The organism is Sphingobium sp. B2 (assembly GCF_007693735.1).
GTDB lineage: Bacteria > Pseudomonadota > Alphaproteobacteria > Sphingomonadales > Sphingomonadaceae > Sphingobium > Sphingobium xenophagum.
The window spans coordinates 2,718,132-2,774,311 of record NZ_VDBZ01000001.1 but is presented as its reverse complement, the minus strand read 5'-3'; the positions used below and the strand labels follow the sequence as shown (position 1 = coordinate 2,774,311).

Below are 56,180 nucleotides of genomic sequence, written 5' to 3'. Positions count from 1 at the left end.
ACACATTACGCCAAAGATCGCTATGACGCCCGGCAACCGAGTTTCTGGAATCGCTGGGCTATCGTGTGATCCGTTTTGCCAATCCCGATGTGATGGATAATGTCGAGGCTGTGCTGGGCGTCATTGCGCAGGCCTTGCGCGCTTCCCCCTCTCCCCAGCCCTCTCCCCCAGGGGAGAGGGAGTAAAGGATGACCATGATCCCGCCCAGCCTCCTTCCAGAGGGTCTGTCCGACCGCCTGCCGCCGCAGGCCGAAGCCTCCGCCCGGCTTGCCCGCCGCGTTCTGGATACGGTTGCCACTCATGGCTATGAACGGGTCATGCCGCCGCTCGCGGAGTTTGAGGATACGCTGACCCAGCGCCTCAAATCCATGCGCGCGCAGGATCTGGTTCGCGCTGTCGATCCCGTGTCGCAGCGCAGCCTGGCGCTGCGCCCGGACATGACGGCGCAGGTCGGCCGCATCGCCGCGACTCGCCTGGCCACCGCGCCGCGCCCGCTGCGCCTTTCCTATGCCGGGCCGGTGATCCGCCTCAAAGCCAATCAGCTGCGCCCGGAGCGGGAGAAGTTGCAGGTCGGGGCCGAACTGATCGGGTCGGACAGCGTCACGGCCGTCGTCGAGATCGTCAATGTCGCGATCGAGGCGTTGCAGGCGGCGGGCGTCAGCGGCCTTACCATCGATTTCACCCTGCCCGACCTGATCGACATGCTGGCCGCCGGTCCGTTGCCGCTGGCGGCGGGCGAACTGGAAGCGGTCCGCACTGAACTGGACGCCAAGGATGCAGGCGCCCTCGTTGCGCTGGGGCCGCAGGCCGCGGCCTATCTGCCGTTGATCGAGGCGACGGGTCCGTTCCACGCCGCGATGGAGCGGCTCGAAGCCTTCAATGCCAGCCTTGGCGGCGCGATCGACAGCCGCATCGCGGGCCTGCGCGCCATCGCCAAGCCGATCGGCTGGGACATCACGTTGACGCTCGATCCGACCGAGCGGCACGGTTTTGAATATCAGAACTGGTTTGGCTTCTCGATCTTTGCCGAAGGCTTTATCGGCGAGATCGGCCGGGGCGGCAGCTATGCCATCCTGCGCGCCGATGGAGAGGAGGAGCCAGCCATCGGCTTTTCCCTTTATCCCGATCCGCTGATCGACGCTGGTTTCGGTGACGAGGCACCCAAACGCCTGTTCCTGCCGCTGGGCGCAGACGCGGCCCGCGCCGCCGAATTGCGGGCCGAGGGCTGGCACACCGTCGCCGCGCTGGTCGGCGATGAGGATGGCGCGACATTGCGCTGCTCGCATTGGCTCGATGGCGCGGAACTGCGCGCCTTCTAACGGAAGACTCGCGCCAGCCAGTCGTCGACCATGGCCGTGCCCGGATAGGCCGGATCGCCCATCTGCCGGTTGATCTGCATATGGCCGCGCAGCCCGCGACCCTCCAGCGCCCGTATTTCCACGGGCGTACCCGCGCGCTTCAAGGCTGCGGCTAGCGCCTGCGACTGCGCCGTGCCATCGTCCCGGTCGACATGCAGAATCAGGAAGGCCGGGGCGTTGGGCCGGGCGGCATGGCGAGTCGGCGACAGGGCCTGCTGCCGCGCGGGATCGGTGCCGAACGCCTGTTCATAGGTGCCCTTCATGAACCGGCCCGATTGCGCCATCTGCGCCGCCACATCATAGGCCGCCCCATCCAGCGGGATGATGCCGCGCACGGCGTCGGGCGACAGCCCTGCTTTGGCGAAATAGCGCATGTCCGTCCCCACCAGCGCGACCAGATGCGCGCCCGCACTATGCCCCATCAGCACGATCCGACCCGGATCGACCCCCAATGTCGCCGCGCGGCGGCGCAGGAACGCAACGGCATCGGCCACGTCCTGCGCCTGCTGCTCGACCGTGGCGCCGGGCACCAGACGATAGTCGATGGACGCGAAAGCATATCCAAGCTGTTGATAATGAACGGATTTATAGCGTCCTGTGGCATTGTCCTTGCTACCGCGCTTCCATCCCCCGCCATGGACGAAGATCACCAATGGCCGCGCTATGTCCGGCTTGCTGTCGGTTTTGCCTGGCCAGAAATTCAGCGTCTGCGCCGGATCGCTGCCATAGGCCATCACTTGTTCGCCGGGCGGCGCGCGCAGCGGCGCTCCATGGGCGGGGGACAGAAGCGACAGGCACAGGGCAAGGATCAAGGCTATCCGCACGGCGTATCTCCACGAACGACGGATATTCAGGATCGCGCGCCTGCTTCCCCACGTAAAGCCGTTGCGCTGTATCAAAGTGTAATCGTCCCTCCGCCTTGACGTGCCAGCCCCGCGCCGCTAACCCGCGCCCGCACCGGGTGCCCCATATTCTGTCGGGCGCCCAATCGATCCTACCGGCATGTCGAGTCCCGTCGAAGGGCATGGCCGGTCCGCGCGGCGGGCGGAGATCTGTATCCATGGCAAATGTAACCGTGATCGGCGCCCAATGGGGTGACGAGGGCAAGGGCAAGATCGTCGACTGGCTGTCGGAGCGCGCCGATGTCGTCGCCCGTTTCCAGGGTGGCCATAATGCCGGCCACACGCTCGTCGTGGGCGAGAAAGTCTATAAACTCTCGCTGCTGCCGTCGGGCATCGTGCGCGGCACGCTGTCGGTGATCGGCAATGGCGTGGTGCTCGATCCCTGGCACTTCCGCGATGAAGTCGCCAAGCTGACCGCGCAGGGCGTGTCGATCACGCCCGACAATCTTCAGATCGCCGAAACCTGTCCGCTGATCCTGCCCTTCCACCGCGACCTTGATGGCCTGCGCGAGGATGCGAGCGGCGCGGGCAAGATCGGCACCACCCGGCGCGGCATCGGCCCGGCCTATGAGGACAAGGTCGGTCGCCGCGCCATCCGCGTGTGTGATCTCGCCCATCTCGACGATCTTGGCCCACAGCTGGACCGGCTGACCGCCCATCATGACGCGCTGCGCGCCGGTTTTGGTGAACCGCCGATCGACCGCGCCGCGCTGATGGCGGAACTGACCGCGATTGCCGATTTCATCCTGCCCTTCGTCAAGCCCGTCTGGCTGACGCTCAACCGCGCCAAGGCGGCGGGCAAGCGCATCCTGTTCGAGGGCGCGCAGGGTACGCTGCTCGACATCGACCATGGCACCTATCCCTTCGTCACCTCGTCCAACACGGTCGCGGGCACGGCGGCCAGCGGCACCGGCCTTGGCCCCAACGCGGCGGGCTTCGTGCTGGGCATCGTCAAGGCCTATACCACCCGCGTCGGCTCCGGCCCGTTCCCGACCGAACTGGAGGACGCCACCGGCCAGCGGCTGGGCGAGCGCGGCCATGAATTTGGCACCGTCACCGGCCGCAAGCGCCGCTGCGGCTGGTTCGACGCGGTGCTGGTGCGCCAGTCGATCGCCGTGTCGGGCGTCACCGGCATCGCGCTGACCAAGCTTGACGTGCTGGACGGGTTCGACACGCTCAACATCTGCGTCGGCTACAAGATTGGCGATCAGACCTACGATTATCTGCCCGCCCATGCGCAGGATCAGGCCAAGGCGCAGCCGATCTACGAAGCGATCGAGGGCTGGCACAACACGACCGCCGGCGCGCGCAGCTGGGCGGACCTTCCGGCGCAGGCGATCAAATATATCCGCCGGATCGAGGAACTGATCGGCTGCCCGGTCACGCTCGTATCCACCAGCCCGGAACGCGAGGATACCATCCTAGTGCGCGATCCGTTCGCGGATTAAGGGTATAGGGGGGCGGGCACAGCCTGCGATCTTTCCGAAGGACGACACATGGCCGAGAAATTCGAACGGCACCGGCAGCCCTGGACCCAGGACGAGATCCAGAAGCTGCACCTGCTGGCGAAAAAGGGCATGGGCCTCAAGGCCATTGCCAAGGCGCTGACCCGGACCGAGGAATCAACGAAGGCCCGCGCCAAGGAAGACGGGCTGAATATCGCCAAGCTGCGGTAAGCTGCCACAAATCATTTCAAGCCTTCATTGATTTGTAGGAAATTTCCCACTACATCGACGATAATCGAACCCGCCAGGCCTCTATCCGCAAGGATATGCACACTTGGCGGGTCTTTTTTTTCTGGCATATGTGAGACGGATGACCCGTTTCTTCGCAAAGCCCTCCCTGACCATCGATCAGCAGATCGCGCATTTGAAGATGCAAGGTATGGCGGTGTCTGATGCAGCGTTGGCGCGTCACTGGCTCCAGCATGTCAGCTACTACCGGCTCAGTGCCTATTGGCTGCCGTTCGAATATCCCAAGGGACAGGCTGGCCTACGTTTTCAACCTGGGACGTCGTTCAACCTCGTTACGGACTTGTATGAATTTGATCGACAATTGCGGCTCTTGGTCCTTGACGCGATCGAACGGATCGAAGTCGCGGTAAGAGGCGCATGGGCTTATGCATTGGCCCATCAGGGTGGGCCGCATGAATATTTGAACGCCGCTCTGTATAGCGATCGCGCCAAATTTCATGACAATTTGTCCCGTCTGGTTCGCGAGGTTGGGACTTCGCCTGAAACCTATATGGCGCATTATCGTGAACATTATGATGATCCGGCTATGCCCCCCGTCTGGATGGTGGCCGAACTCATGTCTTTCGGGCAGATTTCCCGCTGGTATTCTCTGCTGGCCGACAGAGCCTTGCGGAACAGCATTGCTGCGCCTTTAGGCCTGCCGGAAGTCATTATGGTGCCTCTGCTCAAGCATTTGTCGATCATTCGTAACAGTTGTGCTCATCATGCCCGTTTGTGGAATCGCGGTTTTCTGTTGCGGATGCGTGTGCCCCATAAACCTGCCAAACTGGCTGCATCTCTCGTTCCTCATCACGGCGGCCCGGCACTCCTCTACAACGCTTTGACGCTCATACATTACATGCTGGATCGGGCTTCGCCGGATTCGCAATGGAAAGTCAGGTTGATCGCCTTGCTCGATACGCATCCACTCCATGATTTGTCGGCCATGGGTTTCCCCGCAGACTGGCGCGCACGACCATTGTGGCGGTAAACTGGGCGTCTATAGTTGTCATACCGTCGGCTGATCTACACCCGCGCAGGGACGCCATTACGAAGTCGGAGGCGATCAGCGCGCAATCATCCGCAATGCCAGCATGATTGCGGCGGAGGAACGGCTATTCGTCATGCAGGCGTGCCTTCCTTTCCACCTTCTTCCTCACCCGCCGCGATCACCGTTGCCGCGACCAGATCGCCGGTTACGTTCAGCGCGGTGCGGCACATGTCGAGCAGCCGGTCGACCCCCAGCACCAGCCCGATCCCTTCGGGCGGAATGCCGACCATGCCCAATATCATCGCCACGACCGGCAGCGATCCGGCCGGTACGCCCGCTGTCCCGATGCCGCCCAATATGCACATCATCATCACCATGATCTGCTGGGCGATGCTGAGTTCGATACTGAAAAACTGGGCGAGGAAGATCACCGTAATCCCCTCGAACATCGCCGCGCCATTCTGGTTGGCGGTCGCGCCGATGGTCAGGACGAAACGGCTGATGCGGCGGGGCAGGCGCAATTCCTCTTCGGCCACGCGCAGCGCGGTCGGCAGGGTCGCGTTGGACGAGGCGGTGGCAAAGGCCATCACCGTCGCCTCCTGCACGGCGGCGAAGAAGCGAAGCGGCGATCGTTTGGCAATGAAGGTGATCAGCAGCGAATAGATGCCGAACATCTGGATCGCCAGCGCCAGCAGCACCACGCCGACATAGGCGGACAGGCGGATCAGCAAATCCCAGCCGAAATGGGCGGCCAGGTTGAACATGAAACAGGCGATGGCGATCGGCGCCAGGCGGATGACCAGCCCCATCAGCCGCATCGTCACCGCCAGCAGGCCCTCCATCGCGCTCAGCAGCAATTGCGTCTGCGGCGTCCGCACCAGCATCAGTCCGATGCCGAAGAACAGGGCAAAGACCATCACCGCCAATATGTCGTTGCCCGCCATGGCTGCGACGAGATTGTCGGGGATCATCGCGATGAAGGCGGCCATGCCCTGCGGCGCGTCATTGCCCCGGCTCAATATCGCCTTCGCGCCCGGCGCCGCGTCGTTCAGCATCGCCCGCGCCATGGCCGGATCGATGCCCGCACCGGGCCGGAGCAGGTCGACCACCAGCAAGCTGACCGCTACCGCAATGGCCGACACGATCAGCGTGTAGACCAATGTGCGCAGCCCCACGCGGCGCAGCGCGCGGATCTCGCCCATTTCGGCGATCCCCACGATCAGCGCCGATACCAGCAACGGAATGACCAGCATGAACAGCAGGCGCAGGAAAATCTGGCCGATCGGCCCGGTCACATAGGTCGTGACATGATCGACCCAGCGCGCGTCGGGCGCGGCCATATAGACGGCCAGGCCGACCACCAGTCCTATGACGAATCCAGCCAGCATCTGCCATTGGAGCGACAGGGCCGCCGTCCTTGTGCCGGTTTCAGCGCTTGGTTCCTGGCTCGTGCCGGTCAATGGCCTGTCCTCCTGTTGCCGCACCTGCCCAACGGTCCGGCCCGGCTGCGAGTTGCACTCTAACGCACAGGTCATTTCGCTATAGCATCAAGGGAGCTTTCATGCGCCTCTTGCGTTGGCGCGGTCCTGTCCTTTGGAGAATTGCATGATCGTCGACCCCGTCCCCAGCCTGCATCGGATGGCCGCCGAGGTGTGGAAGCCGCTGACCCTGTTGTTCGTGTGGGACTGCGTCGTCACGATCACCTACTATGTGCTGCCGTTCAAGGCGCCCGGACTGCCGCTGACCATCTTCGGCACCGGACTGGCGCTGTTCCTGGGGTTCCGGTCCAATTCGGCCTATCAGCGCTGGTGGGAAGGGCGCACGCTGTGGGGCGCGATGATCAACGCATCGCGCAGTCTGGCGCGCGCGACCCGCAACTTCCTGCCTGATCCGGACGGGCGCGAATTGAAGCGGGAGATCGTCAAGCGCCAGATCGCCTATGTCAATGCGCTGCGCTGCCAGTTGCGGCGGCTGCCGATCGATGACGATGTGACCCGCTTTCTGGAGGAAAAGGACCAGGGGCTGGCGCTCGCCCGCGTGAATGTCGCCAACGGACTGCTCGACAGCACCGGGCGGCGCATCGACATCGCCCGGCGCACGGGCTGGATCGACACGATCCAGCAGACGCAGATGGAGGCGGTGCTGGTGGACATCGCCAACGCGCAGGGCGGGATGGAGCGGCTCAAAAATACCCCGCTGCCGGTGCAATATCGCTATCTGCCGACCATCTTCACCCATCTCTTCTGCCTCTTCCTGCCGCTGGGGCTGGTCGAAACGCTGGGGCTGGCGACGCCGCTTGGCTCCACGGTCGCGGGCCTCATGTTCCTGGCGGTGCTGCGGATCGGCGACGATCTGGTCGATCCCTTCGCCAACACGGTCCATGACGTGCCGCTCAACGCCATGTGCCGCACGATCGAGATCGACCTGCTCCAGTCGATCGGCGATCCCGCGCCCGAACCGCTAAAGCCTGTGCGTGGGGTGTTGTGGTAGAGACGCCCGTGTTCCCGCGCAGGCGGGAACCCAGTTCCGACGTTTGGACTGGGTTCCCGCCTGCGCGGGAACACTATAGCGTCGGTTACCCCTTACGCTCTTCCTCCAGCATGTCCGGGGCCAGTTCCAGCCCGGCGCGGCCATGCGCGGCGGTATGCGCCGGTGCCTTGGGATGGGGCACGTCGATCGGCTCCTCGACCTCCAGCATCCCTTCCCATTTGGTGATCACCGACGTCGCGATGGCATTGCCCAGCACGTTGGTCGCGGTACGGCCCATGTCCATGAAATGATCGACCGCCAGGATGAAGGCGACGCCCTCGACCGGCAGGTCGAACTGGCCCAGCGTGGCGGCGACCACCACAAGGCTGGCGCGCGGCACGGCGGCGATGCCCTTGCTGGTTACCATCAGCACCAGCAGGATCGTGATCTGCGTCGCGATCGGCAAATCGATGCCATAGGCCTGCGCGATGAAGATGGTCGCGAAGGTCGAATACATCATCGACCCGTCAAGGTTGAAGCTATAGCCCAGCGGCAGCACGAAGCTGTAGATGCGGCGCGGCACGCCGAAGCGATCCAGTTGCTCCAGCATCTTGGGATAGGCGGCTTCGGACGATGCGGTGGAGAAAGCGATCAATATCGGTTCGCGGACATAGCGGACCAGCTTGAACATCCGCTTGCCCAGGAAGATCGATCCCGCCGCGAACAGCAGCAGCCACAGCGCGCCCAGCGCGATATAGAATTCGCCGATCAGCTCGCCAAAGGTGACGAGCACGCCGAGCCCCTCGGTCGTCACGACCGACGCCAGCGCCCCGAACACGGCGAAGGGCGCAACGCGCATGACATAGCCTGTCACCTGCAACATCAGTTCGACCATCGATTCGATGACGGTGACGACCGGCTTGCCCTTCTCCCCGATCGCGGTCAGCGCGACGCCGACGAACAGCGAGAATACGACGATCTGAAGGATCGAATTTTCCGCCATCGCGCCGACCATGGAGGTCGGAAAGACGTGCAGGATGAAATCGCGGAAATTGAGCGCTTCGGTATTCACGCCCGAATCCACGCCCGACCGGACAAGGTTCAGCCCTTCGCCCGGTGCGAAGAAGTTGACGAACATCAGCCCCAGGGTCAGCGAAATCAGGCTGGCGATCACGAACCAGGCGAGCGCCCGCCCGCCGATCCGCCCAAGCGCCGCGCTGTCGCCCATATGGGCGATGCCCGCGACCAGCGTGGAAAATACCAGCGGCGCAATGATCATCTTGATCAAATGCAGAAATATGTCGGCCAGCAGGTGGAAATAACCGGCCACATCCTTGGCCAGCGTCTTGTCGCTGCCAACCCACAGATTGGCCGCGAAGCCGACAATCACCCCCAAAACCATGCCGGTGAGAATGAAGGCGGTCAGTCTGTTACGCATCCGTGTCCCTCTAGGCCGCAGGAGCCACCGGCTCCGCACTTCTTTTACATGTGTCAGGCCGACACCTAACAGGCCCATGGGCCAGCGGCAATCGGCGCGCGTCGGGGCGCATCTTCATAGACGAACCAGCGGGCGGTTTCCGCGCCTCGCTTCGTCCGGAATGGCGGCGTCAGAAGCCTTTAGGGGTAAAGCAGCCCTTCGCTCCAGCCTGCGCCCGTGCGGGTGAAGACTCGCCGCTCATGCAGGCGATGCTCGCGATCCTGCCAGAATTCGATCCGTTCCGGCCTGACGCAAAAGCCCGACCAGTGCGGCGGGCGCGGCACCGGGCCACCCTCGAACCGCGCCCGTTCCGCCTCATACCGGTCCATGAAGGTCTGACGGTCGGGCAGGGGGCGGGACTGGTCGGATGCCCATGCGCCCAACTGGCTGTCGCGGCTACGGGTTGCGAAATAGGCGTCGGCGGTGGCGTCATCGACCGGGCCGACCGGGCCTTCCACCCTGATCTGCCGTCGCACCGATTTCCAGTGGAACAGCAATGCGGCATGGGGATTGGCCAGCAGTTCGCCCGCCTTGCGCCCCTCAAAATTGGTGTAAAAGACAAAGCCGTCCGGGCCATGTCCTTTCAGCAGCACCATCCGCACCGACGGATGACCGCGCGCATCGGCTGTGGCGAGCGCCATGGCATTGCTGTCGTTGATTTCGGTCTCGCGTGCCTGGGCGTACCAGTCGTCGAACAGGGCAAAGGGATCAGTCATGCCCGGTCTTTACGGGCGGGACGCGACGCTGTCGATACGGGCTTGCCGAAGGAAAGGAGCCGAAAGGTGAGGGGGTGCCGATCAGGCACCCCCTCCTATCGTCAGAAGCGGAAGCCCAGACCCGCCGACCAGCTGGTATAGTCGCTGGCCTTGATCAGGTTGAAGTTCAGGCGGATGAGGTCGCGAGCGTTGCGCGCCGATTCTTCGCGGCCCCGGATGCCCAGCGACAGGGTCATCTCGTGGAACGTGTCATAATAGAGCTTGTCGCCGGTATAGTTGGTCAGCGCATAGCTGGCCCGCACCGACGTATTGCGCCCGAACCCGCGGAACTTGAGCGGCAGGTCATAGGCCACCCCGTTACGGAACGCCCAGTTCTTCAGGCCCGGATTGACGTTGTAGCCGGTAAAGCCGGTGCTCATCGTCGATGTATAGCCGACCATGTTACCGATGATCAGCCGACCCCGGCCCAGACCGTTCAGCACATAGCGGCTGGCGATCGTCGTCGAAATCATATGGCCGAGCGAGCCGAGCTGATCCGATCCGGTGATGCCATAGCCGATGCGCGGTTCGAGCGACCAGCGCTGCGCGATCAGCGGAAATTCGACGCCGACGCCGAATTGCGCGGTCGCGGCACGCGCGCCGTTCACTTCGGAATAGCTGATCGGCAGGTCGAATTTCAGCAGGGCGCGGCCGCCTTCGGTCAGGCGGAAGCTGCGTGCGATCCGGCCATCGACGCGCATGAAGTCATAGCGCCCGCCATTTGACGAACCGCCGCTGTAATTGGCGCCCACGATCCACGGATCGCCCGCCGTGTTGGTGCCGCCATTGGCCGCCTGTTCGATCGCCGAATCGCCCGACGACAGGTCCAGGCTGGAGCGGACCAGCCCGCTCTGCACCGAATTGGGATTGCCCGCGAGCGGATCGACCGGCGAATAGCGCGCCAGCGACTTCAGCAACAGGCGGACCAGCCGTTCGGCTTCCGCGCTGTCGACTTCGTCCAGATATTCGTTGAACAGGTCGTAGGACGCCTGGCGCGTCACCCCGTTAAAGCGGTTCTGGTAGGTTTCGCCTTCTGCATCGAGCGCGGGGATGGAGATGCGGAAAACCGGGCTGTTGGTGTCATAAAAGCCATAGATGGGCAGGCCGCGAAAATCGATGACGCCGCTGACCGGGAACAGGTCATTATATTGCGCGCCATAGCGTTCGCGCAAACGCTGCGGATTCATGAAATCCTGACCGTCATTGGCAATGTCCAGGCCATAGCTGTCGGTCCGGGTGATGCCACCCGGCAGGCCCAGCGTCACGCCAATGCGGAACAGGCTCTGCAACTGGTCGAGTTGCTGAGGTGTTGGCGGTGGCGGGCCGACCTGCGCCTGCGCGCTGGTCGTGATCGGGCCGAGCATCGAAAGGGTCGCCACAGCGCCCCAGGCAAATTTCTTGATCATGGTGTAACCCCCAAAACACTCGCATTCCCCACGCGAGACAGGCGGCGGCTAGCAATTGGCGTTGCGCGGCGCATACCCCAAGCGGGGTATGACGGGGGTGTTGCGCATCCATTGCTTGAATGTCGCGCCATCCTCCGCCACATAGTCGCCAAGTGATGCTTTTTCGCAACAGGTAAGATGATGGCCGATCCCTATTCCACATTGGGCGTCGCGCGCGGCGCGACCGACGCGGAGATCAAATCCGCCTATCGCAAGCTGGCCAAGGAACTGCACCCCGACAAGAATCGGGACAATCCCAAGGCGGCCGAGAAATTTTCCGCTGCGACCAACGCCTATGACCTGCTGTCCGACAAGGATAAGCGCGCCCGCTTCGACCGGGGCGAAATTGACGCGGATGGCAATCCGACCGCGCCCTTCGGCTTTGGCGGCGGGGGCGGCGGCGGCTTTCGCGGCCAGCCGGGCGGCTTTGAAACCGGCGGCGCCGATTTCGGCGATATTTTCGAAGGGCTGTTCGGTGGCGCGGGGCGTCGCGCGGGCGGCGGCTTTGGCCGTCAGGCACCGCAACCCAGGGGCGCCAACGTCGCCTATCGGCTGGCGGTGCAATTTGCCGACGCGGCCATATTGGCGCCGCAGCGCATCACGTTGCAGGACGGCAAGACGATCGACCTGAAACTGCCCGCAGGCGTTGAAAGCGGCACGCAGATGCGCCTGTCGGGCAAGGGACAGCAGGGGCCGGGCGGCGCGGGCGACGCGATCGTCACGATCGAAGTGCGGCCGCACCCCTTCTTCACCCGCGATGGCGACAATGTGCGGCTCGACCTGCCCGTCACGCTGGACGAAGCGGTCAAGGGCGGCAAGGTCAAGGTGCCGACCGTCGATGGCCCGGTGATGCTGGGCGTGCCTGCCGGCACCACGTCGGGCAAGACGCTGCGGCTGCGGGGCAAGGGCTTTACCGGCAAGGATGGCACGCGCGGCGACCAGCTGGTCACCCTGATGGTGGACATCCCTGCCGATGATCCGGCGATCCAGGCGCTGGTGGAAAAATGGCAGGATCGGCGGGCGGTGCGCGCCCATCTGGGCGTCTAGGGCGTTATCGGGGGAATGCCGATGCCTTCGCCCCTGTCGCCCGAATCCCGTCGCCACCGTATGGCGGGGCATATCCACCGCCAGATCAATCGCGTCCGCCCCGGATCGCACCCGTTCGAAATCTTCAAGCGGGTCGCGGTCGGCACCTATAGCGACGGGTTCATCCATGCCGGGAATCTCGCCTATCTCTCGCTGATGACGCTGTTCCCCTTCTTCATCGTCGCGGCGGCGGTTGCCAGCATCTTTGGCCGGACGCAGGACGGGGTACAGGCGGTCAACGCCTTCCTGACCACCGTGCCCAGCGGGGTGGCGGATGTCGTGCGCCAGCCGATCAACGATGTGCTGGCCGCCCGGTCCGGTCCCTTGCTGTGGCTGGGCGCGCTGGTGGGCCTGTGGACCGTGGGCAGCCTTATCGAAACGATTCGCGACATTCTGCGCCGCGCCTATGGCACGAAAAGCACCAAGCCCTTCTGGCGCTACCGTCTGGGCGCGGTCGGCATCACGCTGGTCAGCGTCGTCGCGGTGATGTTCGCCTTCTCGCTTCAGGTCGTGATCACCGGCATCGACCAGTTTCTGCAACAGATATTGCCCTGGGCCGATGATGCGATCGCGCTGGTCGCGTCGGCCAAACTGGTGCCGATGGGGATTGTGGGCGTCGCGCTCTGGTCATTGTTCGTCACGCTGACGCCGACCGCCTACAAGGATCGCCGCTTTCCCAAATGGCCCGGCGCGGTCGCCACCGCGCTATGGTGGTACGCCACGACCCTGCTGCTGCCGCCGACCCTGTCGCTGCTGGGCGGTTATGACCGTACCTATGGCAGTCTGGCGGGTGTCATGATCACGCTCATTTTTTTCTTTCTCGTCGGGCTTGGCGTGGTAATTGGCGCGGAACTGAATGCGGCGCTGGCGGAATTTCCCGAAGAGGAAGATGCCCCGGCGGCGGACATCTGAGGGAATGGAACAACGATATGAACGGCTTGATGGCAGGAAAGCGTGGCCTCATCATGGGCCTGGCCAATGACAAGTCGCTGGCCTGGGGCATCGCGAAAGCGTTGCATGAACAGGGTGCGGAACTGGCTTTCTCCTATCAGGGCGACGCGCTGGCCAAGCGGGTGCGGCCCCTGGCGGAACAGGTCGGATCAGATTTTCTGATCGACTGCGACGTCACGGACATGGACAAGCTGGACGCTGCCTTTGCGGAGATAGAGACACGCTGGGGCGGGCTGGACTTCGTGGTGCATGCGATCGGCTTTTCCGACAAGAATGAGCTGCGCGGCCTCTATGTCGACACCAGCCTGGACAATTTCCTGCTGACCATGAACGTGTCTGCTTACAGTTTCGTGGCAGTCACCCGCCGTGCCCGCGCACTGATGCCCAATGGCGGCAGCATCCTGACCTTGAGCTATTATGGCGCGGAAAAGGTCATCCCCCATTACAACGTGATGGGCGTGGCGAAGGCTGCGCTGGAAACGTCGGTCAAATATCTGGCGATGGACCTGGGGCCGGAAAATATCCGCGTCAACGCCATCTCGGCTGGTCCCATCAAGACGCTGGCCGCCAGCGGCATCGGCGACTTCCGCTACATTCTGAAGTGGAACGAACTGAATTCGCCCCTGCGTCGCAACGTGACGATCGAGGATGTCGGCGGCGCGGGCCTCTATCTGTTGTCGGATCTGGCCAGTGGCGTGACCGGCGAAATCCACCATGTCGATGCCGGCTATAACGTCATCGGCATGAAGGCGGAGGACGCCCCGGACATCGCGCTGGACAGGTGAGCGGGTGCCAACGGTCTGGCGCGAAGCCAATCTGCGCATCATGATCTATACAGACGATCACGCGCCGCCCCATGTTCATGTGTTCGGCGCTGGCGAAACAAAGATTGCGTTGATGGGGCAGGGCGAACAAGCGCAGGTCGTACGGATTGTCGGCGCTGATTTGCGCGAGAGTCGACGCGCCCTGCAAATCGTGCGAGAAAAGCGCGATTATCTGATCGAAAAGTGGAACGATATTCATGGGTGAACTGACCCAGGCGCAGTTTCAGGAAGCCGTCAGGCGCGGTGAGCATGATCTGGCGATCAAGCCGCGCGCCCGCGCCGCGCGCTACGATCGGGATAGCGGCCATGTCGTGATCGATCTGGTCAGCGGCGCCACTTTTTCCTTCCCCGCCACCTTGGCGCAGGGGCTGGAACAGGCGAGCGCCGAACAGCTCGGAAAGATTGAGATTGCCGGGGCAGGTTTCGGCCTGCACTGGGAAGAACTGGATGCCGACCTGACCGTCGAAGGATTGCTCGCCGGTCGTTTCGGCAGCGCGCGCTATATGGCGCAGCGTTTCGGCTCCGATTGGGATAGTGAAGCCGCAGAATGAGTTTCAACAGTTTCGGTCGCGTATTCCGCTTCACCACCTGGGGCGAGAGCCATGGTCCTGCCATCGGCGCGGTCGTCGATGGCTGTCCTCCGGGGCTGGACCTGAGCGAGGCCGACATCCAGCCCTGGCTCGACCTGCGCAAGCCCGGCACGTCCAAATTCACCACCCAGCGGCGCGAGGCGGACGAGGTCCGCATCCTGTCGGGCGTGTTTGAAGGGCGGACGACCGGCACGCCGATCAGCCTGATGATCGAAAATACCGACCAGCGATCGAAAGATTATTCGGACGTCGCCAAGGCCTATCGTCCCGGCCATGCCGACTATGCCTATGACGCGAAATATGGATTCCGCGACTATCGCGGCGGCGGGCGTTCGTCGGCGCGGGAAACCGCAAGCCGGGTGGCGGCGGGCGCGGTGGCGCGTGCGGTCATCCCCGAAATCGATATTTTCGCCTATGTCAGCGCCATTGGCGGCGACGCGATAGACTATGCACATTTCGATCCGGCGCTGATCGGGCAAAACCCCTTCTTCTGCCCGGACGCGCAGGCCGCTGTGCGGTGGGAAAAGCTGGTCGATGCGGCGCGCCTTGATGGCTCCTCGCTCGGCGCCGTGGTCGAATGTGTGGCCTCTGGCGTCCCGGCGGGCTGGGGCGCGCCGCTTTACGCCAAGCTCGACAGCGAACTGGCGAGCGCGATGATGAGCATCAATGCGGTCAAGGGCGTCGAGATTGGCGATGGTTTTACCGCCGCCAGCCTGCGCGGCGAACAAAATGCCGATCCGATGCGGCCGGGCGAAGACGGACCCATATTCCCCGCCAATCATGCAGGCGGCATTGCGGGTGGCATCTCGACCGGTCAGCCGATCAAGCTGCGCGTGGCGTTCAAGCCCACCAGTTCCATCCTGATTCCGGTCGAAACGGTCACGCGCGACGGTGCTGCGTCGGACATCATCACCAAGGGGCGGCATGACCCCTGCGTCGGCATTCGTGGCGTGCCCGTGGTCGAAGCGATGATGGCGCTGGTGCTGGCCGACCAGAAATTGCTCCACCGCGCCCAATGCGGCGAACGTCCTGAAACCGACTGACACGCCAAAGCGAAGCGATCCTGCGCCGAAAAGGCGAGACGACTCGGCAAATTTAGGATAGGCTCTGACCCAAGCCCGCCACAGGGCCAGCGGCAGAGCGTAAGCCTGGGGAACGTCACCACGCATGGCGCGGACATGACGACAAAATGTCCCCATACCGCCGCGATACGGGCCAGCCATGCAACCATGGCTGGCCCTTTTCATGCCCCCGACTATTTGGTCAGATGTGCAGCCTGCACTGCCTTCTGGAACAGGCTGGCCAACGCAGCCGACATATCGCTGTCGGTCGTCACCTTGTAATAGAGCCCCGGCGATGCGCAGCTTTCCAGTGGCGGACTGATCTTTTCCGGCGGATTGAGAAATGGCGTGCGCACATTGCTGATCGACCAGCCGTCGGACGCCGATTCCCACAGATATTCCGTGTAGAGCACCGCAATCCGGATTCCCTTGGCCTTGATCGTATCGCACATGGCGGTCGGCATCGGTCCCAGCTGGCGACCGCCCGCATTTTCGTCCCGCATCCCGTCGGTGATCAGGAACATGACGCCCTGGGGCGAATCGCTGCCCTTCTTGGTCCCCGCTCCGGGCACAGGCATGATCGCATTGATGCTGGTCAGGCTCGTGGTGAAGTTGGTCAGCATGTCGCTGTCGTAGATGCCGCACACACGCTGGTTATTCTGGCAAACGGTCAGCAGTTGCGCCTGGGATACCAGCCCCTTGGCCGTATCCAGATCGACCGGCTTGTCCTGGATGGAATGATAGGTCCAGTCGAAATGCCCCAGCGCCATGCGGTAGGTCGCGCCGTTGGCCTGGGCCGTTTCCTTGGCCACATCCACCAGATTTTCGACGGCCGACGTCACCAGGTCGCTTCGCAACGCCAGTTTGAGATCGGTCTTGGCGATATAATAATAATCGACATATTGACCGTTCACCATGCGGGTTCTGCCCGGATTGGTCGATGAAGTGTTGGTTTGATGGCAGGCAAAGGCACAGCCGCCGGTCGCAGCGGTCAACGCCGTCAGCCCGGCCTTTGTCGCTGGCAGGGCCATGGACGGCGACGTGTCGAGTACCATGTAAAAATCGATATTGGGCGCGGTAACGCTCTTGGCGCTGGCGGAACCGCCAATCGCTATGCTGGCGCTGGACAGGATGGCCCCGAAAATATTGTCTGACGCTGCGGCATAGATCACCGTCACATTGCGTTGCAGGGTGGGGGACAGCGTTTCTGTGATGTCGATCTTGACGTCCTTGCCATAGATCAGCCCGTTCAATCCCACGACCTGATCGTCGAAAAAGGCATTGGCGCGCTTTTTTGTTTCATCCAGGTCATTCTTGAGCATCGGCGCGCTGACGGCGTAGAGGGCGGTCGCGTCGGTGATCGCGTTCATCTTGGTCTGCAAACGCGCCGCCCGCGCATAGTCGATGACCATGCCAGCGCCAAACACCAGCGGGATGAGCGAAAAGGCGAAGATCATGATCACATTGCCGCCTTCCTGCCTTAGCAGGCGGCGGACGATGTGGACGATCGAAAGCATAGGGGATTGGCGCATCATCATCTCAATTCATCGGAATGGAGTCGGACCGGCGCGGCAGCATGTAGATGGTGTCGGTCATGGTGATCTTTCCCAGCATGGCGGACGCCACGACCGGCTGATATTCGTAGGTGATCTCGGCCATCAGCACGCTGGACCCTTCCTCGGAAACGCTGTCCGGCAGATCGATTTTCTCGTTCCGCCTGTACCCCTCGCTCACGGTCGATCCGTCAAAGCGGCGGCTCCAGTCCACGCGCGGCTTGTCGGACGGATTGGTCGACAAATGCGTGATCGTGTAGACGCCGGCCTTTGCGTTGTAGGGGGCCATGACCTGGCTGGCGGCGTGCAATATGCTGTCGGTGGTTGCCTGCGTGACCGAACGATATTGGGATGTCAGATCGGCAAGGGTGCGTGTCGTCACGGTCACCTTGCGCGACGCGGAAATGGCGTCGGCAAGCTGGAAGCAGCCAAGATAGAGCAGGATCATGAACGGGGCGAGCAGGGCGAACTCCGTCACCGCGATCGCCCGGCAGTCGCTGGCGTACCGGCGCCACCATGAGAAGAGGCGGCGCATTTCAGTAGGACTCATTCTTGAATACTGATGTCGCGACAAGCAGGCGCCGGCCATTTTTCATGTTGGCAAGCGTGAAGCCCAGCGGTCCGCCGATCGCGGGCATCTGATACATCAGGCGCATGATGACGATGTCACCGGGCCCGCCGGTCAGATATTTCCAGCTGTTGGTGACATTGTTCGAACCGTCATATGTCAATGCCAGCGTGCTGCTGTCGACATCCGCCATGCTGTTTGCCGTGCGTATGTCGATCATCACGTCGGCGCAGTCGACATATTTGGGCAATGTCTTGCACAATTGGGTCTTGAACGCGGACTGGCTGATCCCGTCCGCCTGAACCTGCCCCACGCGAATGGTCCGGCCATTTTTTTCCACCGCGGTTTCGAGAACCTGCTGCGTGAACATGGTGAGCGTGGTCTGCATGACCGCCAACAGCAGGGCGATAAAGGGCGCGGCAACGATTGCAAATTCAATGATTGCGGTACCGCGCTGATCTTGCAGCAGCCGGAATCTCTTGGATTCCATGAAAGAAGATGACGACATATCCATCCTGAAAAGGCTGATGGTCTCTAATGATTGCGCTAACATTAATGCATATTGGTTATGATGTTGTGAATTCGTTCAATCATTATAGGATGCGCGCTTGCCCCCGGCGGACCTGTCCGCCAGCTTTGCGTGCAACGATGTCCAGTTTCCCTCGTTGTGCGAGCGGGGGCGCTTGTGCCGTCGGGGGGTAGGGCCAAATGCATTTCATTATCGCGCTGATGGGCGTGTATCGCGCCGAAATCGGCCTGCTCATCCTGGCGCTGATGTTCGTGTCCTTCGTGCGCGAACGCTATTCGCCCACGGTGATCGCGGTCGTGGGGGCCTGCGCATTCGCACTGTTGGGTCTGCTCAACGAAAAATCGCTCTTTTCGGTTTTTTCCAACAGCGCACCGCTAACCGTCGGGGCGATGTTCGTGCTGTCCGGGTCGCTGATTCGCACCGGCGTGATCAATCGCGTGGCCGACCTCATCATGGCGCGCGCGAAAATACATCCCCGGCTTGCCCTTGCCGAAGTGGCGCTTGGCGCGGCTGTGCTGTCGGCCTTCCTCAACAATACGCCCGTGGTCGTGCTGCTGATCCCGATCATGTTCAAACTGGCGCAGGCGACCGGCTATCCGGTCAAGAAGCTGCTGATCCCGATGAACACGATCGCGGTGCTGGGCGGTTGCCTGACGCTGATCGGCACATCGACCAACCTGATCGTCGCAGGCATCGCCGCTGATCAGGGCATGGCGTCATTTGGCATTTTCGAGATCACGCCCTACGCGCTGGCAGGCGCGGCGGCGGGGATCGTCGCCCTTTTATGCCTGTCCTTCCTGTTGCCCAGCGATCCGCCCTCCATCAGCGGGGAAACGGGCGGCACGGTGCAGGATTATCTGACCGAACTGGTGGTGCCGCACGATAGCGAGTTGATCGGGCGCGAGATTGGCTCGCTGGGCCTGTTCGGCCCCTCCGTCGTGCTGCTCGGCCTCAAGCGCGGAAGCGAGATCAGGCGGCGCGAGATTCTGGACGAGGAGTTGCGGTCGGGCGATCGGCTGATCGTGCGGGCGGACGGCACCGCCATCATGACGCTGCGTGAATCGGGCGGATTTGATCTGGGCGTTGCCGCCGATTCCGCCACGTCAGCGCGCGAAGGCAAGGTGATAGAGGCGATGGTCGCGCCCAGCCATCCCTCCATCGGTGAACGGCTGCTGGACATTCCCTTCCTCCACGCCCTGCGCGTCCGCATCATCGGCATTCACCGTTCGCGCCATCTGCCCGGTCCAGCGCTGGCGGAAGCGCGGGTGCGCGGCGCGGACCGGCTGCTGGTCGCGGGCAGCGACGATGCGATCCGATCGCTCAAGGACAATCCCCATCTGATCGGCGTCGACATCAGCCGCACCCGCGCCTTTCGCCGTAACAAGGCGTGGATCGCCATCGTCGCCATGTCGGCGGTCGTGCTGCTGTCGGCGCTCAACATAATCGGCATCGGCATGGCCGCCTTCATTGCGGTCGGCATCATCCTCGTCACCCGCTGCATCGACCCCGAAGAAGCCTGGGCGGCGATTGACGGCGACGTCCTGATCCTGATCTTCGCGATGCTGGCCGTCGGCCTGGCGCTCGAACAGGCGGGCAGCGTGGCGCTGATGGTCGGCTGGATCACGCCGCTGTTGAAAATCGTGCCGGTCTGGTCCCTGGTGTTCGTCATCTATTTCTTCGCGCTCATATTGTCCGAACTGCTCAGCAACAATGCGGTGGCGGCGCTGCTGACGCCGATCACCATCGCGCTGGCGCAGCAATTGGGGGTCGATCCGCGCCCGCTGATCATCGCCCTGATGATCGGCGCATCGGCCTGCTTCGCAACGCCGATCGGTTATCAGACCAACGCGCTGGTCTACGCCGCTGGCGACTATCGCTTTGCCGATTTCGTGCGGATCGGCGTGCCGATCAACATCGTCGTCGGGCTGGCGGTGTGCGGCGCGCTGGTGGTGCTGGGATAGGCGGCCAATGCCATGCGGGCGGCCCTGTTCACGCCCCGGCCCGCCCGGCATCAGAACGCCCTGTCCAACGAGGAGCCGCCATGCCCAGCCTGCCCTTCACCCAGGTCGACGCCTTTGCCGACGCGCCCTTCAGCGGCAATCCGGCCGCCGTCATGCCGCTTGATCAGTGGCTCGATGATGCAACGCTTCAGGCGATCGCTGCGGAAAACAACCTGTCCGAAACCGCGTTCACGATTCCGGCCCCCGACGATCCGGATGCGGATTATGCGCTGCGCTGGTTCACCCCGACGGTGGAGGTCAAGCTGTGCGGTCATGCGACGCTGGTCAGCGGCCATGTGCTGATCGGCGATCGGGACGCCATCCGTTTCCGCACCCGCCATGCCGGCGTGCTGACGGTCGCGCGGGCCGGGGCGGGCTATGCACTGTCGCTTCCCGCCTGGGATATGGAGGTCAGGCCATTGCCTGATCTGGCGGCGGGCATGGGCGGCGATGTGCTGGAAACGCGCTGGCGGGACGGCGGCTATGCGCTCTTCGTCTATCGCGATGCCGCCGCGATCCGCGCGCTGACGCCCGATTTCGCGGCGCTCCGCACGGCGGGTGACCTGCTGCTGATGGCGACTGCGCCGGGCGATGACAGCGACATCATCAGCCGGGTGTTCGTGCCCGGCGGCGGCGTGGATGAAGATCCCGTCACCGGATCGGCCCATGGCCTGCTCACCCCCTATTGGGCGGCGCGACTGGGCAAGACGGCGATCAGCGCCGTTCAGGCCTCGGCGCGCGGCGGGCGGCTGGGCTGCACGCTGGCGGGCGACCGCGTCATCCTGACCGGCGGGTGCCGCACCGTGATAGAGGGGCGCTTCCTGCTCTAGCCCGGAAACAGCCCGATCAGCCGCGCCAGCGCCGTCTTGACCGCCACCCGCTGTTCCTTGTGCGGCGACATGCCGATCCGCACGATGGTCAACCGCTGTGACGGGGAAACGAGGATATATTGCCCATTATGGCCGACGCAGCCGAACAGGCTGGCGGGCGCCTGTCCCGGCATCAGCGCGCTCTCGCTGCTTTCCCGGTTGAGCCACAGATGCGCGCCATAGGCCGGGTTGCGGGCCGATGGCGTGGTCATGATGTCGATCCATTTTTCCGGCAATATCTGGTGGCCGGTCGGACTGCGGCCCCGGCGACGCAGCAATTCGCCAAAGCGGCCATAATCGCGCGCGGTCATATGCACTATGCTGCCGCCGATCATCGTGCCTGCGGCGTCATATTCCGGGGTCAGGCTGGGCAGGCGTCCCGGCGCCTTCAGCCTGCCGTCGATGAACATCTGCATCGCCCGCCGCCGCGCATCGGGATCGTCGCTATTGGTCAGCATCCGCGTCATCAGGTCGGTCAGGATCATGGTGCTGCCGGTCGAGTAGGAAAAGGTCGATCCGGGCGCATGGGCCAGCGGCTTGGCCTCGGCAAAGCCGCTCATGTCCTGCGCGCCATCGGTAAACAGCATCCGCACCGTGTCGCCAGCGGGCAGCGGGTCGCCATCCTCCACATGGTCCAGCCCCGACGTCATCGTCAGCAACTGGCGCAGCGTAATCCGCCCGCGCGGATCGCCCGGCTGGCGCCACGCATCGACCGGCACCGGCGAGTCCAGCGCCAGCCGCCCGTCCGACACCATCAGCCCGACCAGTACCGCCGTGACGCTCTTGGCGATCGACCAGGACAATAATTTCGTGTCCGGGCCAAAGCCGGGCGCATAACGTTCCGCGATGACCTGCCCGTCGCGCATCACCAGCAAGGCGCGCGTGTCGCCCATATCGGCTTCATCGAACAGCGGGTCGATCGCGGCGCGCAGCGCGGTTTCGCTCACGACGGCGTCAGATGATACGCGATAGAGCGGTTGCGGATCGGCTGCGCGCACGCTCCACATCCCGCCCGCGCCGACCAGCGCAGCCACGGCGACACCCAGACCAAGCCGCTTTACGCTGTTCCATTCCCTCTTCATAAGCCGCGGCCTTAGCCATCCCCAACCGAGTCGGGAATATGCCGGGTCGTCGGACGATCATTTATCTTGCCCTTGCGTTCTGCCTGGCGCTGCTCGTTACGCTGGGCTGGCACTGGAATGCCTTGCGCGATCAGGCCCGGCTGGGCGCCGCCTATGGCGCGCGGCTGACCTGTTCCTGCCGCTATGTCGAAGGGCGCGCCATGGGCAGCTGTGCCGATGACAAGGAACCGGGCATGGCGCTGGTCCGGCTGACCGACCGCCCGGACGACAAGGCCGTGGACGCCAGCGTCCCCCTCATGGCCACCCGCACCGCCCGCTTCCGCCCCGGCTGGGGCTGCCTGCTCGACCCGGTGGACTGAAGCGGACGTTTTCGCTGATCTGGCAGTGATCAGAAGCGACTTTAAAGCCCCTCCCCTTCAGGGGAGGGGTTGGGGTGGGGCGGTGGCTCTCAGGTCATGTCTTGAGAGGAAGCCCCACCCCCGACCCCTCCCCTGAAGGGGAGGGGGGAATGACTGGAAGCGACCAAGAAATTGCCTCTGGAATACGCTGCGCCAAGACTTGGAATCGGCCATTTCCTTCATCGTCACCCCAGCGAAGGCTGGGGTCTCAGGCGTCAGAAGATAACGTCTGACATATCCCGCCAATTTGGATTGGCTTCTTCCACAAGCCGGATTTTCCATTCGCGTTTCCCGGCTTTGAGCGCCTTTTCGCGGGCGCTGGCGATCCTAATATCAGCATGTGGCTCGACCAGAACAAGGCCTGTCTCTTATACACATCTAGATGTGTATAAGAGACAGCGTCTGACATATCCCGCCAATTTGGATTGGCTTCTTCCACCAGCCGGATTTTCCATTCGCGTTGCCAGGCTTTGAGCGCCTCTTCGCGGGCGATGGCGATCCTAATATCATCATGTGGCTCGACCAGAACAAGGCGGGTCAACCCATATTTCTTGCAAAAGGCGGAGCCGGTGCCGTTTCGATGGTGTTGGGCGCGCGCAGCGATGTCGGCTGTGACGCCAATATAGAGGACGCCCCTTGGCTTATTGGTCATGACATAGGTGTAGCCGCCTCGCGCCATATCCAACTGTAGCGCATCTGCGCCTGAGACCCCAGCCTTCGCTGGGGTGACGGTGAAATTCATACCGCCACCCACCCATCCTCGCCCAACACCCCCATCACCCCCAGCATAACGTAACACCCACTGGCCCCCCTGCGCCTCAGCCGCTACAGGCCATGCGATGCGGCGCGACATTCCCACCCTTCTCCACGATATATTCGGCTTTTCCGCCTTTCGCGGGGTGCAGGAACAGGTGGTCGGGCGGGTCATGGCGGGGTTGCCGACGCTGGCGATCATGCCGACCGGGGCGGGCAAGTCGCTCTGCTACCAACTGCCCTCCGCCGCGCTTGATGGCTGCTGCGTTGTCGTATCGCCGCTGATCGCGCTGATGCACGACCAGTTGCGCGCAGCCAATGCGGTTGGCCTGCGCGCCGCCAGCCTGACCAGCGTGGACGCCGACTGGCGGGAGACGCAGGATCGCCTGCGCAATGGCGATCTCGACCTGCTCTATGTCGCCCCCGAACGCGCCAGTCAGGAGGGGTTTCGTTCGCTGCTGCGCTCCGCCAGGGTCGCGCTGTTCGCGATCGACGAAGCCCATTGCGTGTCCGAATGGGGCCATGATTTCCGCCCCGACTATCGCCTGTTGCGCCCGCTGCTCGACGAATTTCCCGACGTCCCGCGCCTGGCGCTCACTGCCACGGCGGACGCGCATACCCGCGATGATATTCTCGTCCAGCTAGGCATCCCGCGCGATGGCCTCATCATCTCCGGCTTCGACCGGCCCAATATCCGCTACGCCGTCCATCCGCGTGACGGGTTGTCGAGCCAGCTCGCTGATCTGGTCGCCACCCATCCCGGCCCCGGCATCGTCTATGCCCAGACCCGCGCCGCGACCGAGAAAATGGCCGAGACGCTGGGCCGTGGCGGCCGCCCCGTGCGCGCCTATCATGCCGGGCTCGACCCCGCCGTGCGCGCCCGCAACCAGGCCGCCTTCATCGCCAGCGAAGATATGGTGATGGTCGCCACCGTCGCCTTCGGCATGGGCATCGACAAGCCTGACGTCCGTTTTGTGGCGCACGCAGGACTGCCGAAATCGATCGAGGGCTATTATCAGGAATCGGGCCGTGCAGGGCGCGACGGCGAACCGGCGGTCGCGCATCTCTTCTGGGGCGCAGAGGATTTCGCCCGCGCCCGTCAGCGCATCATGGAACTGGACCCGTCCCGCCAGCAGGGGGAGCGCACCCGCATCGCCGCGCTTGGCGCGCTGGTGGAAACCGCCACCTGCCGTCGCGCCATCCTGTTGCGCCATTTCGGTGAAAACCCGCCGGCGACCTGCGGCAATTGCGACAATTGCCTGTCCCCTCCGGCCAGCGTCGACGCTACCGAAACCGCGCGCAAATATCTCTCCGCTGTCTATCGCACCGGGCAAAGTTTCGGCTCCGGCCATATAGAGGCGGTGCTGACCGGCGGCGTCACCGACAAATTGCGCGAACGCGGCCATGACAGGATTTCGGTCTATGGCATCGTGTCGGGCGATGAGACCGCGTTATTGCGCCCGGTGTCGCGCGCGCTGCTGGTGCGCGATGCGCTGGAAACGACCGAACATGGCGGCCTGATGCTCGGCCCCAACGCCCGGCCCATCCTGCGCGGGGAGGAGGAGGTGCGTATCCTCGTGCCCCCCAGGCGCGAACGGCGCAAGCGCAACGCCCGCAACGGCGCGGATGCCAATCCGGTCGGCGATCCGCTGTTCGACGCGCTGCGCACCTGCCGCCGCGAACTGGCGCAGGAGGCGGGCGTGCCGCCCTATGTCATCTTCCACGATTCGACCCTGCGCGAAATGGCCGAACAGCGCCCCACCAGCCTGCGCGATCTCGGCATGATCAGCGGCGTGGGTCAAAAGAAGCTCGATGCCTGGGGCGACGCCTTCCTGGCCGCGATCCGGCCATTTCTGTAAAAATCCTTCCCTCCGTCCGTTCGCCCTGAGCCTGTCGAAGGGCCGTTTTTCTTCGCACAGGCAAGGCAGGGCTTCGACGCGCTCAGCCCGAACGGTTTTGGGGTTTATTCTTGAATCCCTTTTTGCGTCGGCGCATGGCTGCGGCAAAAGGAGACCGCGCCATGTTCCGCAAGCTGACCGACCATATCCTCGTTTCCCCGCAGATCACGATCGATCAGGTGGCAGAGGCGAAAGCGCAGGGCGTGACGATGATCGTCAACAACCGCCCCGACAATGAGGAGCCGGGTCAGGTCAACGGCGCGGAAATCGAAGCGGCGGCCAGGGCGGCGGGGATCGCCTATGTCGCCGTGCCGGTCGCCCATGGCGGCTTTGCCCCCTGGCAGCTTGATGGCATGGCCGCAGCGCTGGAGCAGGCAGGCACCGGCAAGACGCTGGCCTATTGCCGCTCAGGCACGCGCAGCACCTTGCTCTGGGCGCTCACCCGCGCGCGGGCAGGCGACAATGGCGACGTGCTGGCGGCGCAGGCGGCGGCGGCAGGCTATGACATCGCCCCGGTGCGGCAGATCATGGATGCGCTGAAGGCGGAGTGATCACTGCTCTTCGCACCGCCCGGTAAATTCGGTCGCTGCGCGCACACGGACGATGCGCGTGCGGCGATCATAGTCGATCCGCGGCTTGTTCAGCCCGTTCATGCGATAGCTGCCCGTAATCCGGTCCGGCGTCACCAGCAGGTCGGCGATGGGCCACCAGCCATCATTCCCGCCCGAATGGATCGGCGACACCAGCTTGCCGGACGGATGCACCCGGCCGACGCCATCGGCAATCTCTATCTCCAGATCGGACGAGAAAGCTTCGCGGCCCATGGTCGTGCCAAATTCCGGCTCGAATTTGCGCGACTTGCGATTGTAGCGATAGCCCGACGTGCTTTGCGCCGCAGGTCCGCTGCCCGTGCCGATACAGACCAGCGAAATCCTCTCAAAGGGCTGTGTCGGCCGGGACGTCGCGCCGCCGCCGCCGGCATTGCAATTGGCCGCCGGAACCGTGCCGATCGCGTTGTAGCGGCCCTCGGCCGTCGCCACCGAAATGCACTGCCGCTGCCGCTCGCTCCACCAGAAGGACCATTTCGTGTCCCGCACCACATTGGTGGTGACGAAGCGATAGCCCCGCGCCTCCAGCTGGGTTTCGCCCCCGGCGGCCCTGGCACCGACCAGGTCGGCGACATCGGGCGGCGTCTGGGCGATGGCGGGGGTCGCGGATGCCGCCAGCAGGACGGCTATCACAGGCAGGAAACGCATGGACCAATCCTCCTGAAGGGGCGCAGATGCAAACATTAGCGCGTGAACAGAAATCCGACGATAAGGAACAGGGTAAATGCTTCAAACAGGGTGATGGCGACCGCACCGATCGCGGAGATATAGCCGGTGCCCAGCTTCATGGCGAACCAGCGTGTCTCGATGATGACATAATAGAGGATGCTCGCGACGACCAGCCCGATGCCGCCTATATGGGTGGCGGGCCATGCTGTGCGGACCAGGGCAACGCCGGTGCCCAGCCCCAGCGCGAATACGCCGGTGGGATAGCATTGCGCGTAAAAGGGCGCCCTTAGCGTATTGCGGTCGATCGGCAGGCCACGCCGACGCACCATCCTTGTGGCGGTGAACAGGGAAAAGGACGCAAACACGACCAGCCGCAGCACCAGCGCGCTGGCATCGTCATTGACCAGCGCGCCCAGCCCGTGCCGGTCCGCAACGATCGCATCAACCTGCCCCAGCGTCAGCGAAACCACATGCGCCATCAGCAGCGCAATCGCCAGGAACAGCGGCGGGCTGAGCGCTGCGCCATATTGCTGGTCGTCGGGCAGAGCCAGCTGATCGTCGGCATAGTCCATCATCGCAAAGGGATGGACGATCGAACGCCATAGCGTCAGCGGAAAGAAGAGCAGCCAGCTCATGACTTCGTAGAGAAGCTCGTCGAGCGAGTTGATCCATTTCATGAAATCCATGGCGCATCATCGGACAAAGCCGGTGCGCAGGGCAATCCCTTACGGCATGGAAATCTCAGCCTTCCACCGTCACATGCTCCATCCGCGGTAGCGACTTCACCCGCGCCCGGACTCGTGCAACGTCCGCGCCCGGCGCCAGGCTGATGATCGACGCATGGGCATGCGGGCCGATGCGCCAGACATGCAGGTCACAGATGGTCGCGCCTTCGGCCTCCACCAGCGTCCGCACTCTCGCCATCAGCGCCGGTTCCGCTGTATCCAGCAGGATTGCGGCGGTATCCTTCATCAGCCCCCAGGCCCAGCGCGCGATCACCACCGCGCCCAGCAGCCCGACCGCCGGGTCCATCCACCGCCAGCCCAGATAGCGCCCCGCCAGCAGCGCGGCGATCGCCAGTACCGACGTCAGCGCATCGGTCAGCACATGCACATAGGCGGCGCGCAGATTATTGTCGGCATGGCTATGTTTGGCGCCATGGGCATGATCATGCCCATGATCGCTATGGCCATGATCATGGCTATGGTCATGCCCCAGCAGGAACGCGCTGATGATGTTGATGACCAGCCCGACGACGGCCACCAGCGTCGCCTCGCCAAAGGCAACCTCGACCGGCTGGAAGAACCGCATCCCCGATTCGATCGCGATGAACAGCGCCATGACGCCCAGCAGCAGGGCAGAGGCAAAGCCGGACAGATCGCCCACCTTGCCCGTCCCGAACGTGTAGCGCGGGTTGCGCGCGTGCCGCCGGGCATAAGCATAGGCCGCCGCCGCCACGGCCAGCGCGCCCGCATGCGTCGCCATATGAAAGCCGTCGGCCAGCAGCGCCATCGATCCGGTGGTCCATCCCGCGACGATCTCCACCACCATGGTCGCGGCGGTCAGCCATACGACCCACAGGGTACGCTTCGCATTCTCGTCATGCCCGGCGGACAGATAGATATGGTCGAAATAATGGCTGTCCTCGCCCTCCATGGACGCCGCGTCGAGCGTGGGGGCAGGGGCGTGGTCATGACTGTGATCGTCATGCCGGTGATCATGGCCGTCGTGCATCGTCATTTCCCGTAGCGGCGGATCAGCGCCAGCATTTCCTCGCTTGCGGCGCTCCGCTCGGCATCGGTCAGGCCCGGTCGGGCGACATGCTCGCGCATATGCTGTTCGATCAGTTCCTCCATCAGGCTGCCGACCGCCCCGCGCACCGACGCCACCAGTTGCAGCGTTTCGGAACAGTCGGCGTCCCCCGTCAACTGGCGGTCCACGGCGGCAATCTGTCCCGCGATACGGCGCACCCGCGCCAGCAACTTGTCCCGATCGGCGATGATATGCATAGGGTACCCCCCTATACTATTTGGGAGATGTTTACCAGAGCCTCCTGCACAAACCCCCGTTGGTTTCGAGCGCAATCGAGAAACGCCGCGCAGGTTTCTCGACTGCGCTCGAAACCAACGGATCAAGCGATGGTCATTCCGTGCTGAACAGGTCCGCCGTCTCCCGCCGCTTCCCCAAAAACCATACCGCCGCGCCATTTGGGTCATGGCCTTGCCGCACAGCCTCCCCTAACAGGATCGCATGACCAACCGGGTGGAATGCGATCTGGCGATCCTTGGCGGCGGCCTGGCGGGCAGCCTGATCGCGCTCGCCTTCGCTGCCCGGCGGCCCGATGTGCGGCTGGCGCTGGTGGAGCGCGACGCCGGGATTGGCGGCAACCATATCTGGTCCTTTTTCGATGGCGATGTGTCGCCCGGCGACCGCTGGCTGGTCGATCCCCTGATCAGCCATCGCTGGCCGCACGGGCATGATGTCCGCTTTCCCGGCCACCATCGGCAACTCGGCACCCCCTATAACAGCATCGCCTCGCCCCGGCTCGACGCGCATATCCGCGCCGTGCTGGGCGACGCGGTGCTGACCGGGGCGGATGTGGTGTCGGTGACGCCCGATGCGGTCATGCTGGCCGACGGGTTGGAAATTACCGCAGGCGCGGTGATCGATGCGCGCGGTGCGGGCGACCTGTCGGCGCTGCGCTGCGGCTGGCAGAAGTTCGTGGGCCATACGCTGCGGCTCGACGCGCCGCACGGGATCGACCGGCCCGTCATCATGGATGCGAGTGTGGAGCAGATTGACGGGTATCGCTTCGTCTATCTGCTGCCCTGGGACGCCCGCACCATCTTCATCGAAGACACATATTACAGCAACAGCCCGGCGCTGGATGTCGCCAGCATCGGCACGCGGATCGCGGCCTATGCGCAGGCAAAGGGCTGGCACGGCACGGTCGTCCACCGCGAACAGGGTGTGTTGCCGGTCGTCCATGGCGGCAATTTCGACAGCTATTGGCCAGCGCATGATCCGGTCGCCCGCGCCGGTGTGCGCGCGGGGCTGTTTCAGCCCATGACCGGCTATTCGCTCCCTGATGCCGTCCGTTTCGCGACCTGGCTCGTGGACCAGCCGCTCGATCGTCTGGCTGCCGTCACCCGCGCTCGCGCCGCCGCCCATTGGCGCGCTGGCGGCTATTATCGCCTGCTCGGCAAGATGCTGTTCGGTGCGGCCCGGCCCGACCAGCGCTGGCGCATCTTCGCCCGCTTCTACCGCCTGTCCGCGCCGCTGATCCAGCGCTTCTACGCCGGGCGCTCCACCCTGACCGACCGCATCCGCATCTTGTGCGGACGCCCCCCCGTGCCCATAAGGGATGCCATGCGAACATTGTTGAATCCGCCCGCCTGATGACCAGAAAAGCGATCGTCATCGGCGCAGGCTTTGGCGGCCTCGCGCTTGCCATCCGCCTGCAATCCGCCGGCATGGACACCATTTTGGTGGAGGCGCGCGACCGTCCCGGTGGCCGCGCCTATATGTGGGAAAAGGACGGCTTCACCTTCGACGCCGGGCCGACCGTCATCACCGATCCCGATTGCCTGTCGGAACTGTGGCGCCTGTCGGGGCATGACATGGCGCAGGACGTGACGCTGATGCCGGTCAGCCCCTTCTACCGCCTCAACTGGCGCGACGGCACCAATTTCGATTACAGCAATGACGAAGCGTCGCTGCGCACGGAGATCGCCAAGCTCGATCCCGCCGACGTCGCCGGCTATGAACGCTTCCTCGATTATGCCGCCGGGGTGTATGAGGAGGGGTATCGCAAGCTCGGCTCGGTCGCCTTTCTCGACTTCGCCTCGATGATCAAGGCCGCGCCCGCGCTCGCCAAATATCAGGCCTGGCGGTCGGTCTATTCGATCGTTTCGTCCTATGTGAAGAATGACAAGCTGCGCGAGGCGCTGTCCTTCCATACGCTGCTGGTCGGCGGCAATCCGATGAACACCAGCGCCATCTATGCGCTGATCCACAAGCTGGAAAAGGATGGCGGCGTCTGGTTCGCAAAGGGCGGGACCAATCGTCTGGTGCAGGCCATGGCGACCCATTTCGAGCGGCTGGGCGGCACGTTGCGGCTGGGTGACAAGGTGACCCGGATCGAAACCCAGGGCGACAGGATCACCGCCGTGCATACAGCATCGGGCTGGCGCGGGGAGGCGGACGCAGTAGCCAGCAATGCCGACCTGATGCACAGCTATCGCGATCTGCTGGCCCACCATCCGCGCGGGGCAAAGCAGGGGGAAAAGCTGGCGCAAAAGCGCTGGTCGCCCAGCCTGTTCGTGCTGCATTTCGGGATCAAGGGCAGCTGGCCCGGCATCCCGCATCATATGATCCTGTTCGGACCGCGCTATAAGGGGTTGCTGACGGACATCTACGATCATGGCGTGCTGCCGGAGGATTTCTCGCTCTATCTGCACCATCCGACCGTGACCGATCCGTCGATGGCGCCCGACGGTCATTCGACCTTCTATGCGCTCGCCCCGGTGCCGCACATGGGCAAGCTGCCGATCGACTGGGATCAGTTCGCCCCCGCCTATGCCGACCGGATATTGGACGAAATCCAGCATCGCCTGATCCCCGACATCCGGTCGCGCATCGTCACCCAGTTCCATTATGCGCCGTCCGATTTCGGCCGCGATCTGAACGCCCATCTGGGCAGCGCCTTCAGCCTGGAACCCTTGCTGACCCAGAGCGCCTGGTTCCGCGCGCATAATCGCGACGATGTGATTCCCAACCTGTATCTGGTAGGGGCAGGCACGCATCCGGGCGCTGGCATCCCCGGCGTCGTCGGCAGCGCGAAGGCGACAGCGGCATTGATGATAGAGGATCTCGCCGCCTTAGGTTAAGTATCTGAATTATATCGATATTGTCACGATGCCATATGGTGAATATGGGAAGAGTATGAATAGATTGGCCGTATATTGCGGATCAGCCACCCCCGCCGATCCGATCTTCATCGAAGCCGCCCGCCATGTCGGACGCACCCTCGCCGCCCGTGGAATCGGCGTCGTCTATGGCGGTGGGCGTCTCGGCCTGATGGGCGCCGTGGCTGACGCGGCGCTGGAGGCTGGCGGCGAGGTGATCGGCGTGATTCCCGACGCCCTTGTCGGTGCGGAGGTCGCCCATCGTGGCTGCACGCAGCTGCACGTCGTCCAGACCATGCACCAGCGCAAACAGCTCTTTACCGACCTGTCGGACGGCTTCGTCACCCTGCCGGGCGGGGTAGGGACGATGGACGAATTGTGGGAGGCGATCAGCTGGTCGCAGCTGGGCTATCATCAAAAGCCGGTCGGCCTCCTCAATGTCGGCGGCTTTTACGACCAGCTGATCGGCTTCAACCGGCAGATGGTGGCGGCAGGCTTCATCCGCGCCCAGCATGCGGGCATCCTGCTGCATGCCGACAGCATAGATGCCCTGCTCGATACCATGGCCGCCTATCAGCCCCACGAAACGATCTTCGCTATGAAGGCGGAGCGGCTCTGACGGGTTCGCCACATCTCGACCGTCCCGCCCTCGTCGCCCATGCGCAGGCGAGCATCGCGCGTGGCTCCAAATCCTTCGCCATGGCCTCTACCCTGTTCGACCGGGTAACCCGTGAACGGGCCTGGCTGCTCTACGCCTGGTGCCGCAAGTGCGACGACATTGCCGACGGACAGGACCATGGCGGCACGCTCACCGGCGTAAGCGACGGGCAAGCGCGATTATCGACCATCCGCGTCATGACCGACATGGCGCTGCGCGGTGAGGCGACCGGCGATCCGGCCTTTGACGGATTTGGCGTGGTGATGCGCGAATGCGCCATTCCGGCCCGCTATGCCCACGACCTGATAGAGGGGTTCGCGCTCGACGCGCGTGACTGGAGGCCGCGCAGCCAGGACGATATGCTGCGCTACTGCTATCATGTCGCGGGCGCTGTCGGTTGCATGATGGCGGTGTTGATGGGGGTCGATCCGGCCGATCAGGCGACGCTCGACCGCGCCTGCGATCTGGGGCTGGCGTTTCAACTGGCGAACATCGCCCGCGACATTAGCGAGGATGAAGCCGCCGACCGCTGCTACCTGCCGCAGGAGTGGCTCGCGGAAATGGATATTCCGCCCGGCGAGCATATGAAGCCATGGGTCCGCCCGCGGCTTGCCCTATTGGGCAAGCGCATGGCCGACATGGCCGCCGCCTATGAACAAAGCGCGCGCCACGGCACCGGCGCATTGCCGCCGCGCGCGGCATGGGCTGTGCTGGCCGCAGCGGGCATTTATGGCGACATTGCGCGGGAGGTCGCCAGGCGGGGCGAACAGGCATGGGACCATCGCGTCGTCACGCCCAAATCCGACAAGCTGCTGTGGGTAGCCCGGTCCGGCTGGCAGGTGATTGGCCGCGCGCGCCGCTGGCCCGCAACAACGCCGCGCCCGGCCGGCCTGTGGACCCGCCCCACCGCCTGACGCTGCCCCTCACGAGCCAAAAAAAAGGACCGATGCTTTCGCATCGGCCCGAGGCATGTTCGCAGGAGGAACAATGTGGGGCGGGCGGGCCTTGTCCCGTTCGGGCGGCCCGCCCTGCCAAGTCTTACATATTGTAGGCGCGCTCGCCGTGCTCGCCGAGGTCGAGACCTTCCAGTTCGACTTCCTGGCTGACACGCAGGCCGGTAACTGCCTTGGCGATGAAGATGGCGACCACGGTGCCGATGGCGGCCCAGACAATCGTCACACCGACCGCATAAAGCTGGACCAGCAGCTTGTCGAAGATCACATAATCTTCCGCGCCGGGGCCACCAAAGGCAGGCGAGTAGACGATCGCGGTGCCGATGGCGCCGATCATGCCGCCAACGCCGTGGATGCCGAATGCATCCAGCGAGTCGTCATAGCCAAGCTTGGGCTTGATGACGGTCACGGCATAGAAGCAGATGATCGAAGCGACAGCGCCCAGGATGATGGCACCGAACGGGCCGGAGTTGCCAGCGGCTGGCGTGACGGCAACCAGGCCGGCGATGATGCCCGAACAGAAGCCCAGAGCCGAACCCTTGTGGCCGTTCAGCTTTTCAGCAAGCATCCAGAAGAGGCCAGCCGACGCCGTGGCGACGAAGGTGTTGATCATGGCGAGAGCCGCCGAACCATTGGCTTCGAGGGCCGAACCGGCGTTGAAGCCGAACCAGCCAACCCACAGCAGGCCAGTGCCAACGCCGGTCAGCGTCAGCGAGTGGGGAGCCATCGGTTCCTTGGGAAAGCCGATACGCTTGCCCAGGATGATGCAGGCTACCAGAGCCGAAACGCCCGCATTGATGTGGACGACGGTGCCGCCCGCAAAGTCGAGCGCGCCGAGCTTGAAGAAATAGCCGCTCGCTGCCCAGACCATGTGCGCGATCGGGAAATATACGATCGTCAGCCAGACAGCGGCAAACACCATCACGGCCGAGAATTTGATGCGCTCGACCACCGAACCCAGCACCAGCGCCACGGTGATCGCGGCAAAGGTCATCTGGAAGCAGACGAACACATATTCGGGGATTTCGACACCCGCCGTGAACGTCGCGGCCTGCGACGCCGGGGTGATCCCCTTCAGGAACGCCTTGTCAAAGGTCGAAATGAAGTTGGACAGGCCGCTGGTATAGTCCGGCCCGAATGCCATGGAATAGCCGTACATCACCCAGATCAGCATCGCGAGGCAGGCCGCCGCGCCGATCTGCGTCATGACCGACAGCATGTTCTTCGTGCGAACGAGGCCGCCGTAGAACAGCGCCAGGCCCGGCAGGATCATCGCCAGAACCAAGACGGTCGACATCATCATCCAGGCCGTATCGCCCTTGTCGACGGTCGCGGCGGGTGCCGCCGCATCCTGTGCCCAAGCGGGCAGAGCGGTGAAGAGCGACAGCCCGGCTGCCCCCGCAACCCCGCAAAGTTTCTTGGAAAAGGTCATTATTTCCCCCTTCTTACAGCGCGGTTTCGCCGGTCTCGCCGGTGCGGATGCGCACGGCCTGACCGACATCGAGGACGAAGATCTTGCCATCGCCGATGGCGCCCGAATTGGCGGCCGCCTGGGTCGCTTCCACGACGCGCGGCGCAAGGTCGTCGTCGCAAACGACCTCGATCTTGATCTTCGGGACCATGTTGGTGGAATATTCGGCGCCGCGATAGATTTCGGTCTGCCCCTTCTGGCGGCCGAAGCCCTTTACTTCGCTGACCGTCATACCTGCGATGCCGAGCGAGGAGAGTGCCTCGCGGACATCGTCAAGCTTGAACGGCTTGATGATAGCCATGACAAGTTTCATGTCGCCCCCTGTTACTGGTGTGCAGGGGACTACTGAGCAAGAGGCGTGCCAATTTGTTAAACACGCGTTAATGCGGGCTTATGGCGCGATGATGCGAAGGGCAGCGCCAAAAAAATGGGCAGCCATCTATTGATGCTTAAAAAATAGGCAGCATCAGCCTACCATTGCGCGCCTTCCGTAGCGGCATCGGCCGCTTCCGGCCGCGTTTCCCGGCCCAGTGCGGCATTGCGATGGGGGAAACGGCCGAAGCGGGCGATGATTGCATGATGCTGGCGGGCAAAATCCATCGATCGCTCATCACCTGTACCTTCGAACAGGCTCAACGACAGTTCCTGATCTTCCAGCGCCTCGCTGTGCTGAAACGGCATGTAGAAGAAGAGCCGTCCGGCCCCGCCGATCTGGATGTCATAGCCATGGGCAATCGCCCCCCGCGCCACGTCCCGCGCCAGCGCGTCGGTGGCAAATGCCTCCGCCGATCCGCGGAACATGTTGCGCGGCAACTGATCGAACAGAATCACGGCGGCCAGCGCATCGTCGGCGCGGTCGAGGAAGGCGTCGGCAGGCAGCGCCTTTTTTTCGGCCCATAAAGGCTGAAATCGCGCCTGGCACTGATGATCAAGCGCAGGATCATGGCTGTACCAGCCTGTTTCCCCAACCTGGTTGAACCAGAAGTCGAGCAAGGCGGCCGCCCAATCGGCAGTAACCGCTTCGTGGCTGTCGGTCAGCATGTTCATAGGGCCTATACTCACGACCCTCCCCACCGGTTCCGCCTTCCGTAGCGGCAAAGCGTCAGGTCGCCGTGCCGCCGACCGTCAGCCCCTCCAACAGCAAGGTTGGCTGACCAACCCCGGCAGGCACGCTCTGCCCGCCCTTGCCGCACATGCCGATGCCTTCGTCCAGCGCCCAGTCGTTGCCGATGCCGACCACCTTGGTCAGCGCGGTCGGGCCATCGCCGATCAGCGTTGCGCCCTTGATCGGATCGCCCAGCTTGCCATTCTCGACCCGGTACGCCTCGGTGCAGGAAAAAACGAACTTGCCCGACACGATGTCGACCTGACCGCCGCCAAAGCTTTTGGCGAAGATGCCGGACTTCATGCGCGACAGCAATTCTTCCGGGTCGTCATTGCCGCCCTTGATGAAGGTGTTGGTCATGCGCGGCATAGGGCCATGGGCATAGCTTTCGCGGCGACCGTTGCCGGTGGGCTCAACCCCCATCAGCCGGGCGTTGAGCCGGTCCTGCATGTAACCGCGCAATATGCCATCCTCGATCAGGATATTCTCGCGCGTCGGGGTGCCTTCGTCATCGATGGATAGCGAACCGCGGCGGTTGGCAATCGCGCCGTCATCGACGACGGTGACGCCGGGCGCGGCGACGCGCTGGCCAATGCGACCGGAAAAGGCGCTGGTCCCCTTGCGATTGAAGTCGCCTTCCAGCCCGTGGCCGATCGCTTCATGCACCAGCACGCCGGGCCAGCCGGGACCAAGCAGCACGGTCATCTCGCCAGCAGGCGCAGCGACGGAGCGGAGATTGACCTGCGCCTGAGCCAGAGCCTCGTCGATGGCGCGATTCCAGACGGCAGGTTCCATCACCTGATCATAGAGATAGCGCCCGCCAATGCCGAAGCTGCCGGTTTCGCGGCGACCATCCTCTTCCAGAATCAGCGAGACGTTAAGCCGCACCAGCGGGCGGATGTCGGTGGCGGTAAAGCCGTCAGCGCGGACGATCTCGATCACCGACCAGCTTCCGGCCAGGCTGACCGACACCTGCGCGACGCGCGGGTCGCGCGCGCGGGCAGCCGCGTCGATCGCGGCGCACAGCGTCACCTTCTCGGCAAAGGGGACGATCTCCAGCGGATTGGCGTCGGTATAGAGATGGCGGTTGGTGCGCTGGGGCGGCGGCGCGGGGGGAGCGGTTGCGGGATCGAGCAGGGTCAGCGTCTGGGCCGCTTTGCGGATAGCGGCTTCGCTGATGTCATTGGCATGGGCAAAGCCCGTCATTTCGCCCGATACGCCGCGCAGGCCGAACCCGGCATCCGTCGAATAATCGGCGGTTTTCAGCCGCCCATCGTCAAAGCCGAAACTCTCGCTCGCGCGATATTGCAGGTAAAGTTCGCCATCGTCGCAGCTTTTGAGCGCATCGGCGGTCAGGCGGCGTGCGCCATCGGGATCAAGCAGGCCGGGGCGATAGAGAAGGCCACGGGCGTCGCTAAATTGGGCGGTCGGATCGGTCATGTCACCGATATAGGGGCGACAGTAGCCAGGCCCAAAGGAAAAGTTAGAGGCTGGCGCCCGAAGCGATATCGGGCTTGCTGCCGATGTCGCCAGTGTCGGCGATGCTGCCGATTAGTACGAAGCGCCGATCGCAATAACCGCAATCGACATAACCATGTTCGTCGATTTCGAGAAAGACGCGCGGATGGCCAAGCGCTGCGGGAATGTCGCCTGAACCGTCGCAGGAGACGCGGGATTTGGAGACTCGGATGATTTCAGGCGGCTGGATCATGATCGCGGACCTAGCAGCGGCGGCGCTGCGCTGCAATATGTGGTGAGCGCTTACATCAGCGGCAGGCGGGGTCTTTTGCAGGGCTGACCCTTGCTATCCTGCACGGCCTTGGCAGCGGGCCTCCAGTCGGCGCAATCGCTCGCCACCATCACCGCAAAGGGGGACAGCATCAGCAGGGCAGGCGCGATGGTGCCGCCAATAAGGGCTGCGAAAGGCATGGCGCGATGGTGCCGCACTGATACTTGCTACAGGATGAACGATACGCAGGCGGTTTGATTGATGGTGCCCTCGCTTGCGCGAAACCAGCAGGGCAAAACTGGTGGGCGATGACGGGCTCGAACCGCCGACATTCTCGGTGTAAACGAGACGCTCTACCAACTGAGCTAATCGCCCGCTCCTGCGGAGAAGCGTCTATCTAGGGAAAAATGCCGGGGCGTCAAGCCGGGAGTCAGGCGGTGAGCAGTCGGCGGCTGGCGCCGAACCAGCGGGTCAGCGCTTCGGCGGCCTCATTGGCCAGTGCGATGAAGATGCGTCGACCATCATGGGGATCGGCCTGCCGTTCGACCAGTCCCTTGTCGGTCAGCGTGCGAATCCAGCGCAAGGCGGTGGTCGGCGGCACGGCGGCGGCGATGCACAGGCTGGAAACGGAGACGCGCTCATGTTCCAGCCTGGCGGCCAGCAGGTCGAGCAGCATGTCCCAGGCCGGATCGGCAAACAGGTCGCCGGGCAGGAAATCGGCGCGAATGCGGCGTGCGCGCAGCAGGTCGCGGACCTGGTTGGCGCTGATCGGCGGAGCGTCCGGGCTGGCGACTTCGCTGCCGATCGGCGCGATCGCAGGCATACCGATATAATCGCTCGCCCGGTCCGCGATGCGCGGACCAAGATCGAAACTGGGCGCGGCGACGCCGCGCGGACGTTGGGTCATAGCCTCGATCGTGCGGGCGAGGCGCCCGACCTCTTCGCTCAATTGCTGCAGGCGGGTGCTTTCGCCTTCGCGGGTGATTTCGTGCAATTTCTGGCCGGCGCTTTCATGCTTGGCAGCGGCCAGCAGGGCAGCGGCGACATCGGTCTGGTCGGGATTGCATAGCAACTGGGTGCGGGGATTGCGGACGCAGGCATAGGCAAGGTCCAGCGTTTCGATGCCCGCCAGCAGGATGATGGCCATGCCATTCTGGATTGCGACGGTTTCCAGCTGGACGATCAGGTGATCAAGCGTCGGGTCGGGTCGTGGGCAGAAGAGCATGACGATGTCGCAACCAACCTGGATGTCGAGCCTGAGCGGCGCGTCGGCCAGTGATACGATGTCGAGCAGGCGCAGGCCCGCTGCCCGCGCCAATGCGGCAGCCTCGTCCCCCCAAGCATCATCGGCGACGACCAGCAGACCGGGCCGTTCATCGCGTGCGCCGAACGGGGCGTCATAGTCGGGGGGAAAAGGGTCGACCGTCATCGCGTGGCTCCTGTGCCTGTTCTGTTCTGCACCTTATCGTTCCGACGCCGGGATGCAGCCCCTGCTTTCTCCGCAATGGAGGAAGGCGTCTGGGACTGATCGACCGGACATGATCATTGGGTCCATATTCTCGCCATTATGGGGCTTTGGCTTGACGAGATTTGCATCCGAAATGGAGTCATCTGGTACGATCACACCGCCGTGGCGCGCGCGAAGGCGATGTAGAGTGCGCGCAGTCGCATCGCGACCGGGCCGGGGGTGCCGATGCCGATGGTCTGGCCGTCGATGGTGACGACCGACTGGCACAGGGTCGAGGCGCTGGTGATGAACGCTTCTTTCGCGGCCAGCGCTTCTGCGACGCTGAAAGGGCGGCGGATGACGGCCAGGCCGCTTTCGACGGCCAGCGCGGTCAGCGCGTCGCCGGTGCAGCCTGCCAGCACCGCCTGGCTGTAGGGGCGGGTGACGATGCCTTCGTCGGTGACGATGAAGGCGGTGGAGGACGCGCCTTCGGTCACGAAGCCGTCCTCGACCAGCCAGGCTTCCTGTGCGCCCGCGTCGCGCGCGGCCTGTTTGGCCATCGCCTGCGCCAGCAAGCCGGTGCTTTTGATGTCGCGCCGTTTCCAGCGCAGGTCGGGCATCGTGGCAACCGCGATGCCGGTCGTGACGGCAGGGACATGGAGAATGGGTTTGTCCTGCACGAACAGGAACAGGGTCGGCGCGGTATCGGGCGACGGCAGGAAGTCGCGCGTTGCGTCCGCGCCACGGGTCAGCTGAAGATAGACGAGACCTTCATTCAGCGCGTTGCGGGCGACGAGCTGCTTCTGCACCGCCTTAATTTCGGCAAGGCTTATGGGCAGGGCGATGTCGAGCGCGGCGGCGGAACGTTGCAGTCGGGCGAGATGGCTGGCGCTGTCGATCAGCTTGCCATCGATGACCGCCGCGACCTCATAAATGCCATCGGCAAACAGGAAACCGCGGTCCAGCGGTGAGATCCGCGCGTCTGCAAGCGGTAGAAAAGCACCGTTGAGATAGGCGATCGACATGAAGCGGGGCATTTCCTTAGGCGATGAAGTCCCTGCTTTTGCCGGTCGGGCGGGCAGGGTCAAGCGGCTTGGCGTCGCATATCACGCTGTTGCGGCGGGAAGGGCGGAAGCGGAACTTCGCTAAATTCGCCCATATCGCGCATGGGAAATTGACGCAAAGTCGGTCGTCCGCCGGTGCGGGCAGGGGGTGGGGCGGACGATGTAAAGGAGCCGGGTTTGAATATATCAGGGATGGGTTGTGTAGGACAGGGCACGGTCCCGCCTGACCGCCCCCTCTAAGCCGCCTTGCCCTGCAACGCCTTCTGCCGCCGCCGTTGCACCGATGAGCCTATGCCCATCGCCTCACGATATTTCGCCACGGTGCGCCGCGCTATGTCCATGCCCTTGGCGCGCAGCAGGTCGACCAGCGTGTCGTCGGACAGGATGGCATGGGGTTCTTCGGCGGCGATCAGCGCCTTGATATGGCTTTTGACTGCCTCAGCCGAGACCGCACCGTCGCCTTCGGCATTGGCGACGCCGCTGGTGAAGAAATATTTGAGTTCGAACTGGCCGCGTGGACAGGACAGATATTTGTTCGACGTCACCCGGCTGACGGTGGATTCGTGCATCGCGATGGCGTCCGCGACGGTGCGCAGCGTCAGCGGTTTGAGGTGCGCGACGCCCTTGCGGAAAAAATCCTCCTGACAACGGACGATTTCGCTGGCCACCTTGATGATCGTTTTCTGGCGCTGGTCCAGCGCCTTCACCAGCCAGTTGGCGCTGGCCAGGCAATCGGCGAGCCATGCCTTGGCGCTCTTGTCCTGTTTGCCCGACGCGAGTTCGACATAATAATTGCGGTTGATGAGGACGCGGGGCAGCGTGGCGCTGTTAATCTCGATCGCCCAGCCGTCCGCGGTAGGCCGCACGAACAGGTCCGGCGTGACGGGCGCGGCGCGATCGCTGGAAAAGCGCAGGCCGGGCTTTGGGTCATAGCTGCGCAGTTCGCGGATCATGTCCGCCATATCCTCTTCATCCACGCCGCAGATACGGCGCAACTGGGGCAGCGCGCCGCGCGCGAGCAGATCCAGATTGGCGAGCAGCCGGGCCATGCAGGGATCGTGACGGTCGGCCTCCTTGGCTTGCAGCGCCAGACATTCGGACAATGACCGCGCGCCAACCCCGGTGGGGTCGAAGCCATGGATGACGCCCAGCACCCGTTCGACGTCGCTGAGCGGCAGGCCGAGCGCATGGGCGGTTTCCAGAAGATTGGCCTCCAGATAGCCCGCCGGGTCGATCTGGCCGATCAGCTGGCCAGCGACGATCAGGTCCATGCCCGACAAAGCGGCGCGGGCCTGATCCATCAGATGTTCCTGAAGGCTGGGTTCGGGATTGGCGAAACTGTCGAAATCTACCGCTTCGCCGCTGCCGCCCGTCAGCGCGTCCATGCCGCTGCCAGAACCGCTACTCGTGCCATGGGCGCTGGCCATGCGATCGCCGGGGCCATCGTCGATAAAGGTTTCGGCGCCATAATCGACGTCGAGCGGGGAATCGCTGGCGCCCAGTCCCTGACCGATCAGATCGTCGCTCGACCCGGTTTCGGCGGCAAGCGCAGGGCGTTCCACATCCCGGTCTATGCCATCGGGCGCGGGCAGGTCGTCGGGCGCGCTGCCGCTGTCGAGCAGCGGATTTTTCTCCAGCTCACCAGCGACGAACGCATCGATCTCCAGATTGGAAAGCGCCAGCAGTTTGATCGCCTGCTGGAGCTGCGGCGTCATCACCAGCGACTGGCTTTGCCGGATGTCGAGGCGTGGACCGAGCGCCATCAGACCATAACTGCGTCATGAATGGGAGTGCGCGCCGCCATCATGTCAAAGCGAGAAATTCTCGCCCAGATAGAGGCGGCGTACGTCGGCATTGGCGACCAGTTCGGTCGGGCTGCCGGCAAAGAGCATCTGGCCGCCATAGATGATGCAGGCGCGATCGACGATTTCCAGCGTTTCGCGCACATTATGGTCGGTGATGAGGACGCCGATGCCCCGGTTCTTAAGGTCTTTGACCAGGTCGCGGATGTCGGCGATGGAGAGCGGGTCGATGCCTGCAAAAGGTTCGTCCAGCAGCACGATCGAGGGATTGGCGGCCAGCGCGCGGGCGATTTCGCAGCGGCGGCGTTCGCCCCCCGACAGCGCCATTGCCGCCGAATCGCGCAAACGGGTCAGGCCGAATTCGTCGAGCAGCTGTTCCAGCCGGGCGTCGCGCGCGTCGCGGTCCGGCTCGGCCAGTTCCAGTACGGCGCTGATATTTTGCGCGACGGTCAGGCCGCGAAAGATCGACGTTTCCTGCGGCAGATAGCCCAGCCCCAATATGGCGCGGCGATACATGGGCAGGCCGGTAATATCCTGCCCGTCCAGCACGATGCGGCCCCGATCAGGGCGGACCAGCCCCATCACCGAATAGAAACAGGTCGTCTTGCCCGCGCCATTGGGGCCAAGCAGGCCGACCACTTCGCCCTTGCCCACGGTCAGCGACACGTCGGACAGGACGACGCGCTTGTCATAGCTTTTCGCGATCGAGATGACCGACAGGCCGTCACCCAATTCCTGCGGGGCAAGGGGGTGGTGGGCCTGGGCTGGCCGATCCTGGGTGGTGACGTCGTGCATGGTTCGTCCATTCTTGCAGCCAATGGATTGACCGCTCGTAAAAATTGATCCGCCCGCGAGGCAGTTGGCATTCTTTGTGCATGGGATTGCCGCCGGGGCAAGGGGGAAAATGGCGTGACGAGGCGCGGGCGCGTCTAGCCGCGCACCGGCAAAGCGGTCTGATATTTGGTGACCGACAGCGCAAATTGCGATGATGCGCCCGCGACCGAGGGGTGCTTGAGCAGGGTGCGCATCAGGAAATGCTCATAATCAGCGACATTGGAGGCGACGACGCGCATCAGATAATCCCATTCGCCCGACATGGAATAGCATTCCATCACCTGATCATGATCGCGTACGAACGCTTCGAACGCGGCGATCGAATCGCCCGAAAACTCCTTCATCCGCACATGACAGAATATGGTCACATCCTGCCCCAGCAGGTGCGGATCGGCCAGGCGGACCGCGCCGCGCAGCACGCCTGCTTCCTCCAGCGCCTTGACCCTGCGCCAGCAGGATGGGCCGGTGCTGCCGACCCGTTCGGCCAGATCGGCATTGCTGAGCGCGGCGTCACGCTGCAACTCTGCAACGATGCGGCGATCCAAAGCATCCAGTTCAACAAATTTCGTCATGAAATCACCGATATGTGAATTGAAATTACAGTTATACCCTGATTCTCGGCCATTTTGAAAAGCAATTTCGCGCCCGATTTGCGATGCTGGGGCCATGGCTGAAACCCCGCACGCCGAAACCCCACTGGATCGTCCCGCGCACGCCGCAGAGGACTGGACCGTTCCGCAGGACTGGGACCGCTACAGCGCGGCCGACCATGCGATGTGGGACCGGCTGTTCGAGCGGCAGGCGCGCATGCTGCCGGGGCGGGTGGTGCCGGAATTCATGGCGGGGCTGGACATATTGAGGATGGACCAGCCGGGCATCCCGCGGTTCGACGCGCTGTCCGACCGATTGATGCAGGCGACCGGGTGGCAGGTGGTGGCGGTGCCGGGGCTGGTGCCCGACCGGCTGTTTTTCGACCATCTGGCCAATCGCCGCTTTCCCGCCGGGCGCTTCATCCGCACGCCAAGCCAGGAGGATTATCTGGAGGAGCCGGACGTGTTTCACGACGTGTTCGGCCATGTTCCCCTGCTCGCCAATCCGGTGTTCGCCAATTATATGCAGGCCTATGGCCAGGGCGGGTTGCGCGCCGACGGGCTGGGCGCGATCGAGAAGCTGGCGCGGCTTTACTGGTACACCGTCGAATTCGGGCTGATCGACACGGATGAGGGCCTGCGCCTCTATGGCGCGGGGATCGTGTCGTCCAATGCCGAATCGCATTTCGCGCTGGAGGATGCCTCCCCCAACCGGCTGGGCTTCGATCTTCAGCGGCTGATGCGGACGCGCTATAAAATCGACGATTTCCAGCAGAGCTATTTCGTCATCGACAGTTTCGATCAGCTGTTGCGCCAGACAGTCGAGACCGATTTCGCGCCGCTCTATGCCGCGCTGGCGCAGCAAAGCGATCTGGATACCGACACCATATTGCCAGGCGACCGGGTCTTTACCCGCGGGACGCAGGCCTATGCCCATAAGAAAATGCAAGAGGAGCCGAAATGACCACCAGCGCTGACAACCCCCTGGGCCTTAACGGTTTTGAATTTGTCGAATTCACGTCGCCCGACCCCGAAGCGATGGCCGCGCAGTTCGAGGCGCTGGGCTTTACCGCGACCCACCGGCACCCGACCAAGAATATCACCCGCTTCAAGCAGGGGCGGATCAACCTGATGCTCAACCGCGACGATGCGGGCCGGGTGGCGGCGTTTCGCGGGATGCACGGCCCCTCGGCCAGCGCCATGGCCTTTCGCGTGGCCGACCCGCAGGGCGCGCTGCAATGGGCACTGGCCAATGGCGCGCAGCCGACCGAGGAGGATGACACGGTCATCATGGGGATTGGCGGCGCCTATCTCTATTTCATGCCCGACCATGGCGATCCCTATGCCAACTGGGCCGAATTTCCCGGCTGGCGCGAAGCGGAGGCGCGCAACAATGTCGGGCTCGACCTGCTCGACCATCTGACCCACAATGTCCGGCGCGGGCAGATGCGGGTGTGGAGCGAATTCTACCGCACCCTGTTCGGGTTCGAGGAACAGAAATTCTTCGACATCAAGGGCAAGGCGACCGGCCTCACCAGCCAGGCGATGATCGCCCCGGACAAGGCGATCCGCATTCCCCTGAACGAAAGCCAGGACGACAAGAGCCAGATCGAGGAGTTCATCCGCGAATATCATGGCGAGGGTATCCAGCATCTGGCGCTGACCACCGACGATATTTACGGCACGGTCGAAAAGCTGCGCGCGCGCGGCGTGCGGTTGCAGGACACGATCGAGACCTATTACGAACTGGTCGACAAGCGTGTCCCCGGCCATGGGGAGGATCTGGAACGGTTGCGCCGCAACCGCATTCTGATCGATGGCGATGTTGAAACCGAGGGGCTGTTGCTTCAGATCTTTACCGAGCCGATGTTCGGGCCGATCTTTTTCGAGATCATCCAGCGCAAGGGCAATGAAGGCTTTGGCAACGGCAATTTCCAGGCCTTGTTCGAAAGCATCGAATTGGACCAGATACGGCGCGGGGTGGTGAGCGTCGACGCCTGAGGCAAGGCTTGGGAGGAGAGGATCGACATGCATTATCTCCCCGGCTGGGGCAATCATCATGCGAGCGAGGCAGTGGCCGGAGCTTTGCCGGTGGGGCGCAATTCGCCCCAGCATGTGCCGTTCGGACTCTATGCCGAACAATTGTCCGGCACCGCCTTCACCGCGCCGCGCCATGACAACCGGCGCAGCTGGCTCTACCGGATGCGACCAAGCGCGGGGCATCCGCCGTTCCGGCCCTATGGGCGCGATACGCTGATCGTAGCGGGGCAGGTCGATACGCCCAACCGGCTGCGCTGGAACCCGCTGCCTGCCGCCAGGGCAGGGGTGGATTTCGTCGATGGCCTGATCACCGTCGCATCCAATGGCGACATAAGCGCGGGGACCGGCTGCGCGGTGCATCTCTATGCGGCCAGCGCGTCCATGGTGGATCGCGCCTTTTTCAGCGCCGATGGCGAAATGCTGATCCTGCCGCAACAGGGGTGGCTGCGGATCGTCACCGAAATGGGCGTGCTGGAGGTTGCGCCGTTGCAGGTCGCGCTGATCCCGCGCGGGGTTCGCTTTCGTGTCGAACTGCCCGATGGCGCGGCGCGCGGCTATGTCTGCGAAAATCACGGCGCGCTGTTCCGGCTGCCGGACCTGGGGCCGATCGGTTCCAACGGCCTTGCCAATGCCCGCGATTTCGAGGCGCCGGTCGCAGCGTTCGAAGATGTCGAACGGCCAACCCGGATCGTGCAGAAATATGGCGGCACGCTGTGGGAGAGCGAGCTTGACCATAGCCCGTTCGACGTAGTCGCCTGGCACGGCAATCTGACGCCCTGTCGCTATGATCTCACGCGCTTCAACACGATCGGCACGGTCAGCTACGACCATCCCGATCCGTCGATCTTCACGGTGCTGACCAGCCCCAGCGATACGCCGGGAACGGCCAATGTCGATTTCGTGATCTTCCCGCCACGATGGATGGTGGCGGAGGACACGTTTCGCCCGCCCTGGTTCCATCGTAATGTGATGAGCGAATATATGGGGCTGATCCACGGCCAATATGATGCCAAGGCAGGTGGCTTCGGACCCGGCGGGGGCAGCCTGCACAATAATATGTCGGGCCATGGCCCGGACGTCGACAGTTGGCGCAAGGCGGTGGATGCCGTCCTTTCGCCCCACAAGATAGAGGAAAGCATGGCGTTCATGATCGAGAGCAGGATGGCGTTTCGCCCCACCCGCTGGGCAATGGAAACCCCTTTGTTGCAGGCTGATTATGACGCCTGCTGGCAGGGCTTTCCAAAGGCGCGGCTGCCATGACCGGCTGGTGGACCACCGACGAAACGCATGATCCGGCCCGGACGAGCTGGGTTGCGAGCGCGCAGGGTCATGCCGATTTCCCGATCCAGAACCTGCCCTATGGCGTCTTTTCGCCAGCCGGGGGGAAGGCGCGGATCGGCACGGCGATCGGCGACATGGTTCTGGACCTGGCGGCCTGCGCGGACGCGGGACTGATCGGGGAGGGGGGTGAGGGGCTGCTGCTCCCGACGCTCAATGCGCTGATGGCGATGCCGGTCGACGCACGCCGCAGCCTGCGCCGCGCGATCAGCATGTTGCTGTCCGACCCGGCGATGCAGGCGGCGGTCGAACCGCATCTCTACCCCGCATGCGATTGCACGCTGCATCTGCCTGCGCAGATCGGCGACTATAGCGACTTCTATGTTGGCATCCACCACGCCACCAATGTCGGTCGCCAGTTCCGGCCCGACAATCCGTTGCTGCCCAATTATAAATATGTGCCGATCGGCTATCATGGCCGGGCTTCGTCGATCCGCCCGTCGGGGCAGCCGCTGCTGCGTCCCTGCGGCCAGCGCAAGGCGCCCGATGCCGACGCGCCCGTCTATGGCCCCAGCGTGCGGCTTGATTATGAGCTGGAAATGGGGGTGTGGATCGGCCAGGGCAATGAGCAGGGCGCGCCCATTGCCATTCATGACGCGGCGGATCACATCGCCGGCTTCTGCCTGCTCAACGACTGGTCGGCGCGCGATTTGCAGGCGTGGGAATATCAGCCGCTCGGCCCCTTCCTCTCCAAAAGCTTTCATTCCACCATTTCGCCCTGGGTCGTGACCGCGGAAGCGATGGCGCCGTTCCGCATCGCCCAGCCCGCGCGGCCCGATGGCGATCCGGCGCCCTTGCCCTATCTTGCCGATGCCGATGATCAGGCGCATGGCGCGCTTGGCGTGATGCTGTCTGTCTATCTCCTCAGCGCAGCGATGCGCGATGCGGGCATGGCGCCGATGCGCCTGAGCCAGGGTCCGGCCAGCAATCTCTACTGGACGGTGCAGCAGATCGTGACCCATCAAGCGTCCAATGGCTGCAACATGATGCCCGGCGATCTGCTTGGCACAGGCACCATTTCCGCGCCGACGCGGGACGGTTTTGGCAGCCTGTTGGAATTGTCCGTCGGGGGCAAGGAGCCGCTGAGCCTGCCCACAGGCGAAACCCGCGCCTTTCTGGCCGATGGCGACGAAATCATATTGCAAGCGGTCGCGCAGGCGGATGGGTTCGTGCCCATCGGCTTTGGCGAATGCCGGGCGCAGGTCTTGCCCGCACGGGCGTAAATGGCCGACAAGCCGATGCGCCACAGGCACATCGCAAAAATGGCGGTCGTTCCGGGGCTGGAGGGGAAACCCGGAACGACCGCCAAACATGCAAGGCGGCGATGACTGCCGCGTTGCACGGGGCGCTTAGTCGAATTTGAAGCGGACGCCCAAGGCGAAGGTGCGGTCGATCAGCAAGGTGCTGGAATTGAACTCCGTCGGGTTGCCGACATCGCCGAACTTGTAATAATTTTGCTGCTTCGCCTTGGTGATGTTCACAGCATCGAAGGTGATGCCGATATCTTCGTTCAGGTTCAGCGTCAGCTGGAAGTCCAGGCTCTTTTCCGGCGCGCGCCACATGCCGATCGGGTTGGCGAAGGCGCGGGCTTCATTGTTGTTCAGGAACCCCTTGCGCCAGATATAGGACAGGCGCGCGCCGACCGGGCCTTTGTCATAGGCCAGAGTGGCGTTGTAGGACAGTTTCGACACGCCGAAAAAGGCTGACTTGGCGGTGCCGGTGATTTGCCCGGCATTGTCGACGACCGGGATCGTCTGTTCCGAATCCAGGATCGTCGCGCTGCCGGTAAAGCCCAGGCCGTCGAGGACCGAAGGCAGGTAGGAGGGGAAATAGGTCAGCCCCAGTTCCAGCCCCTTGAGCGTGCCGTTGGATGCGTTGGCCGGGCGAGTGATGTTGAAAAATTCGGTATAGGTTTCGTTGCGGGGCAGATAATTGTTCGGAATGAACTCCCGCACGGTCAGCGGCACGACCAGGCCGTCGATCTTGCGCTGGAAGGCGGTGGCGTAGATGGCGCTGTTGCGTCCGAAATACCATTCGATCGCCAGGTCCATATTCTTCGACTGGGTCGCCCGCAAATTGGGGTTGCCCGACGATCCGGTGCCAAAACCAACGCGCGACAGGTCGCCCGTCAGCGCCAGATTGGGATTGAGATCGCCAAAGGCCGGACGACGCAGCGTTTCGCCATAGTTGAAGCGGATGCGCAGATTGTCGGTGATATTGTAGCGTGCAGTGAAGGACGGCAGGAATTTTTCCGACCCTGTCGATACGGTGGTGCGGGCGAACCCATTGCCGCGATCAAAATAGTCATATTCGGTGTCGATCGCGACAAAGCGTACACCACCCTGCAACTGAAGCGGACGACCGAAAATTTCGATCTCCCCATCGGCCAATATATAGGCGGCGAGGTTCGTTTCGTTGATGCCAAAGACATGGCCGAACGTCATCTGGTCCGACAGCAGCAGGCCGGGCGCGACGGCGCGGTACAACTGGCGCACGGCATCCTTGTTCATGCTGCGCGGATCGGCCAGCACCCAGCTGGTCGGAATGTCGGCGCGCCCGTCGAAGAAGCCGCTATTGGTAAAGGGGCTGCCCTCGCCAAAGGCGTCGAGCGTGACGCCAAGGCCACCGGCGCCCTGATCGCGCACATAGCTGTCGGCCTTGCGGCTGTCATAGCGCCAGCCCGCCTTGATCCGGCGCAGAAAGCCGTCGTCCCATTTATATTCGCCGTCCAGCATCATGGTCAGCGCGCTGCCGGTATTTTTCGTGCCGCTGTCGAACAGATTGCCCACGGTCCATTTGCTGGCGTCGGTCAGCACGTCCTGATTGCCGAAGCTGTAGGCGGGCAGCCCGCCACCTGCGTTGAAATCGATGTCGAGATCGAGCGGGCCGCGATCGGTGCGGATGGCAAAGAAGGAGGTTTCGTTCTTGCTGTCCTGATAGGCCAGGTCGGCGACGATCTTGCCGTTGGCGCCGACATCCCATTTGGCGTTCAGCGCATAGACATAGCTGTCGGTGCGGTTGGTTGCCATGTCGCCGCTGTTGAAGCCTGCGACCGCGCCCACCCGGCGCGACTTGATGATGTTCGTGCCTTCATAGAGTTCAAAGCTGTTGGCGACGTCCGCGGGCAGATTGCCCCACCAGTCGGCGAAGCTGAAATGCAGGCTGTTGAAGGTTTCGCCCCGGAAGCCGGTGTAAAAGACTTCGGCGGTGTAGACCGAACTGTCATTGGGCGCCCATTGCAGCGCCGCGTTGATTGAGGGGCGTTCACGCTTGCCGTACAGGTCGGACGCGATGACGGCATCGCGCGACAGATAATAGGGGGTGGCGACGCCATTGATGTTGAGCGTCGATCCGGGGGCGGTCGGCAGGCCCGCGTCGAGGCCGGGCGTCCAATTTTCGTTACTGCCGCCGGGGAAGATGCGTTGCAGCGGCGTCAGGCCCGAACCGGCGGGCGGGGTTTCGGTGGCGAAGGGCACCATCGCGCCGGCCTGCAGATTCTGGTTGCGATATTGCGCCCTGGTATAGCTGGCATTGACCAGCAAGCCGATGTCGCCGATGCCGGTTTCCCACCGATCGCTGACGAGCAGGGCGACGTTGGGATTATATTTGTCCGCCAGTTCCGAATAAACGCCACGCGCCAGGCCGGAAATGGTGAAGCCGTCAAAGTCGAGCGGGCGACGGGTCTGGACGTCGATCTGGCCCGCCAGGCCGGTTTCAAGCTGATCGGCCGAGCGGGTCTTGTAGACGTCGATCCGGCTGACAAGGTTCGCGGAAATATCCTGCAGCGCGAAGGATGTGCCAGCGGCGGTGAAGATGTTGCGGCCGTTGAGCGTCGTCAGCGGATCGGTCAGGCCGCGGATGGTGATGCCCGCCGTTTCACCCCCGGCGCGGTCGGTGACCTGAATGCCGGTGACGCGCTGGAGCGCTTCGACGACATTATTGTCGGGCAGCTTGCCGACATCTTCCGACACGATCGAATCGACGATCTGGGTCGAATTCTTGCGGACATTGAGCGCGCCGACAATCGATGCGCGCACGCCGGTCACCACGATGTCGGCGGTGTCATCCTCCGCGGCCATCTGGGGGGCGGGGCTGGTTTGCGCGTGGGCGGTGGCGCCCAGCATCAGCGCGAACATGGATACGGAGCATAATGCGATCGGCAGACGTGCCATTTCAAGTCCTCCCCTATGGCTGGCCCATTCGCCATGCCCTGAATTACTCGGACTAATTATTGCTCAGACAAATGGAGTGCAAGCGAAATTTTCCGGTCGGGCCGCATGATGGCGCGGCGTGACATTATTGCTGCATCAAAAAGTGCCGGATATTCAAGGATAGTCCGGCCGGAAACGGGTCTGGCGAGGGGCTGGCGGCCCGCCGATGTGCAAGATCCGACATTGCCTATTTGTCGGAGCATATCGGTTGGCGTCAGTCCGCACGCCAGCGTGCCGCAGCGTCACGGCTGCGTACGAGGCGAATCTGGCCGTCTGCCACGCCGATCGCTTTGCCCGGCGCGGCGATCGCGGCAAAGCGGATGGTGCCCCGCCGCGCATCGGCCAGGCGGACGAACTGGCTGCGCAGGTCGAAATCGGCGCTGTTGCTGTCAGGCTCCAGCGCGACCGACCCGTCCTTGCGTGCGACCAGATAATGGCCGGGCATCAATATGGGGGACAGCATGACGCTTTGCTGGCCGGCGCGGCCGGGCGTCTGGCGGAACTGCGTCTGGGCCAGCAAGGGGTTGCCCGCGATCAGGCGGGGGCCGTCATGCGCCAGCAGCAGCCTGGCATTGGTGGCTGACGCAAAGCGCTCCGGCAGTGGTCCGTTGCCTACCGGCACACCGAAATCGGGGATGCCATCGGCGGTATAATAGAGCCGCTGGACGCGGGTATGGCGGTCCGGGTTGAACAGCGGATCGCCCTGGATCGCCTCATAATCCCGGCCATGATAGACCAAGATGTCGCGTCCCTGTTCGTCCACGGTGAAACTGTTATGGCCAGGGCCGAACACGCTGGTTTCCCGGCATGTCGTGAAAACCGGCTGTGGCGATTTGGTCCAGCTGGCCGCGTCGAGCAGGTCGGCTTCTTCATCCGCGGTCAGCATGCCCAGGCAGTAGCGCGCGTCGGTCGCGCTGGCCGAATAGGTCATGAACAGACGGCCATTGCGGTGCAGGACAGCAGGCGCTTCGGCGACCTTGTAGCCGCGAATTTCCCAATCGAGCGTCGGCACGGTCAGGCGGGTCACCTTGCCCGCCAGCTTCAGCGGGGATTCCAGCTTGGCTATGTACAGGTTACTGTTCGTCTCGATCCCCGGCTCACGCTGCGCCCAGGCGAAATAGCGCTGGCCCTTATGGACGAAGCTGGTCGAATCGAGGTTGAAACTGTCCCACGGCGCCTGAAACTGCCCCAGCAGGCTCCATTTGCCGGTCATCGGGTCCGGCCCGTCGCACACCACCGCATAGGTGCGGATGCGGAACACATCCTCGCCCCCGCCGCTGGGCCCGGCGGCGAAATAGATGATCCACTGTCCATCGATCCGGTGCAGTTCGGGCGCCCAGATGAAGCCGGACAGGGGGCCGGTCTTTTCATGTCGCCACAGCACGGCTTCGGTTGCGCTGGTCAGGCCCGCGATCGTCTTTGACCGGCGCAGCACCAGCCGGTCATATTCGGGGACTGACCCGGTCATGTAATAATGGCCATCGTCATGGCGAAATATCTGCGCATCGGCGCGCTGGCGGACGAGCGGGTTTTGCGGTGCGGCTACGGGCGCTTCGGCGACCTTGGCGCGCGCCATCATCGGCGCGGCGGACAGGGCGGCGCTGCTGGCGATGAAGCCACGGCGGGACAGGGTGAAATGCATGTCTTTCTCTCCGGTCGGTATTCAATAATCGGCCTGGGGCCAGCCGTCCGCGCCCCAGCGGACCGGCGCGATCCGCAGGGTCGGGGCGCCGTTCGATTGCTTGTCATAGGCGTGGTACACGACATAATCCTGGCCATCCCTGTCATGCAGCCAGCCCGCATGACCAGGACCACGGAAGCGCTGTTGTTCCTGCAGGTCGGCGCGCAGGAAGATGGTGCCGCCCCCTTCCAGCATCGAACTGCCATCCTTGCCCAGATAGGGGCCGGTAATCGCCTTCGACCGGCCGATGACGGTGTAATAGGTGCTGGCCGCGCCCTTGCAGCAATAGTCGTAGGACGCCATCAGCCAATAATAGCCGCCATGGTCGATGATGAAGGGCGCTTCGACCGGGGCCGGACCACCCGCCGGGGCCGGACGCCGGGCGATGGCGACGGGCCTGGCCTTGGGGTTTTTGGGCTTGCCGCTCCTTGGGTCCAGTTCGAACAGTTTAAGGCCCGTCCAGAAACTGCCGAGCGAAAGCCAGTGACGGCCTTCGCGGTCGATGATGAAATTGGGGTCGATCGCGTTGAAGTCGTCGCTCTTGTCCGACATGACGACCATGCCTTCGTCCCGCCAATGATAATCGGGCGCGTCAGGGTCCAGCGTCGGGCTGGTGGCCAGGCCGATCGCGGATCGGTTCGATCCGAAGGTGGAGACCGAATAATAGAGGCGGTAGCGGCCATTCACATAGCTGATGTCGGGCGCCCACATGCCATCGCTGCCGGGGATCGCCGCCTTTGCCCAGTCGGGCAGGGCGGTAAAGACCGGCGCGCCGGCGGTCCAGTGGATGAGGTCAGGGGAAGTGCGGGTTTCGATCAGCCGCTTGCCATGGCCGGTGCTGAATATGTGATAGGTGTCGCCCTGCCGGATGATGACCGGATCATGGGTGGGCGTCAGGTCGCCGGTCAGGCGGCTGTTGAGCGTGTCGCGCGGCGGCGGGGACGGCTGCTGCGCGCTGGCGGGGATCGCGAAAAGGGCGAGGGCCAGCCAAGCGATGAACGTCGGTCGCCTCATGCGGACCTCTCCAATTAAAGCCATGTGCTCCCGCCTGCGCGGGGGCACATGGCACTTCAGGTTTTACTGCAACTCCAGCACCACGACCGATTTGGGCGGCAGGGTCACGCTCAGCGTGCCGCCGCTGACCTGCGCCCCGGTAAAGGCGACCGGCTTGACGGTGTCGGGCGCGTCGAACGTGTTGTGGGCGTTGATCGCTGATGCGGTCAGGATGCGGCCGGTGACGTTCGCGGCATTCAGCCCGTCCAGCTTGACCGTGACGCTATTGGGCTGGTTGGGGTCCAGGTTGGACAGGCCGACATGCACGTTGCCATCCTTGCCCCGGACCGCCGATCCGCTGACGGCGGGCATCGACCATTTGTCCTTATGGTACCAGGGTGTGTCGATGCTGATCGGCAGCACGGTCGCATCCTGCCAGGGCTTGTACATTTCAAACACATGATAGGTCGGCGTCAGCGCCATCTTGCTGCCATCGGTCAGAATCATGGCCTGCAACACATTCACCATCTGGGCGATGGCGGTCATCTTCACCCGGTCGGCATGGCGCGCAAAAATGTCGAGATGGATCGACGCCACCAGCGCATCGCGCAGCGTATTTTGCTGGCGCAGAAAACCGGGATGGGTGCCTGGGTCATCGGCATACCAGGTGCCCCATTCATCGACCGCCAGCCATATTCTCTTGGCCGGATCATATTTGTCCATGATGGCGCTATGCTTGGTGATCAATTCGTCGATGCGCAGCGCTTCGGCCAATGTGTTGGCCCAGCCCGTCTCGTCAAACTGAGTGGAGGAAGCGCGCGGCGGCCAAGCGCCTGGGATGGTGTAATAATGGAGCGACAGCGCGTCGAGCTGGCCGCTCGCCATCTTCATCATCGTCTCGGTCCAGTTATAATCGTCAGAATTGGCGCCTGCCGCGATCTTCATGATCCTCGTGCCGCGCGGCGCCTTGATGAAGGTGGCGTAGCGGCGGGTGACGTCGGCGGCATATTCGGCGCGCATATTGCCGCCACAGCCCCACAATTCGTTACCGACGCCGAAATAGGGAACGGCCCATGGTTCCTTGTGCCCGTTCTTCGCGCGTTCTTCGGCCAGCGTTCCCGCAGGCGACGTCATATATTCGACCCATTCGGCCATTTCCTGCGGCGTGCCATTGCCGACATTGCCCGCGACATAGGCCTCCGCGCCGATCTGGCGGATCAGCTCGAAAAATTCATGGGTGCCGACCGTGTTCGGCTCGGTCACGCCGCCCCAATGGGTGTTGATCTTGACCGGGCGCTTGGATTTGCCGCCAATGCCTTCGCGCCAATGATATTCGTCGGCAAAGCAGCCGCCGGGCCAGCGTACGACAGGCACGGACAGGTTCCTGAGCGCCGCAATCACATCGTTGCGGAAGCCATTCGTATTGGGGATCGTCTTGTCATTGCCGACCCACAGGCCGCCATAAATGCCGTTGCCCAGATGTTCGGCAAACTGGGTGAAGATGCGCTTGTCATAGACCGGGCCGGGGCTGGCGGCGTTGATCGTCGCGGTCGTCGGCTTGCCATCCGTATCGGCATGGGCGCTGGTGGCAAGCGCCGTAGCGCAAAGTAGCAGCGTGGCCGTCGTGCGGCGCAGGGCTTTGATCATGTCGTCCACTCCTGTGATCTTAATCGTGAAATGCGTCAGTGGTCTCGCGCCGCCCGCGCAGGAAGGCGTCGGCGACCAGCCGCAGCGGATCGGTATCGACGTCCGATCGCCCGCCCCGGATCAGCGCGGCAAAGCGGCTGTAGAGCCCCGGATATTCGACATCCTCGCCATGGTCGGTCGAACCGGGCAGGTGCAGCACAGCGCCCCCTTGCGACAATTTGAGCGTGCCTGCGTCGGTTTCGACGGCAATGTCCCAGCTTTGCGGGCCGGTCTGCCGCCAGTCGAGGTCCATGTGGATCGGCGCGCCGCCCGTGTCGCGAAAATGCAGGTCAGCCGCGATCGGGGCGGCGCGATTGTCCGGCAGGATCAGCGTCGCATCCTTCAGGAAGAAGGGGCGCGGCAGGATGTGGGTCGCTATCGAGAGCGCGTTGATCCCCGGATCAAACACGCCAAGGCCGCCGGGCTGCCAGATCCATGCCTGCCCCGGATGCCAGACGCGCACATCCTCCCGCCAGACGATCGACACGCTTTCGATCTTCCGCTCCGCCAGCCAGGCGCGCGCCGGAGCGACGCCCGCGGCAAAGCGGCTGTGCCAGGCAGCGAACAGCGAAACGCCCACCTTGTCCGCCTGCGCCTGCAACGTGCCGACTTCGGCCAGCGTCGCGCCGGGCGGCTTTTCCAGAAACATATGGATGCCGCGCCCCAGCGCCTGCGCCGCCAGATCATAGCGGACCTGCGGCGGGGTGCAGAGCGCTATCGCGTCCACCGCCGGGCCGTCATGCAGCAGCGCGTCCAGGCTGGCCAGATGCGGCACCCCGTCCAGCCCGGCATCATGCGGGCTGACCGTCGCGGCCAGGCTGAAGGCGCTATTGCCACGGATGGCGGGGACATGCTGGTCGCGCGCAATCTTGCCCATGCCCACGATTGCGATGCGGATCGGGTCCATGGCGGTCAGAGCGCCTGAACGACCACTTCGACGGGCCGGGCGCGTTGCAACGCATTGCGCACCGGCAAGGTGAAGGGCACGGCGGCGATTTCGAACACATCGCCTTCCTGCGTTGCGATGCCGTCGCTGAACGACAGTGTCGCCGTGCCGAAGAAATGAACATGGACGTCGCCGGGACGGCGGAACAGGTCATAT

At 63.6% G+C, this 56,180-nt stretch carries 54 protein-coding genes, 1 tRNA gene and 2 pseudogenes (2 of these 57 cut by a window edge); 25 read left to right on the top strand and 32 right to left on the bottom strand.

The features are described from left to right. Both FE851_RS27170 and FE851_RS13595 read left to right on the top strand, forming a co-directional pair. Positions 1-185 (top strand): annotated as a pseudogene (locus tag FE851_RS27170) (endonuclease domain-containing protein); it begins 198 nt to the left of the window's first position. Positions 186-188: 3 nt separating this feature from the next. After that, the gene (locus tag FE851_RS13595; RefSeq protein ID WP_145203161.1) at positions 189-1,319 is read left to right on the top strand and encodes an ATP phosphoribosyltransferase regulatory subunit; all 1,131 of its coding nucleotides are present in this window, start codon (positions 189-191) and stop codon (positions 1,317-1,319) included. Here FE851_RS13595 and FE851_RS13590 read toward each other — a convergent pair. Continuing rightward, the gene (locus FE851_RS13590; RefSeq protein WP_145203158.1) at positions 1,316-2,182 is read right to left on the bottom strand and encodes an alpha/beta hydrolase; all 867 of its coding nucleotides are present in this window, start codon (positions 2,180-2,182) and stop codon (positions 1,316-1,318) included. The two genes, FE851_RS13595 and FE851_RS13590, sit on opposite strands and share 4 nt — an antisense overlap. Positions 2,183-2,418: 236 nt before the next feature. Here FE851_RS13590 and FE851_RS13585 point away from each other — a divergent pair, with 236 nt between their 5' ends. From FE851_RS13585 to FE851_RS13575, 3 genes are all read left to right on the top strand, one after another. Next, positions 2,419-3,708 carry an adenylosuccinate synthase gene (locus FE851_RS13585; RefSeq protein WP_145203155.1) on the top strand — a complete coding sequence of 430 codons (1,290 nt, stop codon included), beginning with the start codon at positions 2,419-2,421 and terminating at the stop codon, positions 3,706-3,708. 48 nt (positions 3,709-3,756) lie between these two features. Then, positions 3,757-3,936, top strand: a complete 180-nt coding sequence (locus tag FE851_RS13580) for a hypothetical protein (RefSeq protein ID WP_017181657.1) — start codon at positions 3,757-3,759, stop codon at positions 3,934-3,936. Positions 3,937-4,039: 103 nt separating this feature from the next. Further along, positions 4,040-4,984: an Abi family protein gene (locus FE851_RS13575; protein WP_261370933.1), complete on the top strand. Its 945-nt coding sequence runs from the start codon at positions 4,040-4,042 to the stop codon at positions 4,982-4,984. A 131-nt stretch (positions 4,985-5,115) separates the two neighbouring features. Here FE851_RS13575 and FE851_RS13570 read toward each other — a convergent pair whose 3' ends face one another. After that, positions 5,116-6,444, bottom strand: coding sequence for a dicarboxylate/amino acid:cation symporter (locus tag FE851_RS13570; protein WP_145203152.1), 1,329 nt, complete (start codon positions 6,442-6,444; stop codon positions 5,116-5,118). 145 nt (positions 6,445-6,589) lie between these two features. On the opposite strand from FE851_RS13570, the gene FE851_RS13565 reads away from it, so the two are divergent. Then, a complete protein-coding gene (locus tag FE851_RS13565) occupies positions 6,590-7,474 on the top strand; it encodes a bestrophin family protein (RefSeq protein WP_086485913.1) in 885 nt (294 codons plus the stop codon). 85 nt (positions 7,475-7,559) lie between these two features. Here FE851_RS13565 and FE851_RS13560 read toward each other — a convergent pair whose 3' ends face one another. The 3 genes from FE851_RS13560 to FE851_RS13550 form a co-directional block, all read right to left on the bottom strand. Continuing rightward, positions 7,560-8,891, bottom strand: coding sequence for a dicarboxylate/amino acid:cation symporter (locus FE851_RS13560; RefSeq protein WP_026149480.1), 1,332 nt, complete (start codon positions 8,889-8,891; stop codon positions 7,560-7,562). Positions 8,892-9,070: 179 nt separating this feature from the next. Next, positions 9,071-9,646 carry a pyridoxamine 5'-phosphate oxidase gene (gene pdxH / locus FE851_RS13555; RefSeq protein WP_145203149.1) on the bottom strand — a complete coding sequence of 192 codons (576 nt, stop codon included), beginning with the start codon at positions 9,644-9,646 and terminating at the stop codon, positions 9,071-9,073. Positions 9,647-9,747: 101 nt separating this feature from the next. Beyond that, on the bottom strand, positions 9,748-11,091 hold the full coding sequence (locus FE851_RS13550) for a hypothetical protein (protein ID WP_145203145.1): 1,344 nt from the start codon (positions 11,089-11,091) through the stop codon (positions 9,748-9,750). Between the two features lie 180 nt (positions 11,092-11,271). Between FE851_RS13550 and FE851_RS13545 the strand changes: the two genes are divergently transcribed. From FE851_RS13545 to aroC, 6 genes are read left to right on the top strand one after another with little or no spacing between them, the layout of a single operon-like run. Then, positions 11,272-12,177: a DnaJ C-terminal domain-containing protein gene (locus tag FE851_RS13545; protein WP_145203142.1), complete on the top strand. Its 906-nt coding sequence runs from the start codon at positions 11,272-11,274 to the stop codon at positions 12,175-12,177. 15 nt (positions 12,178-12,192) lie between these two features. Further along, complete coding sequence (locus tag FE851_RS13540) at positions 12,193-13,128, top strand: YihY/virulence factor BrkB family protein (RefSeq protein WP_026149482.1); 936 nt, start codon at positions 12,193-12,195, stop codon at positions 13,126-13,128. Positions 13,129-13,145: 17 nt separating this feature from the next. Next, positions 13,146-13,952 (top strand): enoyl-ACP reductase FabI, encoded by an 807-nt coding sequence (gene fabI / locus FE851_RS13535; protein ID WP_017183545.1) that lies wholly within the window; start codon positions 13,146-13,148, stop codon positions 13,950-13,952. Positions 13,953-13,956: 4 nt separating this feature from the next. Then, positions 13,957-14,196, top strand: a complete 240-nt coding sequence (locus tag FE851_RS13530; protein WP_017183544.1) for a DUF4160 domain-containing protein — start codon at positions 13,957-13,959, stop codon at positions 14,194-14,196. Next, the gene (locus tag FE851_RS13525; RefSeq protein ID WP_017183543.1) at positions 14,189-14,542 is read left to right on the top strand and encodes a DUF2442 domain-containing protein; all 354 of its coding nucleotides are present in this window, start codon (positions 14,189-14,191) and stop codon (positions 14,540-14,542) included. Before FE851_RS13530 ends, FE851_RS13525 begins: the two co-directional genes overlap by 8 nt. Next, positions 14,539-15,624 (top strand): chorismate synthase, encoded by a 1,086-nt coding sequence (aroC, locus tag FE851_RS13520; RefSeq protein WP_145203138.1) that lies wholly within the window; start codon positions 14,539-14,541, stop codon positions 15,622-15,624. The genes FE851_RS13525 and aroC overlap by 4 nt, the downstream gene beginning before the upstream one ends. Before the next feature lie 212 nt (positions 15,625-15,836). On the opposite strand, the gene FE851_RS13515 is transcribed toward aroC, so the two are convergent. From FE851_RS13515 to FE851_RS13505, 3 genes are read right to left on the bottom strand one after another with little or no spacing between them, the layout of a single operon-like run. Further along, a complete protein-coding gene (locus FE851_RS13515) occupies positions 15,837-17,174 on the bottom strand; it encodes a TadE/TadG family type IV pilus assembly protein (protein ID WP_261370932.1) in 1,338 nt (445 codons plus the stop codon). Positions 17,175-17,181: 7 nt separating this feature from the next. Further along, positions 17,182-17,730, bottom strand: coding sequence for a TadE/TadG family type IV pilus assembly protein (locus FE851_RS13510; RefSeq protein ID WP_107123413.1), 549 nt, complete (start codon positions 17,728-17,730; stop codon positions 17,182-17,184). A 1-nt stretch (position 17,731) separates the two neighbouring features. Next, positions 17,732-18,271, bottom strand: a complete 540-nt coding sequence (locus FE851_RS13505; protein ID WP_261370931.1) for a TadE/TadG family type IV pilus assembly protein — start codon at positions 18,269-18,271, stop codon at positions 17,732-17,734. A gap of 200 nt (positions 18,272-18,471) precedes the next feature. Between FE851_RS13505 and FE851_RS13500 the strand changes: the two genes are divergently transcribed. After that, the gene (locus tag FE851_RS13500) at positions 18,472-20,253 is read left to right on the top strand and encodes an SLC13 family permease (protein WP_145203135.1); all 1,782 of its coding nucleotides are present in this window, start codon (positions 18,472-18,474) and stop codon (positions 20,251-20,253) included. A gap of 80 nt (positions 20,254-20,333) precedes the next feature. Then, positions 20,334-21,122: a PhzF family phenazine biosynthesis protein gene (locus FE851_RS13495; RefSeq protein ID WP_145203132.1), complete on the top strand. Its 789-nt coding sequence runs from the start codon at positions 20,334-20,336 to the stop codon at positions 21,120-21,122. Here the strand turns inward: FE851_RS13495 and FE851_RS13490 are convergent. After that, positions 21,119-22,243: a serine hydrolase domain-containing protein gene (locus FE851_RS13490; RefSeq protein WP_145203130.1), complete on the bottom strand. Its 1,125-nt coding sequence runs from the start codon at positions 22,241-22,243 to the stop codon at positions 21,119-21,121. The two genes, FE851_RS13495 and FE851_RS13490, sit on opposite strands and share 4 nt — an antisense overlap. A 38-nt stretch (positions 22,244-22,281) precedes the next feature. On the opposite strand from FE851_RS13490, the gene FE851_RS13485 reads away from it, so the two are divergent. Next, a complete protein-coding gene (locus tag FE851_RS13485; protein WP_145203127.1) occupies positions 22,282-22,602 on the top strand; it encodes a hypothetical protein in 321 nt (106 codons plus the stop codon). 433 nt (positions 22,603-23,035) lie between these two features. Here the strand turns inward: FE851_RS13485 and FE851_RS13475 are convergent. Continuing rightward, positions 23,036-23,383: pseudogene (locus FE851_RS13475) on the bottom strand (GIY-YIG nuclease family protein); the annotation flags it as partial. A gap of 97 nt (positions 23,384-23,480) precedes the next feature. On the opposite strand from FE851_RS13475, the gene recQ reads away from it, so the two are divergent. Further along, positions 23,481-25,253, top strand: a complete 1,773-nt coding sequence (gene recQ, locus FE851_RS13470; protein WP_145203125.1) for a DNA helicase RecQ — start codon at positions 23,481-23,483, stop codon at positions 25,251-25,253. Between the two features lie 161 nt (positions 25,254-25,414). After that, on the top strand, positions 25,415-25,843 hold the full coding sequence (locus FE851_RS13465) for a TIGR01244 family sulfur transferase (protein WP_145203122.1): 429 nt from the start codon (positions 25,415-25,417) through the stop codon (positions 25,841-25,843). Here FE851_RS13465 and FE851_RS13460 read toward each other — a convergent pair whose 3' ends face one another. From FE851_RS13460 to FE851_RS13445, 4 genes are read right to left on the bottom strand one after another with little or no spacing between them, the layout of a single operon-like run. Next, positions 25,844-26,548 (bottom strand): hypothetical protein, encoded by a 705-nt coding sequence (locus tag FE851_RS13460; protein WP_261370930.1) that lies wholly within the window; start codon positions 26,546-26,548, stop codon positions 25,844-25,846. 35 nt (positions 26,549-26,583) lie between these two features. Beyond that, positions 26,584-27,255 (bottom strand): hypothetical protein, encoded by a 672-nt coding sequence (locus FE851_RS13455; RefSeq protein ID WP_107123403.1) that lies wholly within the window; start codon positions 27,253-27,255, stop codon positions 26,584-26,586. Positions 27,256-27,310: 55 nt separating this feature from the next. Further along, positions 27,311-28,309, bottom strand: coding sequence for a CDF family Co(II)/Ni(II) efflux transporter DmeF (gene dmeF / locus FE851_RS13450; RefSeq protein WP_026149988.1), 999 nt, complete (start codon positions 28,307-28,309; stop codon positions 27,311-27,313). Further along, positions 28,306-28,578 carry a metal/formaldehyde-sensitive transcriptional repressor gene (locus FE851_RS13445; RefSeq protein ID WP_017183776.1) on the bottom strand — a complete coding sequence of 91 codons (273 nt, stop codon included), beginning with the start codon at positions 28,576-28,578 and terminating at the stop codon, positions 28,306-28,308. The genes dmeF and FE851_RS13445 overlap by 4 nt, the downstream gene beginning before the upstream one ends. 241 nt (positions 28,579-28,819) lie before the next feature. On the opposite strand from FE851_RS13445, the gene crtY reads away from it, so the two are divergent. Genes crtY through FE851_RS13425 form a run of 4 tightly spaced genes read left to right on the top strand, consistent with a single transcriptional unit; the run spans position 28,820 to position 33,048 of the window. Next, positions 28,820-29,968 (top strand): lycopene beta-cyclase CrtY, encoded by a 1,149-nt coding sequence (crtY, locus tag FE851_RS13440; RefSeq protein ID WP_145203116.1) that lies wholly within the window; start codon positions 28,820-28,822, stop codon positions 29,966-29,968. Further along, entirely contained in the window at positions 29,968-31,458 is a 1,491-nt protein-coding gene (locus tag FE851_RS13435) for a phytoene desaturase (protein ID WP_019054515.1), read from the top strand. Before crtY ends, FE851_RS13435 begins: the two co-directional genes overlap by 1 nt. A 55-nt stretch (positions 31,459-31,513) precedes the next feature. After that, the gene (locus tag FE851_RS13430) at positions 31,514-32,095 is read left to right on the top strand and encodes a TIGR00730 family Rossman fold protein (RefSeq protein ID WP_019054514.1); all 582 of its coding nucleotides are present in this window, start codon (positions 31,514-31,516) and stop codon (positions 32,093-32,095) included. Positions 32,096-32,148: 53 nt separating this feature from the next. Further along, positions 32,149-33,048, top strand: coding sequence for a phytoene/squalene synthase family protein (locus FE851_RS13425; protein WP_254908107.1), 900 nt, complete (start codon positions 32,149-32,151; stop codon positions 33,046-33,048). 124 nt (positions 33,049-33,172) lie between these two features. On the opposite strand, the gene FE851_RS13420 is transcribed toward FE851_RS13425, so the two are convergent. The 12 genes from FE851_RS13420 to FE851_RS13370 form a co-directional block, all read right to left on the bottom strand. Next, a complete protein-coding gene (locus tag FE851_RS13420) occupies positions 33,173-34,519 on the bottom strand; it encodes an ammonium transporter (RefSeq protein ID WP_019054512.1) in 1,347 nt (448 codons plus the stop codon). Between the two features lie 13 nt (positions 34,520-34,532). Next, on the bottom strand, positions 34,533-34,871 hold the full coding sequence (locus tag FE851_RS13415; RefSeq protein WP_004209785.1) for a P-II family nitrogen regulator: 339 nt from the start codon (positions 34,869-34,871) through the stop codon (positions 34,533-34,535). Positions 34,872-35,029: 158 nt separating this feature from the next. Continuing rightward, complete coding sequence (locus FE851_RS13410) at positions 35,030-35,605, bottom strand: DUF924 family protein (RefSeq protein WP_145204416.1); 576 nt, start codon at positions 35,603-35,605, stop codon at positions 35,030-35,032. A gap of 55 nt (positions 35,606-35,660) precedes the next feature. Continuing rightward, positions 35,661-37,103, bottom strand: coding sequence for a metalloprotease TldD (tldD, locus tag FE851_RS13405; protein ID WP_145203113.1), 1,443 nt, complete (start codon positions 37,101-37,103; stop codon positions 35,661-35,663). 43 nt (positions 37,104-37,146) lie between these two features. Then, entirely contained in the window at positions 37,147-37,374 is a 228-nt protein-coding gene (locus tag FE851_RS13400) for a zinc-finger domain-containing protein (protein ID WP_017183784.1), read from the bottom strand. A gap of 50 nt (positions 37,375-37,424) precedes the next feature. Beyond that, positions 37,425-37,592 carry a hypothetical protein gene (locus FE851_RS26165; RefSeq protein WP_019054509.1) on the bottom strand — a complete coding sequence of 56 codons (168 nt, stop codon included), beginning with the start codon at positions 37,590-37,592 and terminating at the stop codon, positions 37,425-37,427. 99 nt (positions 37,593-37,691) lie between these two features. Beyond that, positions 37,692-37,767 (bottom strand) — tRNA-Val (locus FE851_RS13395). 55 nt (positions 37,768-37,822) lie between these two features. Further along, positions 37,823-38,821: a winged helix DNA-binding protein gene (locus FE851_RS13390; protein ID WP_145203110.1), complete on the bottom strand. Its 999-nt coding sequence runs from the start codon at positions 38,819-38,821 to the stop codon at positions 37,823-37,825. A gap of 191 nt (positions 38,822-39,012) precedes the next feature. Then, positions 39,013-39,864, bottom strand: a complete 852-nt coding sequence (locus FE851_RS13385; protein ID WP_145203107.1) for a D-amino-acid transaminase — start codon at positions 39,862-39,864, stop codon at positions 39,013-39,015. Positions 39,865-40,139: 275 nt separating this feature from the next. Then, complete coding sequence (gene rpoN, locus FE851_RS13380; RefSeq protein ID WP_145203104.1) at positions 40,140-41,666, bottom strand: RNA polymerase factor sigma-54; 1,527 nt, start codon at positions 41,664-41,666, stop codon at positions 40,140-40,142. Between the two features lie 45 nt (positions 41,667-41,711). Then, on the bottom strand, positions 41,712-42,500 hold the full coding sequence (lptB, locus tag FE851_RS13375) for an LPS export ABC transporter ATP-binding protein (RefSeq protein WP_017183792.1): 789 nt from the start codon (positions 42,498-42,500) through the stop codon (positions 41,712-41,714). Positions 42,501-42,634: 134 nt separating this feature from the next. Then, positions 42,635-43,111 carry an Lrp/AsnC family transcriptional regulator gene (locus FE851_RS13370; protein ID WP_017183793.1) on the bottom strand — a complete coding sequence of 159 codons (477 nt, stop codon included), beginning with the start codon at positions 43,109-43,111 and terminating at the stop codon, positions 42,635-42,637. Between the two features lie 94 nt (positions 43,112-43,205). Between FE851_RS13370 and phhA the strand changes: the two genes are divergently transcribed. From phhA to fahA, 4 genes are read left to right on the top strand one after another with little or no spacing between them, the layout of a single operon-like run. Continuing rightward, positions 43,206-44,093, top strand: a complete 888-nt coding sequence (phhA, locus tag FE851_RS13365; protein ID WP_145203102.1) for a phenylalanine 4-monooxygenase — start codon at positions 43,206-43,208, stop codon at positions 44,091-44,093. Then, a complete protein-coding gene (gene hppD, locus FE851_RS13360) occupies positions 44,090-45,130 on the top strand; it encodes a 4-hydroxyphenylpyruvate dioxygenase (RefSeq protein ID WP_017183795.1) in 1,041 nt (346 codons plus the stop codon). The genes phhA and hppD overlap by 4 nt, the downstream gene beginning before the upstream one ends. A gap of 27 nt (positions 45,131-45,157) precedes the next feature. Beyond that, positions 45,158-46,429 carry a homogentisate 1,2-dioxygenase gene (gene hmgA / locus FE851_RS13355; RefSeq protein ID WP_145203099.1) on the top strand — a complete coding sequence of 424 codons (1,272 nt, stop codon included), beginning with the start codon at positions 45,158-45,160 and terminating at the stop codon, positions 46,427-46,429. Continuing rightward, the gene (gene fahA, locus FE851_RS13350; protein ID WP_145203096.1) at positions 46,426-47,730 is read left to right on the top strand and encodes a fumarylacetoacetase; all 1,305 of its coding nucleotides are present in this window, start codon (positions 46,426-46,428) and stop codon (positions 47,728-47,730) included. Before hmgA ends, fahA begins: the two co-directional genes overlap by 4 nt. 126 nt (positions 47,731-47,856) lie before the next feature. On the opposite strand, the gene FE851_RS13345 is transcribed toward fahA, so the two are convergent. From FE851_RS13345 to araD1, 6 genes are all read right to left on the bottom strand, one after another. Further along, positions 47,857-50,679 (bottom strand): TonB-dependent receptor, encoded by a 2,823-nt coding sequence (locus FE851_RS13345; protein ID WP_145203093.1) that lies wholly within the window; start codon positions 50,677-50,679, stop codon positions 47,857-47,859. 253 nt (positions 50,680-50,932) lie between these two features. Beyond that, the gene (locus FE851_RS13340) at positions 50,933-52,360 is read right to left on the bottom strand and encodes a glycoside hydrolase family 43 protein (protein ID WP_145203090.1); all 1,428 of its coding nucleotides are present in this window, start codon (positions 52,358-52,360) and stop codon (positions 50,933-50,935) included. A 21-nt stretch (positions 52,361-52,381) separates the two neighbouring features. Further along, entirely contained in the window at positions 52,382-53,413 is a 1,032-nt protein-coding gene (locus FE851_RS13335; protein WP_145203087.1) for an arabinan endo-1,5-alpha-L-arabinosidase, read from the bottom strand. Positions 53,414-53,476: 63 nt separating this feature from the next. Next, positions 53,477-55,039 (bottom strand): alpha-N-arabinofuranosidase, encoded by a 1,563-nt coding sequence (locus tag FE851_RS13330; protein WP_145203084.1) that lies wholly within the window; start codon positions 55,037-55,039, stop codon positions 53,477-53,479. Positions 55,040-55,058: 19 nt separating this feature from the next. Beyond that, the gene (locus tag FE851_RS13325) at positions 55,059-55,985 is read right to left on the bottom strand and encodes a Gfo/Idh/MocA family protein (protein ID WP_145203080.1); all 927 of its coding nucleotides are present in this window, start codon (positions 55,983-55,985) and stop codon (positions 55,059-55,061) included. A gap of 5 nt (positions 55,986-55,990) precedes the next feature. Continuing rightward, on the bottom strand, positions 55,991-56,180 hold the 3' portion of the coding sequence (gene araD1, locus FE851_RS13320) for an AraD1 family protein (RefSeq protein WP_145203077.1). Its footprint extends 803 nt past the window's final position; 190 of the gene's 993 nt are visible here — the last part of the coding sequence; its start codon lies beyond the right edge, outside the window; its stop codon occupies positions 55,991-55,993.

Excerpts from the sequence above, each read along its gene's own strand:
- FE851_RS13430 (WP_019054514.1), top strand. The coding sequence starts at position 31,514 with ATGAATAGATTGGCCGTATATTGCGGATCAGCCACCCCCGCCGATCCG.
- FE851_RS13585 (WP_145203155.1), top strand. The coding sequence starts at position 2,419 with ATGGCAAATGTAACCGTGATCGGCGCCCAATGGGGTGACGAGGGCAAG.
- FE851_RS13510 (WP_107123413.1), bottom strand. The coding sequence starts at position 17,730 with ATGCGCCGCCTCTTCTCATGGTGGCGCCGGTACGCCAGCGACTGCCGG.
- tldD (WP_145203113.1), bottom strand. The coding sequence starts at position 37,103 with ATGACCGATCCGACCGCCCAATTTAGCGACGCCCGTGGCCTTCTCTAT.
- aroC (WP_145203138.1), top strand. The coding sequence starts at position 14,539 with ATGAGTTTCAACAGTTTCGGTCGCGTATTCCGCTTCACCACCTGGGGC.
- FE851_RS13345 (WP_145203093.1), bottom strand. The coding sequence starts at position 50,679 with ATGGCACGTCTGCCGATCGCATTATGCTCCGTATCCATGTTCGCGCTG.
- FE851_RS13505 (WP_261370931.1), bottom strand. The coding sequence starts at position 18,271 with ATGTCGTCATCTTCTTTCATGGAATCCAAGAGATTCCGGCTGCTGCAA.
- FE851_RS13370 (WP_017183793.1), bottom strand. The coding sequence starts at position 43,111 with ATGACGAAATTTGTTGAACTGGATGCTTTGGATCGCCGCATCGTTGCA.
- hmgA (WP_145203099.1), top strand. The coding sequence starts at position 45,158 with ATGCATTATCTCCCCGGCTGGGGCAATCATCATGCGAGCGAGGCAGTG.
- FE851_RS13550 (WP_145203145.1), bottom strand. The coding sequence starts at position 11,091 with ATGATCAAGAAATTTGCCTGGGGCGCTGTGGCGACCCTTTCGATGCTC.
- fabI (WP_017183545.1), top strand. The coding sequence starts at position 13,146 with ATGAACGGCTTGATGGCAGGAAAGCGTGGCCTCATCATGGGCCTGGCC.
- FE851_RS13340 (WP_145203090.1), bottom strand. The coding sequence starts at position 52,360 with ATGCATTTCACCCTGTCCCGCCGTGGCTTCATCGCCAGCAGCGCCGCC.
- FE851_RS13390 (WP_145203110.1), bottom strand. The coding sequence starts at position 38,821 with ATGACGGTCGACCCTTTTCCCCCCGACTATGACGCCCCGTTCGGCGCA.
- FE851_RS13560 (WP_026149480.1), bottom strand. The coding sequence starts at position 8,891 with ATGCGTAACAGACTGACCGCCTTCATTCTCACCGGCATGGTTTTGGGG.
- FE851_RS26165 (WP_019054509.1), bottom strand. The coding sequence starts at position 37,592 with ATGCCTTTCGCAGCCCTTATTGGCGGCACCATCGCGCCTGCCCTGCTG.
- FE851_RS13330 (WP_145203084.1), bottom strand. The coding sequence starts at position 55,039 with ATGATCAAAGCCCTGCGCCGCACGACGGCCACGCTGCTACTTTGCGCT.
- rpoN (WP_145203104.1), bottom strand. The coding sequence starts at position 41,666 with ATGGCGCTCGGTCCACGCCTCGACATCCGGCAAAGCCAGTCGCTGGTG.
- FE851_RS13415 (WP_004209785.1), bottom strand. The coding sequence starts at position 34,871 with ATGAAACTTGTCATGGCTATCATCAAGCCGTTCAAGCTTGACGATGTC.
- FE851_RS13420 (WP_019054512.1), bottom strand. The coding sequence starts at position 34,519 with ATGACCTTTTCCAAGAAACTTTGCGGGGTTGCGGGGGCAGCCGGGCTG.
- lptB (WP_017183792.1), bottom strand. The coding sequence starts at position 42,500 with ATGCACGACGTCACCACCCAGGATCGGCCAGCCCAGGCCCACCACCCC.
- FE851_RS13455 (WP_107123403.1), bottom strand. The coding sequence starts at position 27,255 with ATGGATTTCATGAAATGGATCAACTCGCTCGACGAGCTTCTCTACGAA.
- FE851_RS13410 (WP_145204416.1), bottom strand. The coding sequence starts at position 35,605 with ATGAACATGCTGACCGACAGCCACGAAGCGGTTACTGCCGATTGGGCG.
- FE851_RS13525 (WP_017183543.1), top strand. The coding sequence starts at position 14,189 with ATGGGTGAACTGACCCAGGCGCAGTTTCAGGAAGCCGTCAGGCGCGGT.
- phhA (WP_145203102.1), top strand. The coding sequence starts at position 43,206 with ATGGCTGAAACCCCGCACGCCGAAACCCCACTGGATCGTCCCGCGCAC.
- recQ (WP_145203125.1), top strand. The coding sequence starts at position 23,481 with ATGCGGCGCGACATTCCCACCCTTCTCCACGATATATTCGGCTTTTCC.
- FE851_RS13335 (WP_145203087.1), bottom strand. The coding sequence starts at position 53,413 with ATGAGGCGACCGACGTTCATCGCTTGGCTGGCCCTCGCCCTTTTCGCG.
- FE851_RS13495 (WP_145203132.1), top strand. The coding sequence starts at position 20,334 with ATGCCCAGCCTGCCCTTCACCCAGGTCGACGCCTTTGCCGACGCGCCC.
- FE851_RS13385 (WP_145203107.1), bottom strand. The coding sequence starts at position 39,864 with ATGTCGATCGCCTATCTCAACGGTGCTTTTCTACCGCTTGCAGACGCG.
- FE851_RS13580 (WP_017181657.1), top strand. The coding sequence starts at position 3,757 with ATGGCCGAGAAATTCGAACGGCACCGGCAGCCCTGGACCCAGGACGAG.
- FE851_RS13465 (WP_145203122.1), top strand. The coding sequence starts at position 25,415 with ATGTTCCGCAAGCTGACCGACCATATCCTCGTTTCCCCGCAGATCACG.
- FE851_RS13490 (WP_145203130.1), bottom strand. The coding sequence starts at position 22,243 with ATGAAGAGGGAATGGAACAGCGTAAAGCGGCTTGGTCTGGGTGTCGCC.
- fahA (WP_145203096.1), top strand. The coding sequence starts at position 46,426 with ATGACCGGCTGGTGGACCACCGACGAAACGCATGATCCGGCCCGGACG.
- crtY (WP_145203116.1), top strand. The coding sequence starts at position 28,820 with ATGACCAACCGGGTGGAATGCGATCTGGCGATCCTTGGCGGCGGCCTG.
- dmeF (WP_026149988.1), bottom strand. The coding sequence starts at position 28,309 with ATGACGATGCACGACGGCCATGATCACCGGCATGACGATCACAGTCAT.
- FE851_RS13460 (WP_261370930.1), bottom strand. The coding sequence starts at position 26,548 with ATGCGTTTCCTGCCTGTGATAGCCGTCCTGCTGGCGGCATCCGCGACC.
- FE851_RS13545 (WP_145203142.1), top strand. The coding sequence starts at position 11,272 with ATGGCCGATCCCTATTCCACATTGGGCGTCGCGCGCGGCGCGACCGAC.
- FE851_RS13540 (WP_026149482.1), top strand. The coding sequence starts at position 12,193 with ATGCCGATGCCTTCGCCCCTGTCGCCCGAATCCCGTCGCCACCGTATG.
- FE851_RS13485 (WP_145203127.1), top strand. The coding sequence starts at position 22,282 with ATGCCGGGTCGTCGGACGATCATTTATCTTGCCCTTGCGTTCTGCCTG.
- FE851_RS13400 (WP_017183784.1), bottom strand. The coding sequence starts at position 37,374 with ATGATCCAGCCGCCTGAAATCATCCGAGTCTCCAAATCCCGCGTCTCC.
- FE851_RS13325 (WP_145203080.1), bottom strand. The coding sequence starts at position 55,985 with ATGGACCCGATCCGCATCGCAATCGTGGGCATGGGCAAGATTGCGCGC.
- hppD (WP_017183795.1), top strand. The coding sequence starts at position 44,090 with ATGACCACCAGCGCTGACAACCCCCTGGGCCTTAACGGTTTTGAATTT.
- FE851_RS13595 (WP_145203161.1), top strand. The coding sequence starts at position 189 with ATGACCATGATCCCGCCCAGCCTCCTTCCAGAGGGTCTGTCCGACCGC.
- FE851_RS13435 (WP_019054515.1), top strand. The coding sequence starts at position 29,968 with ATGACCAGAAAAGCGATCGTCATCGGCGCAGGCTTTGGCGGCCTCGCG.
- FE851_RS13515 (WP_261370932.1), bottom strand. The coding sequence starts at position 17,174 with ATGCGCCAATCCCCTATGCTTTCGATCGTCCACATCGTCCGCCGCCTG.
- FE851_RS13445 (WP_017183776.1), bottom strand. The coding sequence starts at position 28,578 with ATGCATATCATCGCCGATCGGGACAAGTTGCTGGCGCGGGTGCGCCGT.
- FE851_RS13500 (WP_145203135.1), top strand. The coding sequence starts at position 18,472 with ATGCATTTCATTATCGCGCTGATGGGCGTGTATCGCGCCGAAATCGGC.
- pdxH (WP_145203149.1), bottom strand. The coding sequence starts at position 9,646 with ATGACTGATCCCTTTGCCCTGTTCGACGACTGGTACGCCCAGGCACGC.
- FE851_RS13565 (WP_086485913.1), top strand. The coding sequence starts at position 6,590 with ATGATCGTCGACCCCGTCCCCAGCCTGCATCGGATGGCCGCCGAGGTG.